Origin of the sequence: Onishia niordana, assembly GCF_004798965.1 — a bacterium.
GTDB lineage: Bacteria > Pseudomonadota > Gammaproteobacteria > Pseudomonadales > Halomonadaceae > Onishia > Onishia niordana.
Genome location: NZ_SDSD01000004.1, coordinates 54,773 through 112,443 on the forward strand (window position 1 = coordinate 54,773; position 57,671 = coordinate 112,443).

54 protein-coding genes (1 of these 54 cut by a window edge) are annotated in these 57,671 nt (G+C 58.3%); 18 read left to right on the top strand and 36 right to left on the bottom strand.

What is annotated here, in order from left to right; translation table 11 throughout:
- Both uvrD and hexR read right to left on the bottom strand, forming a co-directional pair.
- Positions 1-160: the 5' portion of a DNA helicase II gene (gene uvrD / locus ETC27_RS09150; RefSeq protein WP_136254692.1), read on the bottom strand. It extends 2,036 nt beyond the left edge of the window; 160 of the gene's 2,196 nt are visible here — the first part of the coding sequence; its start codon is at positions 158-160; its stop codon lies off the left edge, out of view.
- Positions 161-329: 169 nt separating this feature from the next.
- Positions 330-1,217 (bottom strand): transcriptional regulator HexR, encoded by an 888-nt coding sequence (gene hexR / locus ETC27_RS09155; protein ID WP_136254693.1) that lies wholly within the window; start codon positions 1,215-1,217, stop codon positions 330-332.
- Between the two features lie 274 nt (positions 1,218-1,491).
- Between hexR and ETC27_RS09160 the strand changes: the two genes are divergently transcribed.
- Positions 1,492-1,698, top strand: a complete 207-nt coding sequence (locus ETC27_RS09160; protein WP_136254694.1) for a PA3496 family putative envelope integrity protein — start codon at positions 1,492-1,494, stop codon at positions 1,696-1,698.
- Between the two features lie 152 nt (positions 1,699-1,850).
- Here ETC27_RS09160 and ETC27_RS09165 read toward each other — a convergent pair whose 3' ends face one another.
- The 4 genes from ETC27_RS09165 to ETC27_RS09180 form a co-directional block, all read right to left on the bottom strand.
- Positions 1,851-2,744 (bottom strand): NAD-dependent epimerase/dehydratase family protein, encoded by an 894-nt coding sequence (locus ETC27_RS09165; protein ID WP_136254695.1) that lies wholly within the window; start codon positions 2,742-2,744, stop codon positions 1,851-1,853.
- Between the two features lie 153 nt (positions 2,745-2,897).
- A complete protein-coding gene (locus ETC27_RS09170) occupies positions 2,898-4,238 on the bottom strand; it encodes a sodium-dependent transporter (RefSeq protein ID WP_136254696.1) in 1,341 nt (446 codons plus the stop codon).
- 343 nt (positions 4,239-4,581) lie between these two features.
- The gene (locus tag ETC27_RS09175; RefSeq protein ID WP_500690364.1) at positions 4,582-5,466 is read right to left on the bottom strand and encodes a DUF72 domain-containing protein; all 885 of its coding nucleotides are present in this window, start codon (positions 5,464-5,466) and stop codon (positions 4,582-4,584) included.
- Between the two features lie 106 nt (positions 5,467-5,572).
- The gene (locus tag ETC27_RS09180) at positions 5,573-6,466 is read right to left on the bottom strand and encodes a LysR substrate-binding domain-containing protein (protein WP_136254697.1); all 894 of its coding nucleotides are present in this window, start codon (positions 6,464-6,466) and stop codon (positions 5,573-5,575) included.
- Between the two features lie 330 nt (positions 6,467-6,796).
- Here ETC27_RS09180 and hglS point away from each other — a divergent pair, with 330 nt between their 5' ends.
- Positions 6,797-8,176, top strand: coding sequence for a 2-oxoadipate dioxygenase/decarboxylase HglS (hglS, locus tag ETC27_RS09185; RefSeq protein WP_136254698.1), 1,380 nt, complete (start codon positions 6,797-6,799; stop codon positions 8,174-8,176).
- 393 nt (positions 8,177-8,569) lie between these two features.
- Positions 8,570-10,321: a PilZ domain-containing protein gene (locus ETC27_RS09190; protein WP_136254699.1), complete on the top strand. Its 1,752-nt coding sequence runs from the start codon at positions 8,570-8,572 to the stop codon at positions 10,319-10,321.
- Positions 10,322-10,412: 91 nt separating this feature from the next.
- Here the strand turns inward: ETC27_RS09190 and glmS are convergent, their stop codons facing one another.
- The 23 genes from glmS to argC all read right to left on the bottom strand — a co-directional run bounded on the left by glmS (position 10,413) and on the right by argC (position 33,769).
- A complete protein-coding gene (gene glmS, locus ETC27_RS09195; RefSeq protein WP_136254700.1) occupies positions 10,413-12,248 on the bottom strand; it encodes a glutamine--fructose-6-phosphate transaminase (isomerizing) in 1,836 nt (611 codons plus the stop codon).
- A 122-nt stretch (positions 12,249-12,370) separates the two neighbouring features.
- A complete protein-coding gene (gene glmU, locus ETC27_RS09200) occupies positions 12,371-13,741 on the bottom strand; it encodes a bifunctional UDP-N-acetylglucosamine diphosphorylase/glucosamine-1-phosphate N-acetyltransferase GlmU (RefSeq protein WP_136254701.1) in 1,371 nt (456 codons plus the stop codon).
- On the bottom strand, positions 13,738-14,859 hold the full coding sequence (locus ETC27_RS09205; RefSeq protein ID WP_136254702.1) for an FAD:protein FMN transferase: 1,122 nt from the start codon (positions 14,857-14,859) through the stop codon (positions 13,738-13,740). The genes glmU and ETC27_RS09205 overlap by 4 nt, the downstream gene beginning before the upstream one ends.
- Positions 14,860-14,869: 10 nt before the next feature.
- Complete coding sequence (locus tag ETC27_RS09210) at positions 14,870-15,667, bottom strand: undecaprenyl-diphosphate phosphatase (RefSeq protein ID WP_136254703.1); 798 nt, start codon at positions 15,665-15,667, stop codon at positions 14,870-14,872.
- Positions 15,668-15,789: 122 nt separating this feature from the next.
- Positions 15,790-17,163 (bottom strand): magnesium transporter, encoded by a 1,374-nt coding sequence (gene mgtE, locus ETC27_RS09215; RefSeq protein WP_136254704.1) that lies wholly within the window; start codon positions 17,161-17,163, stop codon positions 15,790-15,792.
- 144 nt (positions 17,164-17,307) lie between these two features.
- The gene (locus ETC27_RS09220; protein WP_136254705.1) at positions 17,308-17,736 is read right to left on the bottom strand and encodes a F0F1 ATP synthase subunit epsilon; all 429 of its coding nucleotides are present in this window, start codon (positions 17,734-17,736) and stop codon (positions 17,308-17,310) included.
- A gap of 39 nt (positions 17,737-17,775) precedes the next feature.
- Complete coding sequence (atpD, locus tag ETC27_RS09225; RefSeq protein WP_136254706.1) at positions 17,776-19,152, bottom strand: F0F1 ATP synthase subunit beta; 1,377 nt, start codon at positions 19,150-19,152, stop codon at positions 17,776-17,778.
- Positions 19,153-19,233: 81 nt separating this feature from the next.
- Entirely contained in the window at positions 19,234-20,118 is an 885-nt protein-coding gene (gene atpG / locus ETC27_RS09230; RefSeq protein WP_136254707.1) for a F0F1 ATP synthase subunit gamma, read from the bottom strand.
- A gap of 76 nt (positions 20,119-20,194) precedes the next feature.
- Positions 20,195-21,739: a F0F1 ATP synthase subunit alpha gene (atpA, locus tag ETC27_RS09235; protein WP_136254708.1), complete on the bottom strand. Its 1,545-nt coding sequence runs from the start codon at positions 21,737-21,739 to the stop codon at positions 20,195-20,197.
- 16 nt (positions 21,740-21,755) lie between these two features.
- Positions 21,756-22,295: a F0F1 ATP synthase subunit delta gene (locus ETC27_RS09240; RefSeq protein WP_136254709.1), complete on the bottom strand. Its 540-nt coding sequence runs from the start codon at positions 22,293-22,295 to the stop codon at positions 21,756-21,758.
- 11 nt (positions 22,296-22,306) lie between these two features.
- Positions 22,307-22,777 carry a F0F1 ATP synthase subunit B gene (locus ETC27_RS09245; protein ID WP_136254710.1) on the bottom strand — a complete coding sequence of 157 codons (471 nt, stop codon included), beginning with the start codon at positions 22,775-22,777 and terminating at the stop codon, positions 22,307-22,309.
- A gap of 75 nt (positions 22,778-22,852) precedes the next feature.
- A complete protein-coding gene (atpE, locus tag ETC27_RS09250; RefSeq protein WP_136254711.1) occupies positions 22,853-23,080 on the bottom strand; it encodes a F0F1 ATP synthase subunit C in 228 nt (75 codons plus the stop codon).
- A gap of 57 nt (positions 23,081-23,137) precedes the next feature.
- Complete coding sequence (gene atpB, locus ETC27_RS09255) at positions 23,138-23,962, bottom strand: F0F1 ATP synthase subunit A (protein WP_136254712.1); 825 nt, start codon at positions 23,960-23,962, stop codon at positions 23,138-23,140.
- A gap of 14 nt (positions 23,963-23,976) precedes the next feature.
- Positions 23,977-24,363 carry an ATP synthase subunit I gene (locus ETC27_RS09260; RefSeq protein ID WP_136254713.1) on the bottom strand — a complete coding sequence of 129 codons (387 nt, stop codon included), beginning with the start codon at positions 24,361-24,363 and terminating at the stop codon, positions 23,977-23,979.
- Positions 24,364-24,591: 228 nt separating this feature from the next.
- Positions 24,592-25,521 carry a ParB/RepB/Spo0J family partition protein gene (locus ETC27_RS09265; protein ID WP_136254714.1) on the bottom strand — a complete coding sequence of 310 codons (930 nt, stop codon included), beginning with the start codon at positions 25,519-25,521 and terminating at the stop codon, positions 24,592-24,594.
- 127 nt (positions 25,522-25,648) lie between these two features.
- Positions 25,649-26,419 carry a ParA family protein gene (locus ETC27_RS09270; protein ID WP_136254715.1) on the bottom strand — a complete coding sequence of 257 codons (771 nt, stop codon included), beginning with the start codon at positions 26,417-26,419 and terminating at the stop codon, positions 25,649-25,651.
- Positions 26,420-26,490: 71 nt separating this feature from the next.
- The gene (gene rsmG / locus ETC27_RS09275) at positions 26,491-27,147 is read right to left on the bottom strand and encodes a 16S rRNA (guanine(527)-N(7))-methyltransferase RsmG (RefSeq protein WP_136254716.1); all 657 of its coding nucleotides are present in this window, start codon (positions 27,145-27,147) and stop codon (positions 26,491-26,493) included.
- Complete coding sequence (gene mnmG / locus ETC27_RS09280) at positions 27,144-29,039, bottom strand: tRNA uridine-5-carboxymethylaminomethyl(34) synthesis enzyme MnmG (RefSeq protein WP_136254717.1); 1,896 nt, start codon at positions 29,037-29,039, stop codon at positions 27,144-27,146. Before mnmG ends, rsmG begins: the two co-directional genes overlap by 4 nt.
- Positions 29,040-29,656: 617 nt before the next feature.
- The gene (locus ETC27_RS09285; protein ID WP_136254718.1) at positions 29,657-30,430 is read right to left on the bottom strand and encodes an amino acid ABC transporter ATP-binding protein; all 774 of its coding nucleotides are present in this window, start codon (positions 30,428-30,430) and stop codon (positions 29,657-29,659) included.
- Between the two features lie 40 nt (positions 30,431-30,470).
- Complete coding sequence (locus ETC27_RS09290) at positions 30,471-31,142, bottom strand: amino acid ABC transporter permease (RefSeq protein ID WP_136254719.1); 672 nt, start codon at positions 31,140-31,142, stop codon at positions 30,471-30,473.
- Positions 31,143-31,287: 145 nt separating this feature from the next.
- Entirely contained in the window at positions 31,288-32,052 is a 765-nt protein-coding gene (locus tag ETC27_RS09295; RefSeq protein ID WP_136254720.1) for a transporter substrate-binding domain-containing protein, read from the bottom strand.
- Between the two features lie 104 nt (positions 32,053-32,156).
- Complete coding sequence (gene erpA, locus ETC27_RS09300) at positions 32,157-32,519, bottom strand: iron-sulfur cluster insertion protein ErpA (protein ID WP_136254721.1); 363 nt, start codon at positions 32,517-32,519, stop codon at positions 32,157-32,159.
- Between the two features lie 215 nt (positions 32,520-32,734).
- Positions 32,735-33,769 carry an N-acetyl-gamma-glutamyl-phosphate reductase gene (argC, locus tag ETC27_RS09305; protein ID WP_136254722.1) on the bottom strand — a complete coding sequence of 345 codons (1,035 nt, stop codon included), beginning with the start codon at positions 33,767-33,769 and terminating at the stop codon, positions 32,735-32,737.
- 136 nt (positions 33,770-33,905) lie between these two features.
- Here argC and ETC27_RS09310 point away from each other — a divergent pair, with 136 nt between their 5' ends.
- From ETC27_RS09310 to ETC27_RS09355, 10 genes are all read left to right on the top strand, one after another.
- Entirely contained in the window at positions 33,906-35,657 is a 1,752-nt protein-coding gene (locus tag ETC27_RS09310) for a chloride channel protein (RefSeq protein ID WP_136254723.1), read from the top strand.
- A 53-nt stretch (positions 35,658-35,710) separates the two neighbouring features.
- Entirely contained in the window at positions 35,711-36,142 is a 432-nt protein-coding gene (gene hemJ / locus ETC27_RS09315; protein ID WP_136254724.1) for a protoporphyrinogen oxidase HemJ, read from the top strand.
- A gap of 23 nt (positions 36,143-36,165) precedes the next feature.
- Positions 36,166-36,990 carry a bifunctional hydroxymethylpyrimidine kinase/phosphomethylpyrimidine kinase gene (thiD, locus tag ETC27_RS09320; RefSeq protein ID WP_136254725.1) on the top strand — a complete coding sequence of 275 codons (825 nt, stop codon included), beginning with the start codon at positions 36,166-36,168 and terminating at the stop codon, positions 36,988-36,990.
- Between the two features lie 2 nt (positions 36,991-36,992).
- Positions 36,993-37,655 carry a thiamine phosphate synthase gene (gene thiE, locus ETC27_RS09325; RefSeq protein WP_136254726.1) on the top strand — a complete coding sequence of 221 codons (663 nt, stop codon included), beginning with the start codon at positions 36,993-36,995 and terminating at the stop codon, positions 37,653-37,655.
- Between the two features lie 86 nt (positions 37,656-37,741).
- Complete coding sequence (gene hemL / locus ETC27_RS09330) at positions 37,742-39,031, top strand: glutamate-1-semialdehyde 2,1-aminomutase (protein ID WP_136254727.1); 1,290 nt, start codon at positions 37,742-37,744, stop codon at positions 39,029-39,031.
- A 16-nt stretch (positions 39,032-39,047) separates the two neighbouring features.
- Entirely contained in the window at positions 39,048-40,616 is a 1,569-nt protein-coding gene (locus tag ETC27_RS09335; RefSeq protein ID WP_136254728.1) for a bifunctional aminoglycoside phosphotransferase/ATP-binding protein, read from the top strand.
- 485 nt (positions 40,617-41,101) lie between these two features.
- Complete coding sequence (locus ETC27_RS09340; RefSeq protein WP_136254729.1) at positions 41,102-42,346, top strand: hypothetical protein; 1,245 nt, start codon at positions 41,102-41,104, stop codon at positions 42,344-42,346.
- A 126-nt stretch (positions 42,347-42,472) separates the two neighbouring features.
- Positions 42,473-42,871, top strand: coding sequence for a hypothetical protein (locus tag ETC27_RS09345; RefSeq protein ID WP_136254730.1), 399 nt, complete (start codon positions 42,473-42,475; stop codon positions 42,869-42,871).
- 45 nt (positions 42,872-42,916) lie between these two features.
- On the top strand, positions 42,917-43,615 hold the full coding sequence (locus ETC27_RS09350; RefSeq protein ID WP_205742718.1) for a C39 family peptidase: 699 nt from the start codon (positions 42,917-42,919) through the stop codon (positions 43,613-43,615).
- A 60-nt stretch (positions 43,616-43,675) separates the two neighbouring features.
- A complete protein-coding gene (locus ETC27_RS09355) occupies positions 43,676-44,329 on the top strand; it encodes a hypothetical protein (RefSeq protein WP_136254731.1) in 654 nt (217 codons plus the stop codon).
- Positions 44,330-44,447: 118 nt separating this feature from the next.
- On the opposite strand, the gene ETC27_RS09360 is transcribed toward ETC27_RS09355, so the two are convergent.
- The 3 genes from ETC27_RS09360 to ETC27_RS09370 all read right to left on the bottom strand — a co-directional run bounded on the left by ETC27_RS09360 (position 44,448) and on the right by ETC27_RS09370 (position 47,853).
- Positions 44,448-45,524, bottom strand: coding sequence for a transporter (locus ETC27_RS09360; RefSeq protein ID WP_136254732.1), 1,077 nt, complete (start codon positions 45,522-45,524; stop codon positions 44,448-44,450).
- Positions 45,525-45,691: 167 nt separating this feature from the next.
- On the bottom strand, positions 45,692-47,125 hold the full coding sequence (locus tag ETC27_RS09365; protein WP_240724865.1) for a sigma-54 interaction domain-containing protein: 1,434 nt from the start codon (positions 47,123-47,125) through the stop codon (positions 45,692-45,694).
- Between the two features lie 53 nt (positions 47,126-47,178).
- Positions 47,179-47,853, bottom strand: a complete 675-nt coding sequence (locus ETC27_RS09370) for a LuxR C-terminal-related transcriptional regulator (protein WP_136254733.1) — start codon at positions 47,851-47,853, stop codon at positions 47,179-47,181.
- A 399-nt stretch (positions 47,854-48,252) separates the two neighbouring features.
- Here ETC27_RS09370 and rdgB point away from each other — a divergent pair, with 399 nt between their 5' ends.
- From rdgB to ETC27_RS09390, 4 genes are all read left to right on the top strand, one after another.
- The gene (rdgB, locus tag ETC27_RS09375) at positions 48,253-48,852 is read left to right on the top strand and encodes an RdgB/HAM1 family non-canonical purine NTP pyrophosphatase (RefSeq protein WP_136254734.1); all 600 of its coding nucleotides are present in this window, start codon (positions 48,253-48,255) and stop codon (positions 48,850-48,852) included.
- Positions 48,849-50,015, top strand: a complete 1,167-nt coding sequence (hemW, locus tag ETC27_RS09380; RefSeq protein ID WP_136254735.1) for a radical SAM family heme chaperone HemW — start codon at positions 48,849-48,851, stop codon at positions 50,013-50,015. The genes rdgB and hemW overlap by 4 nt, the downstream gene beginning before the upstream one ends.
- A 41-nt stretch (positions 50,016-50,056) precedes the next feature.
- Positions 50,057-50,728 (top strand): YiaD family glycine zipper/OmpA-like lipoprotein, encoded by a 672-nt coding sequence (locus ETC27_RS09385; RefSeq protein ID WP_136254736.1) that lies wholly within the window; start codon positions 50,057-50,059, stop codon positions 50,726-50,728.
- Between the two features lie 86 nt (positions 50,729-50,814).
- Positions 50,815-51,681 carry a 23S rRNA (adenine(2030)-N(6))-methyltransferase RlmJ gene (locus ETC27_RS09390; protein WP_136254922.1) on the top strand — a complete coding sequence of 289 codons (867 nt, stop codon included), beginning with the start codon at positions 50,815-50,817 and terminating at the stop codon, positions 51,679-51,681.
- A gap of 135 nt (positions 51,682-51,816) precedes the next feature.
- On the opposite strand, the gene mnmE is transcribed toward ETC27_RS09390, so the two are convergent.
- From mnmE to rpmH, 4 genes are all read right to left on the bottom strand, one after another.
- Positions 51,817-53,190, bottom strand: coding sequence for a tRNA uridine-5-carboxymethylaminomethyl(34) synthesis GTPase MnmE (gene mnmE / locus ETC27_RS09395; protein ID WP_136254737.1), 1,374 nt, complete (start codon positions 53,188-53,190; stop codon positions 51,817-51,819).
- A 100-nt stretch (positions 53,191-53,290) separates the two neighbouring features.
- Positions 53,291-54,988 (bottom strand): membrane protein insertase YidC, encoded by a 1,698-nt coding sequence (yidC, locus tag ETC27_RS09400; RefSeq protein ID WP_136254738.1) that lies wholly within the window; start codon positions 54,986-54,988, stop codon positions 53,291-53,293.
- A 111-nt stretch (positions 54,989-55,099) separates the two neighbouring features.
- Positions 55,100-55,477, bottom strand: a complete 378-nt coding sequence (gene rnpA, locus ETC27_RS09405; protein WP_136254739.1) for a ribonuclease P protein component — start codon at positions 55,475-55,477, stop codon at positions 55,100-55,102.
- Between the two features lie 13 nt (positions 55,478-55,490).
- Positions 55,491-55,625, bottom strand: coding sequence for a 50S ribosomal protein L34 (gene rpmH / locus ETC27_RS09410; protein WP_136254740.1), 135 nt, complete (start codon positions 55,623-55,625; stop codon positions 55,491-55,493).
- 557 nt (positions 55,626-56,182) lie between these two features.
- Here rpmH and dnaA point away from each other — a divergent pair.
- Positions 56,183-57,652 carry a chromosomal replication initiator protein DnaA gene (gene dnaA, locus ETC27_RS09415; protein WP_136254741.1) on the top strand — a complete coding sequence of 490 codons (1,470 nt, stop codon included), beginning with the start codon at positions 56,183-56,185 and terminating at the stop codon, positions 57,650-57,652.
- The last annotated feature ends 19 nt before the right edge of the window (positions 57,653-57,671 follow it).

A 57,671-nucleotide genomic window follows, 5' to 3' on the forward strand; every position in this document is an offset into this window, starting at 1 on the left:
ACAGGCCCTCGGTACGCATCAGCCAGGCGATGCGATGCACCAGCACCCGGGTCTTGCCGGAGCCAGCGCCCGCCAGCACCAGCATGTTGCCCTGGGGCGCGCTGACGGCCTCGCGCTGGGCCGCGTTGAGGTGATCAAGAATCGCCGTGACGTCATCCATAGCGGGGCACTTCGGGTCGAAAAATGGACGGCTAGTCTAGCATAGACAGGGCCATCGACGGACTCGGTGCCGGCACCGCCAAGCCGTCACCAGGCGACATCCTCGGTCCGGCTCCTGGCACGACCTCAAGGGCCCTATTCACGAAACTGATCGAATGCGCCACCCAGCGCTAGGGCGTCAACCCATCGTCCGTGTCCTGGTCGGGGTGATCGTCGGGGAAACGCAACGGATTGAGGCTCTTCTTTACGGCCTTTAGCTTCTCGGCAAGCTTGGGTCCGCGGGTCTTGGCCACACCGACCGCCAAGACGTCGATCAGCACCAGATGGGCGATGCGCGAGCTCATCGGGGTATAGATCTCGGTATCTTCCTGGACATCGATATAAAGCGGCAGGCTGACCTCATCAGCCAGCGGTGAATGGCTGGGACACAGGCCGATCACGGTGGCGCCCGCCTCACGGGCGCGCCTGACGCTTGCGACCAGAGCCCGGGTGCGCCCGGTCTGAGAGATCGCCACCACCACATCGCCCTTGTTGAGGGTCGCCGCGGACATATTCTGCATATGCGGGTCGGTATAGGCCGCGGTGGAGATCTGCAGGCGGAAGAACTTGTGCTGGGCATCCGCGGCCACCGCGCCGGAGGCACCGAAGCCGTAGAACTCGACGCGGTTGGCCATGGCAAGGGCATTGATCGCCTGATTCAGCCCCTCGTTATCCAGCCGGTCGCGTACCGACAAGAGGGTGCCGACAGTGGAGTCGAAGATACTGTGGGAAAACTCGGCGACGGTATCGCTATCATTCATCGAGAACTGGGCGAACTGGCTGCCCGAGGCCAGCATCTGCGCCAGCTTGAGCTTGAAATCCTGGAAGCCGTTGCAGCCCAGTGCCCGGCAGAAGCGCACTACCGTCGGCTCGCTGACCTTGGCCTCGGTCGCCAGGTCGACGATGCGCATGTGGATGACTTCTTCTGGATTGCGCAGCACGAAGCGCGCCACCTTCTGCTCGGAGCGGCGAAAGTGCTCCATGCGATTTCTCAATTCATCGAACAGGGCACGGCTCACGGAAAGCTCCTTGGCAGAGGACATTCGGGGATGTGGATAAAGTAAGCGACATAACCCGCTGTGGATATATCAGTGATTTTCGGCGATTACGCCAGTAAAGCACCGATCATAGTATGCCCCAGCCTGGGGGGAGAATGTCACGCCTGCCTGCGCGTCGCTTTAGCGTTGAACGTCATCATTCTGTCAAGTGGGTTATAGTAAACAAGGAGGTGCCGGTCGTAAGGCAGCACTCAAGGGCGGCCGGCACAGTCATCGCCCGTCAGGAGAGTCGATCATGCGTAATGTCGAACAGGTGTCCTCCGTCAAAAGCGAACTCCTCGATATTTTCATGAGCATGGAAGTCGCCGAGCATCAGCAGCGTCAAAAATCCGCTGCCGTCCGCAACCTGCGTGCCCGTCGAGGTATCGAGTTGCACAACGAATTCAAGCAATTGGAGCAGGATCTTGCTGAGTTGGATACCGACGACGATCTGATCCAGTAGCGCTTCGGCACGCCCTCCCCCGACGCCACGAGCCCCGGCAATACCGGGGCTCGCAGGATGGCTAGAGGAGACGAAAGGACCGGCAGTCGATGCCGGTCCCGGCCGCCATGACCCTCACTCTTCGCCTGATAGCATCCAGGTGCCGCATCACCTCACCTATCTGACAGCTCATCACGCCAGGAATACGCTGGGGCAAAACCGACCAGGCGGCGGGCCTTTGCGATGCTGTAGAAGGTCTCGAATTCGCCCATCTCGCGCCTGACTGGCACGTCTTCATAGAAGCGTTCACGCACCTGAGCGTTGGTCAGCCCCACCGAGAGATCATCGTTGGCAACGTTGAACACCTCGTAGCCCAGGCCATCCGTTTTCAAACAGCAATTGACCATCTGCCCCAGATCACGCGCATCGATGTAGGCAAAGATGTTGCGCCGACGCAGTGCGGGGTTCTCCAGATAGGCAGGAAAATGCTGGCGGTACTCGTGCGGCTCTATGACGTTGTTGATACGCAGCCCATAGATGTCGATGCCCGAACGTTCATGGAAAGAACGCGCCGTGACCTCGTTAACCACCTTGCTCATGGCGTAGCTGTCCTGAGGCACGGTGGGGTGGTCTTCATCGATGGGCAGGTAGTCGGGCGTCTTTTCACCATCGGCAAAACAGATGCCATAGGTCGTTTCGCTGGACGCGAAGATGACCTTGGGAATGCCCAGCCGGGTGGCCGCATCCAGGATGTTGTAGGTGCTCAGGGTATTGATGCGGTAGGTCTCGTTATCCGGCCGATGCAGGATGGCCGGTATGGCCGCGAAATGGACAATCGCATCATAGCGCGGCACACCGATGCCTGGTTCCAGCTCATCGATACCGGCGTAGGCCTGGCAGGCATTAAATACCTGGCCAGCATCGGTAAGGTCGACCTTCAGGGTAGTGATACCGGGTACATCGGACGCGACCCCGTCCAGGTTGGTCACTCTATGGCCCTGATCACGCAGATAAGCCGTGGCATGACGGCCAGCCTTGCCACTACCGCCAGTGAAAAGAAGACGCATGAACACTCCTCGATTAACCTAACGAACAAGACGGCCGACAACGGTTTACGGCTTCCCCTGGGCGGTCATACCTGCTGTATCCGCTATCCCCTCTCGTCATCATCTCGACGAGGTCGCGAGCGTTACCCGCGAACATCGTCGAGATTCATCACCTTAAAGACTGCTGACGAAGACCACCAGCACACCGAGCGGCGCTACATAGCGCGTGACCACGTTCCACAGGCTGGCGCTGAAGCCCTCCAGCCCCAGTTCCCGGCGAACGCCTTCCTTGTCGAGCCTCCAGGCCACGAACAGGATGACACCGAGGCCGGTCAGCGGCAGCAGGAACTTGCTGGTCAGCTTGTCGAGCAAGTCGAAGACGTTCAGGCCAAAGAACAGCACCTCACCCCAGACGTTGAACGACAGCAGCGCGGCGATACCCAGCGCCCAGGTGGCGATGCCGGCCACTACCGTTGCACCTACCCGCGACAGCGGCGTGCGTTCCTCGACGAACTCCACTACCGGCTCCAGCAACGAGATTGCCGAGGTCAGGGCGGCGAAGGTCAGCAACAGGAAGAACGCCAGGCCCAGCAGCATACCGCCGGTCATATTGCCGAAAGCGAGCGGCAGGGTGACGAAGATCAGCCCCGGGCCCGAATTCAGATCCAGGCCATTGGCGAAGACGATCGGGAAGATCGCGAGGCCAGCGCCCAGGGCGATGACGGTGTCCATGATCACCACGGTGCGAGCCGTCTTGAGCAGATTGACCTCCTGGCCCAGGTAGGAGCCATAGGCCATCATGATGCCCATGCCCAGCGATAGGGTGAAGAAGGCATGGCCGAGTGCTGCCAACACGACTTCTCCGGTGAGCTTTGACCAGTCGGGGTTGAACAGGTAGCTGACCGCCTCACCGAAGTGGCCGGTGGTCATGCCGTAGCCCACCAGCACCACCAGCAGCACGCCGAGCGCCGGCATCAGGGTGCGTACCGCGCCCTCGAGCCCCTTGGTCACGCCGCGGGCGACGATGCCGATGACCAACAGCATGAAGACCGAGTGCCACAGCAGCAGTTGTCCCGGGCTGCCCAGCATGCCGTTGAAGAGGCCACCGATGGCGTCAGCGTCCTGACCGGTGAAGGCGCCGGTCACTGAACTCAAGGTGTAGGACAGCGACCAGCCGCCTATCACGCTATAGAAGGACAGGATCAGGAAAGCGCCTAACACGCCGCTGATCCCGACCATTACCCAGCCTTTGCTGCGCCCTGAGCTCCTGGCCAGTTCAGCCATCGAGTTGATCGGATTTTCCTGACCGCGACGGCCGACCAGCCACTCGGCGACCAGAATGGGCAGCCCGATCAGGGCAATACATAGCAGGTACACCAGCACGAAAGCAGCACCACCGCTTTCGCCCACCATGTAGGGGAATTTCCAGATATTACCAAGGCCGACCGCGGAGCCGGTGGCCGCGAGAATGAAGGTCAGCTTTGATGACCAATGTACGTGGGATAGTTTGGACATGTTTCACCTTGAGATTGCGTGTCGACATCGATCGGTCGGATGCGATGCCGGCTTGTGCTTGTTATTGCCACGTCCGCGGCATCATGGATCACACGATGCCAATCAAGGGCATGACAAGATCCGGGCAGGATCTCCGCCGCTAGCCGCCGCGCCTTCTTCCCTGATCGAGGACACAAGAGGCGGCCAACATGCCGTGATATTGCGAAGATACGTGCGGGTTTTACACGAAACCCCCACAATATCGAATGGTGAACGGCATGAGGGCCACAAAACTATCCGATCATGATCGTGATAGCCAGAACGGATTGCCTCTCGCGAATGACCGAGACGTAAAGGCAGATCGCTAGAAAAGACGCACTTGTCGCTCACCGGAAAACGCCGCCAAAGGTGGCAACAAAAGTCGCGCTGCCAGGCGTTCATGGAAGGCTCTCGCCAAGACCGGTGCCTGTCGGTTGTCAGGGGTGTGCACAAAGAGGAAAGGGGTTTTCCCCTGTTTTATCCACAGGCATAGCCTGTCTATCCAGGGCGAAAAACGCGCATGATTGATATCGTCATCGAAATGGCCAATGAAGCGAATCACCGGTTGCTCGGCCGTGGAGATCACGTGTAGCGGGCGTTTGGGCTTTTCACTCTGCGCCTGAGCCAGACGGACATCACCCCCAGCAGGCGTAGCAAAAAGAGCGCGTACGTCAAGCATCACCCGATCTGCCCCATAAGTTATTAACAATCGGTTGAGGGCCGCTTCGGCGTCCCCTTTGTGGAAAAACTCGGGGTGACGGACTTCGACGCTAGCCGGTATGGCCTTGGGCCAGTGCGCGAGCAATGCCTCGAGCTTTGGCAACTCATCAGGGCCGAAGTCTCGGGGTAACTGAATCATCACCGGCCCGAGACGACCGTGTAACGGCGACAGCGCATCGAGGAACTCATCGACCTGGGGCTCGACCTCAACCAGGCGCTGCTCATGGGTCCAGGCCCCAGGCAGCTTGAAGCAGAAACGGAAACCCGCCGGTGCCTGGCGTGCCCAGGCAGCCACAGTATCCGCACGCGGCGTGCCGCTATAGAAGGTGGTGTTACCCTCCACCGTGGAGAACACCCGCGCATAGTCCGGCAGGCGCTCGCCCTGGCTGCCGTGGGGCGGATAGAGCCCGCCGCGCCAGTCCTCGTTGGCCCACATGGCGAGCCCCAGGTGCAGACATCCATCAGGAGAGGGGAGAGAGGAGTCGGTCACCGGTTCAGGTCTCTCGTCGGCGCTAGGAGGCAATGATAGTGAGCGGAATTATCCCGGCCTTCTCCGCCCTTGGCCAGCCCCATGCGTTGCGCTGCAGCGCAGGTAGCTAGGCGTGTCGAACACAGTCCAGGATATGTGATACGAAGTAGCGAACCTTGGCGAGTTCGCCAAGTGGTTCAGGATAGACCAGATAATAGGCATCCGGCCCCTTTAGAACATGCGGCCAGGCACAGCACAGATGCCCCGCGGCGAGTTCGTCTTCGACGAGAAAACGCGGCACCAGCGCCAGCCCGCCCCCCGCCATCACGGTTCTTATCAGCATCTGAAAGGTCTCGAAGCGTGTGCCATGATAGCTGCGGTGTGTGGTGATGCCCTGCTCGGCAAACCAGCGGTGCCAGGCGTCGGGGCGAGTGGACAGATGCAGCAAGCGTGCCTCGATCAGATCCGCGGCCGAATCCAAACGCAATCGGTAAAGATAGCTCGGCGCCCCTATTGCCACTACCTGCTCGTCGAATAGCTTGTGGCACTCAAGGTTGGGCCAGTGGCCATGACCATGAAAGAAGGCGACATCGATGTCTTCCTGCTCAAGATCGAAGGCCTGAACCCGGTCGGTCACGTTCAGGCTGATACCCGGATGCGACTCGAAGAAAGCCGGCAGGTGCGCTGTCAGCCAGGACGTGCCGAAGGTCGGCAGGGTCGCTACCCTAAGCACCTCGCTATGACCGCTGTAGGTCATGATGGTATTCGCTGACATTTCGATGTGCGCCAGTATCTTGCGCACATCGGTGAGGTACAGCGAGCCCTCGGGCGTTAGCACCAGCGTACGCCGCACGCGACGAAACAGCTTGTGCTGCAGGTAGTCTTCAAGCTGTGCAACCTGTTTGCTGACCGCACTCTGGGTCAGGCTCAATTCCTCGGCCGCACGCGTAAAGCTCATATGGCGAGCCGCCGCCTCGAAGCATTGCAGAGTCGTCGTCGATGGCAGGTGACGAGCCGTCATGGCGATACAGCTCCTGAACGAAATGGCCATTCTAGCCTATCGTGGCGCCCAGACTAGTCATTCTGCCAAGGCATGAGCACCCTCTTATTCCCGTAAAGCAACTGCCAAAAAGCGCTCTATTACTGGAGGACGTATTCCTGATCCTATCTATCATGAACAATTGGAATGGATAGCGCGTTTTTTTTCGTTTGCCGTTTCGCGCGGCGGCTGGTTTGATCAAGGCATCTTTTTACCATTCATAGCAACCGCCGACGCCCGCTTGATCCGGCATCGGTGATATTGGCCAAGCCCGGCACTGCCGGCCGCCCACAACGTTCAGGAGCCACGGCCATGTCGAACACTTCCTTCGTTTCTTCCGACGAGATTCGCGACCGTTTCTCGAAGGCAATGTCGGCCATGTATCAGGCCGAGGTGCCCCAGTACGAGACACTGCTTGAGCTAGTCGAAGAGGTGAATCGCGAGACGCTCGAGCGTGACACCGAACTCGCCGAGCGGCTCTCAGCCCATGACGAGCTGAATCGTCTCGGGGTCGAACGCCACGGCGCCATTCGCGTCGGCACCTCAGAAGAGCTTGCCATGCTGCGCCGTCTGTTCGCAGTGATGGGCATGCACCCGGTCGGCTACTACGATCTCTCCGAGGCCGGGGTCCCGGTGCATTCCACCGCCTTCCGGCCCATCGACGATGCCGCCCTCGCCCGCAACCCCTTCCGGGTCTTCACCTCGCTGCTACGCCTGGAGCTGATCGAGAACCCCACACTTCGCGAGCGGGCCGCGTCGATCCTTGCCGAGCGCGACATCTTCACCGCCGGCGCCCGGGAATTGATCGCACTCGGCGAATCTCAGGGCGGGCTCAACGACGAACAGGCCGATCGCTTCGTCGCCGAGGCACTGGAGACCTTTCGCTGGCACCGGAATGCCACCGTGGATCTCGCCACCTACGAGGCGCTGAACGCCGAGCATCGGCTGATCGCCGATGTGGTCTGCTTCCGTGGCCCACACATCAACCACCTGACACCGCGCACCTTGAATATCGACGAGGCCCAGAAGCGCATGCCGGCCGCCGGCATGAACGCCAAGGAAGTCATCGAGGGGCCGCCCCGTCGTAACTGCCCGATCCTGCTGCGCCAGACCAGCTTCAAGGCTCTCGAGGAACCGACTCAGTTCAAGGGCGAGCGTCAGGGCACCCACACCGCCCGCTTCGGCGAGATCGAACAGCGCGGCGTGGCGCTGACCGCCAAGGGCCGGACGCTCTATGATCGCCTGCTTACCGCCTCCCGGGAAAAGACCCAAGGGCTCGCCAACGACGCCCACCAGCAGGCGCTGGCCGAGGTATTCGCCGAGTTCCCGGATGATGAGGCGACCCTGCGCCGCGAGGAACTGGCCTTCTTCGAATACCGCCTCACCGGCGCCGGGCAAACAGCCGATGCAGGCCATGAAACGGATCTGGAAGCGCTGATTGCGCAGGGGCTGGTCACGGCTAGGCCGATTACCTATGAGGACTTCCTGCCAGTCAGTGCGGCGGGCATTTTCCAGTCAAACCTCGGCGGCACGCAGAACGATGCCTATACCGGCCACGCCAACAAGGGAGCGTTTGAAGCCGCCTTGGGCGCCGCCGTCACCAATGAGCTCGCCCTCTACGCCGAGCGCGAAGCTGCCTCGAAGGCCAGGGTGCTCAGGGCACTGGGTCATACCATCGCGGTTAATGATTGAACCTGGGAGCAAAGAAGAACGCCACTTCACCGCCCTATGTAGCTCCAGGAAGGCTTCTAACGCTTCCTGGGGCTTACCATCACTGTGTGGTCGTCAAGCGTTCGCTATGCCTTCGCCTGACAGCTAGCCGCCGGATAGCCATCCATTCGCCAATAACAAGGCGATACTCCACCAGCTGCCGAGAAAAATGGCCGTCATTGCAGCACTGGAAAACGGCGCGATCGAGAACTAATATTTTAGTGCTAACAGGCGACTTAGCCCTTGAGCTGCAATCTAACCTTGAGGACTTAGATTTATACTAAGTCAACACCTGCTAAAACATACATGAAAATAAAAATGTATGACATATAGCTAGATAGACAACCACTATTCTTGCCTTAGCAGGTATTCCTCATGAGTCTTCTAGCCCCGAATCAAAACCCTTCTGCGACGATTATTCGCTCACTGCTGCAACACACGCATGAGCTCTCCCTGTATTCCTCGGACATGCCTTATGCCCTGACAGCAGACGTAGTAGAACTAGATCGAAATACTGGTCGTCTGGTGTTGGAAGTGGAATATGCAGGATCAGATTTGGAGCACTATCTCGCCGGAGGGTTGAGCTTCGACCTGGAGGGGCTAAAGGGACCGCTAGGCGCCGAACGCGACACCTACAGCCTGAATCAGGTCACCGCCAAACTGCTCAAGACTGACAGTGCGCTTTATCGCCTGGAGTGCCAGCTTCCAGAATCCATCTTCTCCAAGGAAAATCGGGGGAGAGTACGTATCCCCTTCATTCTCGGCATGCAGGCCCGGGTCAGTCTCGACGTGTATCTGCATGAGCTCAACGTACCCGGCAGGCTACGCAACCTCTCCGTTGGTGGCTGCATGGTCGATATCGACCTCGCGGACAGCATTGCGATTAACGTGGGCCAAGAAATCCCGGGGGTAACGCTTGAATTTCCCAATGGCGAAAGCTTCTTCGCCGAAGGCAATATTCGTCATATTCGTCCCTTCGGTAACCATGGCCATGCCGTCGCCGGTATTCAGTTCATCAACTTGTCGATGGCTCAGACGGAAGCACTATTCAGGTATGTGCAAGAAGCTGAGCGAGAGGCTGCCTACCGTTCAGGCTCTTCCAATGACAAGCAAAACGATCATTCGCCTCTGTTCATTCCGGGTGCCAAGGAAAAGACATTGCTGCAAAGAGAGGCCCAGAATCGCGAGAAACACGCCCGCCAAACCCCCATGGAGCGTGGAGTGATGCATATTGCTCATCAGCTTCAAGTGGGTCTGATGTACATGAAGTCGCGCAACCGCTTCCCCGACGAGATCTTCTACGACTGCGCCGACACGCTGCGCTATCTGCTGGAAAAAGATCGCAAGACCTTCCTATATGCGCTGACGCTTCTTCGAGAAGAGCCTGACTGGGTCCGACATGCCATCCAGGTGGCCGGTCAATTGGCCGATTTGCTGATGACGCGCAACCCTCACGACCCACAGGTTCGTGAAGCCGTGCTCGGCACACTGCTGCACACGATGGGTAAGCCGCTGCTGATCAGCGCACAGTTACCATCACTCAAGATGAGCATGAACCCGGCACAGAGAGCCATCCTCATTGGCCATGTGGCGGCTCTTCACGAGAAACTGAGTGAACTTGGCTGGCAGCCAAGCCCGACTTGCCGCGATGTCATCGACAACGCCAACGAGCATATGGACGGCTCTGGTTATCCGGCCAGTAAGCGAGGTGACGCGCTCTCTGAGCTCATTCGATTGGTTTCGGTGATCAAGGCCATCAACAAGATGATGCACGCACGCAACGGTCTGCCGCCTTACTCGCCGCTTGAGGCCTACCGCAGTATCCATGACGCAGACACGGCCTATGATAAGACGGTGCTAGTGGAATACATCCAGATACACGGTCTATATCCGATCGGCAGTCTGGCGAAGTTCTCGAGCGGCTTCCTTGCCTGGGTCATGGATATCGACGGCAAGGGGATGCCCAATCAGGTTCACGTTGTTAAGAACCTGCACTTTTCCGATACCAATATCAGCAGCATCCTCACCAAGGGCGACTTCTCGCAGATTGGCAAACTGGAAGGCATCGTCAACCCCGCAGATTATGGAGCCAGAGCCGGCGGTCTGCAGTGGGAAACCCAAGGGTAACGGCGGCACGAGAAAGCCAGCGCTCCTAGCCGATATGATCGACATAGTGAACGCTGGCTCAGGATGAAAGGCTATTTTCTTCAAGCCACCGCTATTCGACGGTCACCGACTTAGCGAGGTTGCGCGGCTGATCGACGTCGGTGCCCTTGAGCACCGCTACATGGTAGGACAGCAGCTGCAATGGCAGGGTATAGAGAATCGGGGCCAAGGCTTCGTCAACATGCGGCAGGCGAAGCACATGCAGGCCGTCAGCTTCCTCCAGGCCCACGCTCTCGTCGGCGAACACATAAAGCTCACCGCCTCGAGCACGAACCTCCTGCAGGTTCGATTTGAGCTTGTCGAGCAGGGCGTCATTGGGGGCCACCGAGATCACCGGCATCTCACTATCGACCAGCGCCAGCGGGCCGTGCTTGAGTTCCCCGGCCGGGTAGGCTTCGGCGTGAATATAGGAAATTTCCTTGAGCTTCAGCGCACCTTCCAGCGCGATCGGGAATTGGGCTCCACGACCCAGGAAAAGCGCATGGTGCTTGTCGGCAAAGGCGGTGGACAACGTCTCGATCTCGCCGTCCAACTCCAGCACATGTCCCATGAGTGAGGGCAGACCACGCAGGGCGTGGACGATCTCTTCCTGGCGAGCCTCGTCCATACCATGCACCTTGCCAAGTCCAAGCGTCAGCAGCATCAGGGCGGCCAACTGGGTGGTAAAGGCCTTGGTCGAAGCCACACCGATTTCGGGACCGGCCTGGGTCATCAACGTCAGATCCGACTCCCGCACCAGAGAACTGCCCGGCACGTTGCAGATCGCCAAACTTCCCATATAGCCGAGATGCTTGGCGAAACGCAGCGCTGCCAGCGTATCGGCGGTCTCGCCGGACTGAGAGAGGGTCACGAACAGCGTGTCCTTGGGCACCACCACGCGGCGATAGCGGAATTCCGAGGCCACCTCGACCTGAGTGGGGATGCCGGCATACTGCTCAAGCCAGTAGCGTGCCACCAGCCCTGCATGATAGCTGGTACCGCAGGCAACGATATGCACCTGCTTAGCCTTCGACAGTAACGCCTCGGCCTCGATGCCAAAGCTTTCGATCAGCGCACTGCGATCACCTAGACGGCCCTCAAGAGTCGCCGCCAGTACCTGCGGCTGCTCGTAGATCTCCTTGAGCATGAAATGACGATACTCGCCTTTGCTGGCCGCGCCGTCACCATGCTCGAAGACCTGGATAGGCCGCTCCACCACTTCCCCCGCGGCATCGAAGATTTCGATACTGCCGCCACGGCGCAGGCGCACCACATCGCCCTCCTGCAGGTAAATGAAGCGGTCGGTGACCTGCAGCAATGCCAGCGGGTCGGAGGCCAGGAAGGCCTCTTCGATACCCACGCCAACCACCAGCGGACTGCCCTTGCGGGCACCGATCAGGCTGTCGGTTTCTCCGCGGTGGATCACGCCCAGTGCATAGGCGCCGTCAAGGCCGGCCAGCACCCGCTGCACGGCCGCCAGCATATCCTGGCCAAGGCTAAACTCGCGCTCGACTAGATGGGCGATGACTTCGGTATCGGTCTCCGAGGTGAAGGCGTAGCCCTGTCCTTCGAGTTCGGCCTTTAGTGCCTCGAAGTTCTCGATGATGCCGTTATGCACCACCGCCAGGTTGTCACCGGACTGATGGGGGTGAGCATTGTGCTCACTGGGTTTGCCGTGAGTCGCCCAACGCGTGTGGGCGATACCCACGCGGCCGGCGAGCGGCGATGCCTCCAGGCAGGCCTCGAGGGCCGCCACCTTACCGGCAGCGCGCTGGCGTTCGAGCCGACCATCTGCCGTCAACACGGCCATCCCGGCAGAGTCATATCCCCGATACTCGAGGCGCTTCAAGCCTTCAAGCAAGATGCCCTGGACGTTGCGCTCGGCGACCGCTGCGACGATTCCACACATGCCGTTCTCCTTCTGTACGTGCCGACGGCCGGATCGTCATGTCGAGCCGTCGTAGCGATCCGGACGTGTTGAGCGATATCTTCTGCCCCGGACCGGATACATTCATGTTAGTTAATGAGTCGTCAGTCCCTGACGATCCGGGTCGGGCGTGGCCAGTCGGCCTTACTGATCTGACGCGCACGAGACACTGCCAACGCATTGTCGTTAACGTCCTTACTGATGGTCGAGCCGGCCCCAATGATGGCACCTGCACCGACACTGACTGGTGCCACCAGGGCAGTGTTGGAGCCGATGAAGGCCCCATCGCCGATCTCGGTGCGATGCTTGTTCACCCCGTCGTAGTTGCAGGTGATGGTGCCAGCCCCGACGTTCACACCCTGGCCCAGCCGTGCATCGCCGACATAGCTCAGGTGATTGATCTTGCTACCCTCACCGACCCGGGCGTTTTTGGTCTCGACGAAATTGCCGACCTTGGCCTTGATGGCAAGTTGGGTGCCGGGGCGCAGCCTGGCGAAAGGACCAATCTGGTTATAGCCCGCGGCCACCGCCTGCTCGATCACACTATGCGACTCGACCACCGTCTCGGCGCCGAGGTGACTGTCACGGATCACGCAATAGGGGCCAATACGCACCCCCTCGCCGAGTTCCACATCCCCCTCGAAGACACAGCCCACATCGATCTCGACATCACGGCCGCAGGTCAGAGTGCCGCGCACATCGATCCGTGCCGGGTCGGCAAGGGCCACACCGTCGGTCATCAGACGCTCGGCAACACGCTGCTGATAGGCACGCTCGAGGCGCGCCAGCTGCAGGCGGTTGTTGACCCCCTCGACCTCGACCGGTTCAGCAGGCTGAGCGGTGACGATGCCCACGCCCTCAGCAGCCGCCATGGCGATCACGTCGGTCAGGTAGTATTCACCTTGCTGGTTATCGTCCGACAACTGCGGCAACCAGCGTTTCAGCTGGGCAGCGGTCATCGCCATGATGCCGGTGTTGCATTCTTTGACCGCACGCTCAGCCTCACTGGCATCCTTCTGCTCGACGATGGCCGTCACCTGGCCGTCTGAGTTGCGCAGAATGCGACCATAGCCCTTGGGATCCTCAAGGGTCACGCTGAGAAGCCCCATGTGGTCTTCATCGACCTGCTCGAGCAATGCGCTCAGTGTCTCGCGACGAATCAACGGCACATCGCCATAGAGCACCAGGACCTTGTCGTGGCCAAGCTGATCGAGTGTCTGAGCGACGGCATGACCGGTACCCAGCTGTTCTTCCTGAACCGCGAAATGCACGCCGGTATCACCCAATGTCTGGCGCATGGCATCGCCACCGTGGCCGATCACTAGGTGCAGTTTGTCGGCACCAAGGCCCGAGGCGGTGTCGATCACATGACGCACCATCGGCTTGCCTGCCAGCGTATGCAGGACCTTGGGCTTGCGGGAACGCATCCGGGTTCCCTGACCAGCGGCGAGAATCACCACATCGAGTGTCATCATGTCTCCTTGTTGTCTGGAACCGCGTCTTGAACCGAGTCTTGTACCGGGCCCTGGCCCGGTCGCGGAATCCCTAGTTTATCGAGTGCGGCATCACCGACCCGCTCGGCGAAGGCCGGGCTCACCTGGCTCACCCAGCCCTCGCCGTCGCGCTCTAGCGTCAGCACCGCGAGGCCTTCACGGCGCGCGGTATTCAGTGCCGCTTGGGGACCAAGCACGCTAAGCGCTGTGGCCCAGGCATCGGCAGCGGCGGCGGAGTCGCTCAGTAACGTCACCGAGGCCAACGCATGCTCGACCGGTCGTCCGGTGCGCGGATCAATCGTATGCGAATAGCGCTGACCATTCTCTTCAAAATAGTTGCGATAATCGCCTGAGGTGGCAACAGCGAGATTGCTCAGCGCCAGCACGTACTGCGCTACCTGACGGTGTTCGTTCGGCACCTCAACGCCCACCCGCCACGGCATCGCATCGGCATCACGATGGCCACGCAGCACCAATTCTCCCCCGATATCGACCAGGAAATTCTCGATACCTTCCGCTTCGAGGTAGTCCGCGACCTGGTCGACGCCAAACCCCTTGGCCACCGCCGAGAGGTCCACATAGACATCGCTCAGGCGTCGAGCTCGACCGGCCTGCGTATCAAGCTCGACCTTGTCGGGGCCGATCTGGGCCAGGCGTTCCTCGAGCTGATTGTTGGGAGGTACCGATTCAGGGCGCGCCTCGGGGCCGAAACTCCATAGATTCACGAGCCCGCCCACGGTGATATCAAAGGCGCCGTTGCTCGCCCTCGATACCTGTTGGCTAAGCTCAAGCACCTGCATCAGTTCGGGCGAGAGAGGCTGCCACTCACCAATCGGGGAACGATTGAACGTCGAGAGTTCTGACGCTTCGCGATAGGTCGACATCGAGGCATCGACCGCCTCCAGTTCATCGAGTATCCCGGCTTCAATGTCTGCGACCTCGTCGCGCCTCATCGGCTCGGCCAGAATCACCTGGTAGTAGGTGCCAAATATTGGCCCCTTGAGGGTAATGGGGGCCTCTCGGAGCGGCTCGCGACAGCCACTCAAGAGTGTCGCGAAAAGCAGCACGCAAACCGCGAACAAGGGAAGGCGTCGAGACATGATCGCTGTCCTACCAGAAGAACCATAAGAGCCACAGTCCCAGGACCACGCGATAGATCACGAAGGGCTGCATGCCGATACGGTGGATGAAGATCAGGAAGTAATGGATGCACAGGTAGGCACTGATTCCGGAGAGCAGGGTGCCTCCAGCCAACGCCGCCCAGTCCACGGGCATCGGGGATTCGAGTAGGTCCAGCGTCTTGAGACCACCGGCCAGCACGATGACGGGAATAGATGTCAGGAAGGAAAAGCGCGCTGAGGCCTCGCGGCTCAGACCGAGCATCAATGCTGCGGTCATGGTAATGCCCGAGCGAGAGGTACCCGGAATCAGCGCCAGGGCCTGGGCGAGGCCAATCAGCAGCGCATCCTTCCAGGTAAGCTCAAATTCGCTGCGACTGCCCCGATGGCGAAAATCCGCCCAGCCCAGCAGCAGCCCGAAAGCGGCTAGGCTGGCACCGATCAGCACCGCCGAGCGTAGGTTTTCCTCGATCAGATCCTTGCAGGCGAGCCCCACCAAACCGACCGGAATGGTCGCAAGAATCACCCACCAGGCGAGCCGCGAGTTCTTGTCTTGGCCGCGTCCCACCAATGAGCCACTGAAGCTCGTCACCATCTTCACCAAGTCGTGACGGAAATAGGCCACCACCGCCGAGAGGCTACCGACATGCAGGGCCACGTCGAAGGCAAGCCCCTGATCGGGCCAGTCGGTGAGTACCGGCACCAACACCAGATGGGCCGAACTCGACACCGGCAAGAATTCGGAGATGCCCTGCACGAGGGCCAGAACGATGACCTGTAGCCAATCCATGCTGTTCACTGTCGCCAAGAAAGAAATCGAGGCAGGCGCCCCCTGCGCCTGACAAGTGGGACCTGAGGATACACGTCACGGTCGCGCTTGTCCTCGGCACTTACACTGAGACCCCCAGGTTCCTAGCCCAGCGCTAGCAGATGCCGGGCGATGCCGAAGTAGATCACCACGCCGCAAGCATCGATCACCGTGGTAACCAGCGGCGCCGAGGCGGTGGCCGGATCCCAGCCGAGGCGGTCAAGCAGGAAGGGCAGGCACATGCCAAGCAGGCTACCGAACAGTACGATGGTGATCATGCTCACTGCCACCACGATGGCCACCGTGTCGCCACCGCGCGCCAGTCCGATCGGCGCCACGGCCAGCGCCATGGTCAGCCCCAGGGCCCCTGCCACCAACAGCTCGCGCCCCATCAGCTTGCCCCAGTCGCGCACCCCGACATCGCCGGTGGCCATGCCGCGCACGGTCAGGGTCGCGGCCTGGGCACCCGCATTGCCGCCGCTGCCGATCAACAACGGCAGGAAGAATACCAGTGCCACCTGAGCGGCGATGGTGTCCTCGAAGTAAGCGATGCCGGCCCCCGAAAAAAGATTGCCGAACACCAGCAGCACCAGCCAGACGATGCGCTTGCGATACAGGCTCCACAGCGGCACCCGGCTGACACCAGTCTCGAGCTGGCCGATCGACATGCCCTTGTGGATATCTTCAGTGGCCTCGGCCTCGACCACGTCCAGGGCATCATCATGGGTAACGATACCCACCAGACGCTCGCCGTCATCGACCACCGGGACCGCCAAAAGATCATAGCGGGCCACCAGCTTAGCCACATCTTCCTGCTCGGCATCCACCCGGGTGTGGATAACATTCTGAATCATCAGATCGGCCACCGCCGCCCCGGGACGCGCTACGATCAACTGACGCAGCGACAGCGTACCTTTTAGCCGGCCGACACCATCAATGATATAGACCTGGTAGACGGTCTCTGCATCCGGGGCCGTCTGGCGGACCCGCATCATTGCCTGGGACACACTCAACCCAGCGGGGATGGCCACATAGTCGGCGGTCATCAATGCCCCGGCAGACCCTTTCTCGTAGCTCGCCAGCAGCAGCACTTCCTCGCGCTCGTGTCGGGCCATACGCCGCAGCAGGTCCTCGCGACGATCCTCGCCGATCAGGTTGAAGAAGTCGGCTCGCTCGTCCGAGCCCATCTCTTCAAGTAGCGTCACAAGAGGCTGGTCGGCCATGCCGGCGGCGAGCCGCTGCTGTGTCTCGTCTCGCAGGTAGCTAAAGACATTGCCGCCCCGCTCAGGCGACAGTGACTCCAGCAGGGCAATCGCTGCGGCCTCGTCATCGTCCTCATCGACGAACTCCTCGAGCAGCTCGGCGACATCGGCGGAACGCCGCTTGACAAGCAAACCCTCGAGAGTTTCCCGGTCATGCTGTGCAAGAGCGGTCTCGAGCAGCGACTTGTCGGACTGCGGGCTGTCTGTCATTGCCATGGCATTCTCCTGACTCCGATCCAATCTCTTCTGGCCCGCTGCTCGACGATACTGCGAAGAGTGTGACAAAACGGTCGGTATCGACACAAAAACGCCCCTTGAACCCAGGGTTCAAGGGGCGTCGCGGACGGCTAAGGGTAAGGCTTAACCCCTGCCGGCTTTCTTGCGCAATTGCTGAATGGTCCGCAACTGGGCAACGGCCTCGGCGAGCTCTGATGAAGCGCGCGTGTAATCAAGGTCAGCGTTGCTGTCGTTGAGTTCCCTCAGTGCATGCTGGCGGGCCTCTTCGGCAGCCGCCTCATCCAGATCGTCGGCGCGCACGGCGGTGTCAGCAAGAATGGTCACGATTTCGGGCTGGACTTCGAGGAAGCCGCCCGTGACGTAGTAATGCTCTTCCTGACCACCGTCGTGAATGACCCGCACCGGGCCCGGCGAGAGCTCGGTAAGCAGCTGAGTGTGCCCCGGGAGAATTCCCAGGTCACCCATCATGCCCGCCGCAATCACCTGCTCGACGACTCCGGAAAAGATCGAAGCCTCGGCGCTGACGATCTCGCACTTGAAGCTTTTCGCCATAGCTATGTCCCCTCTGGGGCTCCCGTAGGGTGGACGACCTTACTTCATGGAGTTGGCTTTCTCGACGGCTTCGTCGATGGTACCAACCATGTAGAAGGCCTGCTCCGGCAGCTCGTCGTAATCGCCATTGAGGATGCCCTGGAAGCCACGGATGGTTTCCTTGAGGGACACGTATTTACCCGGCGAACCGGTAAACACCTCGGCCACGAAGAACGGCTGCGACAGGAAGCGCTGGATCTTACGCGCCCGGTTCACGGCCAGCTTGTCTTCGTCAGACAGCTCATCCATGCCCAGGATCGCGATGATGTCCTTGAGTTCCTTGTAGCGCTGCAGAACACCCTGCACACGGCGAGCCGTGTCGTAGTGCTCATCACCAACCACCAGCGGATCGAGCTGACGCGAAGTGGAATCGAGCGGATCGATGGCCGGGTAGATACCCAGCTCGGCGATCGAGCGTGCCAATACCACGGTCGCATCGAGGTGCGAGAAGGTGGTAGCCGGCGAGGGGTCGGTCAAGTCATCCGCGGGCACGTAGACGGCCTGAACGGACGTGATCGAGCCATCCTTGGTGGAGGTGATGCGCTCCTGCAGGACACCCATCTCTTCGGCCAGGGTCGGCTGATAGCCTACCGCCGACGGCATACGGCCCAGCAGTGCAGATACCTCGGTACCGGCCAGGGTGTAACGATAGATGTTGTCGACGAACAACAGCACGTCACGACCTTCATCGCGGAACTTCTCGGCGATGGTGAGGCCGGTCAAGGCCACACGCAGGCGGTTTCCGGGCGGCTCGTTCATCTGACCGTAGACCAGCGATACCTTGTCGATAACGTTGGATTCAGTCATCTCATGATAGAAGTCGTTACCCTCACGGGTACGCTCGCCCACGCCGGCGAACACGGAGTAACCGCTGTGCTCGGTGGCGATGTTGCGAATCAGCTCCATCATGTTGACGGTCTTGCCGACGCCGGCGCCGCCGAACAGGCCGACCTTACCGCCCTTGGCGAACGGGCAGACCAGGTCGATGACCTTGATGCCGGTCTCGAGCAGTTCACTGGTCGCTGCCTGATCCGCGTAGCCCGGGGCCTTGCGGTGGATCGGCATGCGTTCCTGCTCGCCGATGTCACCGGCTTCGTCGATCGGCTGACCGAGCACGTTCATGATACGGCCCAGCGTTTCCTTACCGACCGGCACGGAGATGGCTGCACCGGTGTTCTCGACCTCGGTGCCCCGCTTGAGGCCTTCGGTGGAGCCCATGGCGATGGTGCGAACCACGCCGTCGCCCAGCTGCTGCTGGACCTCGAGTACGGTCTCGCTCTGCGAGACATTCAGCGCGTCGTAGACCTTGGGAACTGCGTCCCGCGGAAACTCTACGTCAATCACCGCGCCGATGATCTGTACGATACGTCCGCTCATCTTGGTTCCTCTTAGATACCTGCAAATGAAACCTGTGTGCCTGGGCGGCCAGTCACCATGCGACGGCCCGGCCCAGTGGCGCTATACGGCTGCCGCGCCGCCAACGATCTCGGAGATTTCCTGGGTAATCGCAGCCTGACGGGCCTTGTTGTACACCAGTTGAAGCTCGTCGATCAGGTCGCCGGCATTGTCAGTGGCACTCTTCATCGCGATCATCCGCGCAGCCTGTTCGCAGGCCGCGTTCTCGACCACGCCCTGATAGACCTGGGATTCGATGAAGCGCACCAGCAGCCGGTCCAGCAGCACCTTGGCATCCGGCTCATACAGGTAGTCCCAGTTTGCGGGACGGCTGTGTTCTTCGTCTTGCGAGTTGTCGGCACCCATATCGGGAGACAACGGCAGCAGCTGCCGAACGGCCGGCTTTTGCGTCATGGTGTTGACGAACTGATTGTTCACCACGTAAAGCCGGTCCAGCTCGCCCGCATCGTAGGCTTCGAGCATCACCTTGACGCTGCCGATCAAATCTTCGATCTCAGGGGCTTCGCCCATACCGCTCGATGCTGACACCAGGCGTCCACCGTACTTACGGAAGAAGCCGCTGGCCTTGGCGCCCAGCGCACAGAAGTCGAGCTCGACGCCCTTGTCCTGCCACGCCTTGGCATCCTTGAGCACGGCCTTGAACAGATTAGCGTTCAGGCCACCGCACAGGCCGCGGTCAGTCGAGACCACGATGTAACCAACCCGCTTGACCTCGCGCTCGACCATATAGTCATGGCGATACTCGGGGTTGGCATTGGCAATATGACCAACGACATTACGGATCTGGCGCGCATAAGGCTGACTAGCCAACATGCGCTCCTGAGCTTTACGCATTTTCGACGCAGCGACCATTTCCATGGCGCTGGTGATCTTCTGCGTATTTTTGATGCTCCCGATCTGGGTGCGTATCTCTTTTCCAGCTGCCATAGCGATCTACCTTTCGTTCGTGGCCCTCAGAAACATCCGTGGCCCGGCCGGGACACGCCCTGACCGGGCCGGGAAATCACCAGCTCTGAGTGGCCTTGAACTTCTCGAGACCAGCCTTGAGGCCTGACTTGATCTCGTCGTTGTAGTCGCCGCTGGCATTGATCTTGTCGAGCAGATCGCCGTGCTCATCCTTCATGTAGGCATGCAGAGCATGCTCGAAGTCGAGCACCTTGTTGACGTCGACATCGTCCAGGAAGCCTTCGTTGGCGGCATACAGAGTAAGCGCCATATCGGCTACTGACATCGGCGAGTACTGTTTCTGCTTCATCAGCTCGGTGACACGCTGACCGTGCTCGAGCTGCTTGCGCGTCGCTTCGTCAAGATCAGAAGCGAACTGAGAGAATGCCGCCAGCTCACGGTACTGAGCCAGCGCCAGACGCACGCTACCGCCGAGCTTCTTGACGATCTTGGTCTGAGCCGAGCCGCCGACACGCGATACCGACAAACCGGCGTTGATCGCCGGACGAATACCGGAGTTGAACAGGTTGGTCTCGAGGAAGATCTGACCGTCGGTGATGGAGATCACGTTGGTCGGAACGAACGCCGAGACGTCGCCGCCCTGGGTCTCGATGATCGGCAGCGCGGTCAGCGAGCCGGTCTTGCCCTTGACTTCACCGTTGGTGAACTTCTCAACGTAGTCGGCATTGACGCGCGCGGCGCGCTCGAGCAGACGGGAGTGGAGATAGAAGACGTCACCCGGGAAGGCTTCACGGCCCGGCGGACGACGCAACAACAGCGAGGTCTGGCGGTAGGCCACGGCCTGCTTGGACAGATCGTCATAGACGATCATCGCGTCTTCGCCACGGTCGCGGAAGTATTCGCCCATGGTGCAACCAGAGTAGGCGGCGAGGAACTGCATCGGGGCCGGATCGGCTGCGCCGGCCGCCACCACGATGGTATGTTCCATGGCACCGTGCTCTTCGAGCTTGCGTACCACGTTGGCAATGGTCGACTGCTTCTGACCGATCGCTACGTAGACGCAGGTGATGCCCTTGCCTTTCTGGTTGATGATCGCGTCGATGGCGATCGCCGACTTACCGATCTGGCGGTCGCCGATGATCAACTCGCGCTGACCACGACCGATCGGCACCATGGCGTCAATCGACTTCAGACCGGTCTGGATCGGCTGATCGACGGACTGACGGGTGATGACGCCCGGCGCGACCTTTTCTACCGCATCGGTCAACTCAGCGTTGATGTCGCCCTTGCCATCGATGGGGTTACCCAGCGCATCGACCACGCGGCCGATCAGCTCCCGGCCTACCGGGACCTCGAGAACGCGACCGGTACATTGAGCGGTCATGCCCTCTTCGAGGTGCTGATAGTCGCCAAGCACGACGGCGCCGACGCTATCGCGCTCAAGGTTCAGCGTCATGCCGTAGATGCCGCCGGGGAATTCGATCATCTCGCCGAACATTGCGTCGGCAAGACCGTGGATCTTCACGATACCGTCAGACACGCTGACGATGGTGCCCTCGTTACGGGCTTCAGATGCGACATCCAGCTTTTCGATACGCTGCTTGATGATGTCGCTGATCTCGGAAGGATTCAGTTGCTGCATGCCGTGTCCCTCAGACTCAAGCGGAAAGGGCCTCATGGAGGCGATTCAGTCGACCGCGCACCGACCCGTCGATGACGGTGTCGCCGGCGCGCAGGATGACGCCTCCAATGAGGGTGGAGTCCACCTGAGAGGTAATGGAGATTTCGCGGTTCAGACGCTTGGCCAGTGCACTCGCGAGCTTTTCCTGCTGGGCTTCGTCCAGCGCATAGGCAGAGACGATATTCACGTCCATGCGTTTTTCTTGCTGGGCCTTGAGCAGCTCGAACTTCTCGGCGATAGCTGGCAGAGCAGCTAAGCGCCCCTTGGAACCAACTTGGCGCAGAAAATTGCCGACCTCGTCGTTCACGGCGTCACCGCAGAGATCAATGAGCAGATCCGCTTTCTGGGCGCTGGTCATCTGCGGGTTGCTCAGTACGCGCTCACGTACGTCGCCGTCTTGGGCGACCTGCGCCAGCGTTGCCAGCATTCCGGACCAGTCTTCGAGCGCCGATTTGCCAAGCGCGTATTCGAAGGCCGCTTTAGCGTAAGGACGTGCGACGGTAGACGTTCCCGTCATGGATCACCTCCTTAAAGCTCGTTGGCCAGTTTGTCGACAAGTTCACGGTGCTTCTTCTCGTCGATCGAAGATTCCAGGATGCGCTCTGCACCGACAACGGCCAGGTGCGACACCTGAGAGCGCAGCTCTTCCCGTGCGCGGTTCACTTCCTGATCGATCTCGGACTTGGCAGTGGTGATCATGCGTTCGCCTTCTTGGCGAGCCTGCTCACGTGCTTCCTCGATCATCTGGCTGGACCGCTTATGGGACTGCTCCAGGATTTCTGCTGCCTGTTCCTTGCTCTCACGCAGCGTCTTGTTGGCCTCTTCTTGGGCCACCTCGAGATCGCGTGTAGCGCGACTGGCAGCGTCCAGGCCATCGGCGATCTTCTTCTGGCGCTCATGGAGCGCAGTGCTGATCGGCGGCCACACATACTTTGTGCAGAACCAGACAAAGATCGCAAAAGCAATCATTTGCCCGATAAGCGTCATGTTGATATTCACAGGGGCGTACCTCTGACAGATTCGTGGCAACCGGAAACAAGCCAACCGAGCGCCATGCGCTCGGTATGCCAATTGTTAGCCGGCGACGACGAAAATCAGGTACATCGCGATACCCACGCCAATCATCGGAACGGCGTCCAGCAGACCTGCCATCAGGAAGGTCTTGGTCTGCAGGTGATCACCCATCTCTGGTTGACGAGCAGTAGTTTCGAGCAGCTTGCCACCCAGCAGGGCGAAGCCGATAGCGGTGCCGAGGGCGCCAAGGCCAATCATGAGAGCGGCAGCAATGTAGACGAGTTCCATGGTGATACTCCTATCGAGTTGAGATAAAGGTTAAGGGTTTATCGGGTGATACGTGATTCAGTGATGCTCGTGGGCAGAGTTCAGATAGACCACCGTCAGCACGGTAAAGATGAACGCCTGCAACGTGATAACGAGAATGTGGAATATGGCCCAGGGTACGTTCAGCGTCCAAGAGACCCAGAACGGCAACAAGGCGATCAGGATGAAGATCACCTCGCCGGCGAACATGTTGCCGAAGAGACGAAGGCCCAGGCTGAGCGGCTTCACCAGCAGACCAATGATTTCCATCACCAGGTTAAAGGGAATCAGCGACCAGTGATTGAACGGAGTGAATGACAGCTCTTTGACGAAGCCGCCAGCCCCTTTGACCTTGATGCTGTAATAGATGATCAGACAGAAAACGCCAAGCGCCATGCCCAGGGTGGCGTTGGGGTCCGTGGTGGGGACGAGCTTCATGTACTCGACGCCGAACTTGGCAAAAAGCTCAGGGGCCAGATCCACCGGCACGAGCTTCAGCAAGTTCATCAGGAATATCCAGACAAACAGCGTCAAGGCCAACGGTGCGACCAGCGGGTTTTTACCGTGGAAAGCGCCTTGGACCGTGCCCTCGACGAATTCGAAAACCATCTCGATGGCACTTTGTAACTTGCCGGGAACACCAGTAGTGGCCGCTTTGCCGACCTTGCGGAACAGCCAGATGAACAGGATACCCATGGCGATCGACCAGCCCATGGTATCAACGTGAATTGCCCAGAACCCCATGTCGGCGGCTTCCTGAGCGGAATGCGCCATCGACCAACCATTTTCCGGGTGATGCCCGAAGGTCAGGTTTTGCAGGTGGTGCTGGATGTACTCCGTAGGAGTCGGGTTATTGCCTGCCATACTCTGCCTCGATTTCAGGTGTGCGACGGTTGACGCAAGAGCCAAGGGCCCAGCCAATGCACCAGCAGCGTCGCCACGTAAGCGCCAAAGAAGAAAGTGGGATTTGAGGGTGGCACTAGCACGAATACCAGCGTGAACAATGCCACCGTCAAACCGAACTTTCCGGCCGCGGCTCGATAAAACCCGTTGACCATTTGCCGGGAATGAGGCGCGCGGTAATAGCGGAAGGCACGCCAGACAAAATAAGCATTGGGTAGCAGGGCCACTCCACTGCCGGTCAATGCCGATAGACTGCCGCCAACCCCGGCGGCCAGCATGCCACCAATACTAACCACGGCCAGCATGAGGCTCTGTGCCACCAACAGGCGTACAACGGGTGGTCGCTTGAGCTTGGCTGCCACCGTTTACCCCCTGCGTTGCGCCGTCTCACGCTGACGATTACCTATTTTTTTCGCGTATATACACGACAAACTCCGGCGCGATTATAGGGAAGGGCCAAGGCAGCTTCAACCAAAGCCAACGCGATTTTGGACGATATTGCCGAATACTACGACTAATAGCCCGCTAAACGTCGGCAAATTACGTTAGCTTGCTAAAAGAAGATGAACCGAATATATGTCTAGCTGGGTCTAGTGAATATGACCCAAGATACCGTCCAGCTCATCAAGGCTTGTGTAGCGGATGGTCAAGCGTCCTTTGCCACTGCGCCCATGCTGAATTTTCACCGGCGCACCGAGCAATTCACCTAGCTGAGTCTCGAGGCGCACCACATCCGTCGACCGGGGATCGCTCTCGGGCTTGGCCGGCGCCCCTTCAAGGCGCTGTTTGACCAACGCCTCGGTGGCTCGCACGGTCAGGTCCTTGTCGACCACCTCATGGGCTGCCGAGCGCTGCGCCGCGCCGGAAAGCGCGAGCAGAGCGCGGGCATGCCCCATATCCAGGTCGCCACGCTCGAGCAGCGTTTGAACTTCCGGGTCCAGCGACAACAACCGCATCAGATTGGCAACCTGGGCACGCGACCTGCCCACTGCATCGGCAACCTGCTGTTGTGTCAGCTCGAACTCGTCTTGCAGGCGCTTGAGGGCCATGGCCTCCTCGACGGGATTGAGGTTTTCGCGCTGGATGTTCTCGATGACCGCCAGCGCCAGGGCCACCTGATCGCTGACCTCACGAATCACCGCAGGGATGACATCGAGCTCGGCCAGCTGTGCCGCCCGCCAGCGCCGTTCACCGGCGATGATCTCGTAGCGATCCTCATCGATTGGACGCACCACGATGGGCTGCATGACCCCCTGGGCACGGATCGAGTCGGCCAGTTCTTCCAGGGCCTCGGGCTGGATATCGCGACGAGGCTGATACTTGCCGCGTACCAGCTGCCCAAGCGGCAGGCGCTCGAGGCGTTCCTGATCCTTGGGCTCGAATTCGTCCGCTGCATCGATCGGCACCAGAGCCTCGCCGTCGACAGCCTCAAGAGTGTCCTCCGGCTGGAGGGAGCGATGGCGGGAGCCGGCACCGATCAGGGCATCCAGGCCTCGTCCCAGGGCTCGCTTACGCGTCATCTGGCAATCCTCGAAATCGATCCAACATTTCAATCCCCCTGCGACCACCATGGCCACTCGGGCGCGGTTTCACATCCATGCACTAGCGGCAACTCGCTGATTGCTCCGCGATCCAATCGGCAGCGGGCTAGATCAGCTGGCGGCGGATCAGCTCCTTGGCAAGTACTCGGTAGGCCTGGCTGCCCCGCGAGAAGCGGGCATACTTGGTCACCGGCAAACCATGGCTTGGGGCTTCGGCGACGCGTACGTTGCGGGGGATGGTGGTCTTGAGCAAGCCATCACCGAAGTAGTCCGTCAACTGCTTGCTGACGTCGCGAGTCAGGCTGTTACGCGCATCGTACATAGTCCGCACGATACCCAGCACCTCAAGGCTTGGGTTAACGCTTGCCTGAATCTGCTCGACGGTATCGAGCAACGCCGATAGCCCCTCAAGAGCATAGAACTCGCACTGTAGCGGAATCAGTACGCCGTGAGCGGCGGTCAGCGCGTTGACGGTCAGCATATTGAGCGAAGGCGGGCTGTCGATCAGCACCACGTCGTATTCGCTCGCGACGCTCTGGATGGCGCCCTGCAGGCAACGTTCACGGCCTTCATCACGGTCGAGTAGCGCGACCTCAGCGGCGGTCAGGTCGCCATTGCCAGGTAACAGGGCATAGCCCGCATCGGGGCAGTCCAGAATGACCTCGGCGGCGCGCTTGTCGCCCAGCAGTACATCGAGAACGCTGCCATCAAGCTCGTGCTTATCGACACCACTGCCCATGGTGGCATGGCCCTGCGGGTCAAGGTCGACCAACAACACGCGGCGGTCGAGCGAGGCCAGGCTAGCGGCGAGATTAACGGCCGTGGTGGTCTTGCCCACCCCACCCTTCTGGTTGGTCAAGGCGATGATTTTGGTCACGAGCGGCATCCTTCCTGGGTCCGGCTCCCTGAAAACCGGGGTAGCCTTGTTGGTCGCATTGCAGCACTGCTTCAGTCGGTACGACGAGCCAGCGTCAGCAGGTGTCGGGCGCCTTCCTCTCCGGGTACGGCAAGGGCCCGTCGCTCGATGAGTGCCACTTCATCAGGCAAGCCGGCGAGTTCCTCATCACCGGCCTTACCTTTCATGGCAAGCCACTGACCGTCCGTTGCAAGCAACGTCCCCGTCAGGCCGATGAAATCCTCAAGACTCGCAAAGGCCCGGGAAATCACCTGATCGAAGGGGGCAGCCTCGAAAGACTCGACCCGTGCCTGACTGGGCGTGACATTGGTCAACCCCAGCTCGAATACCGCCTGACGCTGAAAGCGGACCTTCTTGCCATTGCTGTCGAGCAGGGTGACATCAAGCTCAGGCTTGAGAATCGCCAGTACCAGTCCCGGTAGACCCGGTCCTGCGCCGACGTCGAGCAGGCGTGGGCCACGCACATGGTCAAGCACCGAAGCACTATCGAGCAGGTGTTTGGTCACCATGTCATCGAGCGAGCGTACCGCGGTGAGGTTATAGGCGCGATTCCACTTGTGCAACAGCGCCAGCAGACCCAGTAGGCGCGCGCGCTGATCGACATCAGGCGCGATATTGAGCGCGGCAAGTCCCTCATCAAGCCTTGCGGCCACGGTGTCAGGAATCGCGTTAGAGAGGCTTTGATTCATGCGCTCTGCGCCTGGCTGTCGTCGAGCAGGCGGCGCTTCTTCAGATAGATCAGCAGAATCGACACCGCCGCCGGCGTCACGCCAGAGATGCGCCCGGCATGCGCCAGGGTCTCGGGACGAGCGGCTTCAAGCTTCTGGCGAATTTCGTGGGAAAGCCCATCGACGCGCTGGTAATCCAGATCCGCCGGCAATGGCGTCGCCTCGTGACGCTTGAGCTTGTCGATCTCTTCCTGCTGCCGATCGATATAGCCCTGATACTTGACCTGAATCTGTACCTGTTCGGCGACCGCGGGATCCTCGACCGGCTCACCGGTGAGACTGGCTATATCGGCGTATTCGAATTCCGGCCGACGCAGCAGTTCGGTAAGGCTGTACTCACGAGTCAGCGGCTTCTCGGTCTTCGCCTCAAGCGTTGTCGCAGCGTTGCTGCCTGGCTGCACAAAGCTGACCCTGAGTCGCTCAAGCTCTTGCTCGATAGCGTCACGCTTGGCAGAGAAGGCAGCCCAGCGAGTGTTATCGACCAGTCCCAGCTCCCGGCCGATCTCGGTCAGCCGCAGGTCCGCGTTGTCTTCACGCAGCAGCAGGCGATATTCGGCCCGCGAGGTAAACATCCGATAGGGCTCTTGAGTGCCCAGGGTGATCAGGTCGTCGACCAGCACGCCGAGGTAGGCCTGATCGCGCCGCGGTGACCAACCCTCAAGTCCCTTGGCGCGCCGAGCGGCGTTAAGTCCCGCCAGCAACCCCTGGGCGCCGGCTTCTTCGTAACCGGTGGTACCGTTGATCTGGCCGGCGAAGTACAGGTTGTGGACAAACTTGGTTTCCAGGGTGTGCTTCAGATCTCGCGGATCGAAGAAATCGTACTCGATGGCATAGCCTGGACGCGTGATATGCGCGTTCTCCATCCCCTTGATCGAGCGCACTACCTCAAGCTGCACGTCGAAAGGCAACGAGGTAGAAATCCCGTTGGGGTAGAGCTCGTGGGTATCTAGCCCTTCGGGTTCGACAAAGATCTGGTGGCTCGCCTTGTCGGCGAAGCGATGCACCTTGTCTTCGATGGACGGGCAATAGCGCGGACCGACGCTATCGATGGAGCCTGAATACATCGGCGACCGATCAAGATTGGCGAAGATAATCTCGTGAGTGCGCTCATTGGTATGCGCGATATGGCAGCTGACTTGCTCAGGATGCATATCACGGCTGCCAAGATACGACATCACCGGCGTCGGGCTGTCACCGGGCTGCTCCTCGAGGCCACTGAAATCGACACTGCGAGCATCGATGCGTGGCGGTGTACCGGTCTTCAATCTTGCCACATTGAACGGCAGTGCCCGCAGACGTTTTGCCAGGGCGTTGGACGGTGCGTCACCGGCACGGCCACCCAGGCTCTGGTCGAGACCGATATGAATCACGCCGCCCAGGAAGGTACCGGTGCATAGCACCACGCTTTCGCCGAGGAAGCGGATACCGGTTTCGGTTACCGCACCACGTACGGTGTCGCCATCGACGATCAAGTCGCCTGCCGACTGCTGGAAAATCGTCAGGTTGGGCTGATTCTCCAGCATGCCGCGAATCGCCGCCTTGTAGCGGACTCGGTCTGCCTGAGCGCGAGTGGCGCGAACTGCCGGTCCCTTGCGGGCATTGAGCCGACGGAACTGGATGCCTCCCAGGTCGGTGGCCAGCGCCATGGCGCCGCCGAGCGCATCGATTTCCTTGACCAGATGACTCTTGCCGATTCCGCCGATGGCGGGATTGCAGGACATCTGGCCGAGCGTCTCGATGTTGTGGGTCAGCAGCAGGGTCTTGGCACCCATGCGAGCAGAGGCCAGGGCGGCTTCGGTTCCCGCATGGCCTCCGCCGATGACGATGACGTCAAAACGGTCGGGGTAATCCACGTTGCACCTCGAATGGCGCCGATGGCGCCGTGTCCATAGCCGTCGTCAAACGACGGGGTGAGAAATCAGCCGCAGAGTATAAACCTCCTGTGGGTAACCGTCAGGGGTTTTCCACACCCGGATTTGTATTCGACCCTCTGTGAACCGGACTTAATATAAAATACAAATTAAATAAAAGAGAAGTTCTGTTGTTGTTGCTACTACTGGTGTGGACACTTTCTGTGGAAAACCTCGCTATTTGTATATTTATCAATACGCTGTAATGTTGACCAATCGTGTGAAAAACGGCGGAGGAGATGCGTACAGCATGTCATGAGCCTGTGGATGAAAGAGGCCTTTGTCCACAGACTCAAATAGCCCAAGGTTATCCACCGAGCCCAGGCCGGGTTGTTACCGTGGCGATCAACATCCGAAAGCAACCGGCGTGAAGTCGCTGATGCTGCCGGTCATGGGACGATTCGGCGCCTTTCTGAAAAAAACTTGTCCACAGCCAAAAAAAGGGCCTGTCGAGAAGTCGACAGGCCCTTTGAGGTGCCATTATCCGCAGACGTGATGGCCTGGCGGAGCCATATAGAAACGATTTAGGTCACGATCACCGACCATTCACCGACGCTTCATCAGTGTTTGAGGACTCGTCCCAGGAAGCTCTTGGTGCGTTCATTCTGAGGGTTGTCGAACACGGCTTCCGGCTTGCCCTGTTCGACGATCTGCCCCTTATGAATGTAGATCACGCGATCCGCCACCTCTCGAGCAAAGCCCATCTCATGCGTGACTATCATCATCGTCATGCCTGCATCGGCCAGTTCACGCATGGCATCCAGCACTTCACCGATCATTTCCGGGTCAAGGGCCGATGTGGGCTCGTCGAAGAGCATTAGCCGGGGTTCCATGGCCAGCGCCCTGGCTAGCGCCACACGCTGCTGTTGGCCGCCTGAAAGCTGGCCCGGAAGCTTGTCGGCCTGGTCGGCGATATTGACCTGCTCCAGCAGTCGGTTGGCGCTGTCGCTCGCCTGCTTTTCACTGAGGCCACGGACCTTGATGGGGGCCAGGGTGACGTTGTCGCGAACGCTGAGATGGGGGAATAGGTTGAACTGCTGGAAGACCATGCCGACCTCGGTGCGAATGGTCTGCAGGGACTTGCTGCTCTTGCCATTTGGCAGCAGTTCATTGCCATCGACATCGATATGGCCGTGCTGGAATTCCTCTAGTCCATTGATACAGCGGATTAGTGTCGACTTGCCTGAGCCACTGGCCCCGATGACCACTACGACCTCGCCGTGGCTGACCGAAAGCTCAATGTCTTGCAGCACGTGAAGGCTGCCGAAGAACTTGTTGACCTTTTCCATACGCACGATGGGCTCGGCGCCGGCCTCTGTCTTGATATCTGTCATGATCGGTTCCCTCGTTGTACCGATGTTCGTTGTGCCGGCGTTATTGACCTACCAGCCCCTTGCGCTCAAGCAGGCGCAGGGCCAGCGAGAGACTGAGGGTGATGGCGAGATACAGCATGGCGACCATCAGATAGACCTCCAGGGCGCTGAAAGTGGTGGCGATGTAGATCTGACCCTGACGGACCAGCTCGCCCACACCGATCACCGAGAACAGCGAGGTATCCTTGATGCTGATGATGCCTTGATTGCCAAGCGAGGGAATCATGCGGCGAAACGCTTGGGGCCAGATCACGTAGCGGAACGATTGCGTGCGCGACAGGCCCAGCGAAAGACTGGCTTCACGTTGACCGCGTTCGATGGACTGCACTCCGCCGCGCACGATTTCGGAGATATAGGCGCCGGAATTGACGGCGATGGCGGCGATGCCGGCCACCAGCGCATTGACCGGACCCCCGATGATCTGTGGCAGGCCATAGAAGATGAAGAGCACCTGCACCAGCACTGGGGTGCCGCGAAATATTTCAATGTAAGTGATGGCCGGGATGCGTAGCCAGACAGTCGGGCTAATGCGCAAGAGACCAAACAGGATGCCGATCAGAAAGCCGATGGCGAGACCACCGAAGGAGATCAGCAAGGTATAGGGAATCCCCGTCAGCAGGTAGGGAATCGAGGATATGGCGGCCTGCCAGTCGAATTGAAAGGTGACGTCCACGAGGGATCTCCCGTCCAGAAGCTTCGTCAGATAGAGGGATGCAAAGGGCACCACGCAAAGGGGTCGAGCCTAGCGACCCGACCCCGTGCGACCAGCGGTGTCTAGGCGTGCGATAAGCCATCAGACACCGTCATGGCTTGTCGCGTTATTCAGCGCTGCCAAACCATTTTTCGTGGATCTCGTCGTAGGTGCCATCTTCACGCATCGACGCGAGGGCCTCGTTGACGGGTTCGACCCAGTCGCTGCCTTTGACCAGCGCGATGCCGTACTGCTGACCTTCGTAGAGGGGCCCCACGACCTTGGCACGGCCTTCACCGCGGGTCTTGGAGAAATAGCCGACGTTGGGGGCGTCATAGAAGACCGCATCGACGCTGCCGCCGAGCAGGGCCATGTACATGTCGGAGCTGCCCGGGTAGGGCGTGATGGTAGCGTCGTCACCGAGGTTCTCGGTCAGGTAGTCGTAGCTGGTTGAGCCGATCTTGGTGCCGACGGTCATTCCCGTCAGGTCATCGATGGTTTCGACGCTATCGTTGTTGGCGGCGACCATGATGCGCAGACCGCTATCGTAGTAGGGGTCGGAGAAATCGACGATCTCGCTGCGCTCTTCGGTAATGGTGATGCCGGCGATGGCAATATCAACGTTTCCGGTCTGGATGGCCGGGATGATGCCGTTGAAGTCCATGGTATTCAGATTGACATCGAAGCCGGCGCGATCGGCGACCTCGTTGATGATGTCCATGTCGAAGCCGACCATCTCACCGGACTCGGTATCCATCATCTCGAAGGGCACAAAGCTTGGGTCGGTGACCACGTCGAGAGTTGGCTGATCGGCGGCACTGGCAAGCGTGGACATGCCGAGGCCAAGCGCCAGGGAGGAAAGCAGTGACGCTTTTTTATATGCAGTTGTCATGAAGTTCCCCGTTTGGAAATTTTGTTTGTGGAACACGCCTTTAACAATGGCGAGTTCCCGGGGAAGCGTCAAGTTGAAGAAAAAAGTGCCAATTTGACGGCGATTTACACCATGAAGGAGGCACCACAGCCACAGGTGCTGGTAGCGTTGGGGTTCTGGATCACGAAACGCGCGCCGGCAAGGCCTTCCTCAAAGTCGACCGTTGAGCCGACCAGATACTGATACGACAGAGGGTCGACGATCATCGAAACGTCGTCGAAGGCAATCAGGGTATCGTCGTCGCTGGCATCGTCGGCGAAATCGAAGCCGTACTGGAAGCCCGAACAACCACCGCCGGTGACGTAGACACGCAGCTTGAGAGCCGCATTGCCCTCTTCCGTGATCAGCCCGCGCAGGCGCCGCTGGGCGCTAGGCGATAGCTGCATCGGCTTCAGGGCGTCAGGATCAAAAGATTCAGCACCGCTCATGGAGATTCTCCCGCGGTTGATGGAATGGGGTACATGGCATGATTATCCACAATCCCCAGCAAAAGGGTCAACTTTTGAGGGGTTGCGGGCGACGCCTACTGGACACTAGACGCCGCAAGGGCGCTGTTAATACCTCCCTGTACGCTACTTTTTCCTTCCCTGGAAAAAGACCCTTACGGCGCCTTGTCCCCGTGGCTCGCCAATGGGGAGGGAAATCAGGGCATCAGCGCCGGTGCCTGGAGGCCTGCCATCTCGTCGAAGCCGAACATCAGGTTGAGGTTCTGGATGGCTTGGCCGGAGGCGCCCTTGACCAGGTTGTCGATCACAGAAAGCACCACCACGGTGTCGCCGTCGCCGGGGCGATGTACGGCCAGCCGGCAGATATCGCTGCCCTTGACGCTGCGGGTCTCGGGGTGACTGCCTGCGGGCATGACGTCGACAGCCGGTTCGTCCTTGAAGCGCGCCTCGAATAGCGCCTGCAGATCGCCAGGCTCCTGTGTCAATCGTCCGTAGAGCGTTGCGTGGATACCGCGGATCATCGGCGTCAGGTGAGGAACGAAGGTCAGGCCTACCGGTGCCTGGACCGCGCGACCCAGGCCCTGGCGGATCTCGGGCAAATGGCGATGTCCGCTGGCGCCATAGGCCTTCATGGATTCGCTGGCTTCAGCGAGCAGTGAGCCGACCTTGGCGCCGCGACCGGCGCCGGTGACGCCTGACTTGCAGTCGGCGATCACATGCTCGATATCGATCAGGCTGCTTTCTAAAAGCGGCAGGAGGCCCAGTTGCACGGCGGTGGGGTAGCAGCCTGGAACCGCAATCAGGCGTGCCTCTCGTATGGCCTCGCGGTTGACCTCCGGCAGCCCATAGACGGCTTCTTCAAGCAGCTCGGGAGCGCCGTGGGGTTGCCCGTACCACTGTGCCCATTCCTCGGCATCTTCCAGACGGAAGTCGGCGGAAAGATCGATCACTCGGGTACCGCGCTCTAGCAGATCGCCGGCCAGCGCATGAGCGACACCATGCGGCGTGGCGAAGAAGACGGCATCACAGCGGCCGAGCACGTCTGCATCCGGGGCAGTGAAGTACAGTTCCGGGTAGTGGCCGCGCAGGTTGGGATAGAGTTCGTCGACAGCGAGGCCCGCTTCGGAACGCGAGGTAATGGCCGCGACTTCGACCTGGGAATGCTGGGCAAGCAGCCTCAGCAATTCGACGCCGGTATAGCCGGTGCCTCCGACAATGCCCACCTTGATCACGATGTCCCTCCTTAGGTAGCTGGCCGACCCTACGGGGTCGAGTCTGAAGAGATGGTCCCGGTATGATACACCTGTCAGTCAATGACAGGTGAAATCACCCTCCCATCATGAGTCCCATGGTCAAGGAAGCGCCACCGTGCCACGCCCTCATTTTCCCGACCTGAGCCTTGCGACCTTTCGTCGTAAACTGGCCAATGTCGAATCTCTTCCCCAGCTCTGCGTGCTGGGGACGATCGCCGGGATTGTCACCGGCAGCCTGATGGTGGGCTTCCAACTGCTGCTGGACCTGGGGGCGCTGGTTTTCATGCCCGGCGCGGATTCCGAGGCCTTCGAGGGATTGCCGGCCTGGTGCCGGGCGTTGTTGCCGTTGGCGGCGGTCGCCCTGATTGGGGTAGGGCTATGGCGCCAGCCACCGGCGGCACGCAAGCTCGGTGTCGGTCACGTGATTGAGCGACTGACCTATCATCAGGGGCGATTCCCGCTGCGTAACTGGCTCAACCAATGGTGGGTCGGGGTGGTGTCGGTGCTGGGTGGTCTTTCGGCGGGCCGGGAAGGCCCGGCGATACATCTCGGCGCGGCGGCGGTCTGCGGGATCGGTGAGCACCTTCGCCTGCCTCACAATAGCCTGCGTGTACTGGTGGCCTGCGGGACGGCAGCCGGCATATCGGCGTCCTTCAATACGCCGATCGCCGGGGTCATCTTTGCCATGGAAGTGGTAATGATGGAGTACACCATTGCGGGCTTCATGCCGGTGATCCTGGCGTCCAGCATGGGGGCGGTCGTCGCCCAGCTGGTTTATGCCACTCAGCCGGCCTTTCATACCTCAAGCGTCGCGCTGGATTCCTGGCTGAACCTGTCGTGGATTCTCCTCAGTGCACTGGGGATTGGCCTGCTGTCCGGCGGGTTCATTCGCCTGTCGAAGTTAAAGACCGGTTTTGCCGCCTGGCCGATCAAGGCTCGTCTGACCTTGGTGGCTCTCGCCGTGGGCGGGGTCGCCTGGTGGTATCCAGAGGTACAAGGCATCGGCTACGACAGTTTGGCCTCCACTCTGGATGGCGAGGTGGCCGTGAATGTGCTGGTGGCGCTGGCGCTCGCCAAGCTGGGGCTGACCGCGCTTACCGTGGCGAGCGGTCTTCCCATCGGCATCATCGGCCCTGTGCTGGTTTCAGGCGCCGCGGCCGGCGCGTTGTTTGGTCTACTGGGACAGTGGTTATGGCCCGAAGCGGCGGCAGACCCGTCACTGTTCGCCATGCTGGGCATGGCGGCGATGATGGGGGCAGTCTTGCAGGCGCCGCTGGCGGCACTGATGGCCCTTCTCGAACTGACGCACAATCCCAATATCATTCTGCCCGGCATGCTGGCGGTGGTTATCGCAGGCCTCACGGCAAGGCGGTTGTGTCGCTGCGAGGGCTTCTTCATCAACCTGACGCGTCATGGCCTTCATCCACTGCAGCAGCCGCTGGCACAGGCGCTATCCCGAGTATCGGTACCGGCGGTGATGGAGCGCAGCCTGGTGCGCAGCCAGCGCCGGGTTGGCCGCGAGGAAGCCGAGGCGATGCTGCATGCCAAGCCGGTCTGGGTAGTGATCGTGCGCTCCCGGGACGACAAGCCGACCCTGGCGCTCAAGGCGGCGGATCTGGCGCGTGTGTTGCTTGATGAAGACGCCTGGGCCAAGGAGGAGCAGATCGACCTGCTCGAAGTGCCCGGCCAGCGTCTGGACATGGCGCCTATCCACCTTGAGGCGACCCTCAGCGAGGCGCTGGACCGGCTCAACGAGGCACGAGTGGATGCGCTTTATGTCGAAACCTCGATGGGGCCGATCAAGCGGCGTATTTCCGGTATCATCACCCGTGAAAGCATTGAAAACTACTATCGCTACATGCCGTGAGCAAGCGTGGTCCGCCGGGCCGCTAACGCAGGGACGACTCTTGAGGAGTGATTATGTATTTATGGATTCAGGCCTTTCACCTGATCGCCGTGGTGACCTGGTTTGCCGCGCTTTTCTACCTGCCGCGGCTGTTCGTCTATCACGCCACGGCGCGTGATGCCGGTGATGATCAGGCCATCAGCTACTTCACGACCATGGAGCGCAAGTTGTATCGCGGCATCATGATGCCGTCGATGATTGCGGTGATCGTGCTGGGCGCGAGTATGCTGGCTCTGGTGCCGGGATTGATGAGTCAGGGCTGGATGCATGCCAAGCTTTCCCTGGTGGTGTTGCTGATCGGCTATCACCACGTCTGCCTGGCCTATATGAAGAAACTGGCTGCCGGCACCTGCCAAAAATCACATGTATTTTTCCGCTGGTTCAATGAGGCGCCGGTCGTTGTGCTGGTGCTGGTTGTCATCCTGGCGGTGGTCAAGCCGTTCTGATGCCAGATGCCGACGAGTATGGAATGCATGACCTTCGCCAACTGCCGGTAGTGCTGGTGCTGGCAGGCCACGATCCCAGCGGCGGCGCCGGGCTAACCGCTGATGTCGAGGCCATTGCCGCTTGTGGTGCCTGGCCGCTGACCATCCCCACCGCTTTGACCGTGCAGAATAGCCGTGATGTCAGCACTGTCATGCCCTGTCGCGGTGATGATATGCGCGCCATGGCCGCGGCGCTGGGGGAGTTCACGGTCTCGGCGATCAAGGTTGGGCTGGTGGCAGACCTTGAAAGCCTCGATGCGGTGGTCGATATCGTGCGCCGCTATCCCGGTGTTCCGGTGGTGGTCGATCCGGTGCTTCGCGCCGGAGGTGGACACGAGCTGAGCTCAGCCGAGTTGATCGATGCCTTCCATGAGCGGCTTCTGCCACGGGTAGATATCCTGACGCCAAACCGGGCGGAACTGGCAAGACTCACCGACCCGGGCTGGGACAATGATACCGATCGCGCCATCGCGCTGATGGCGGAGGGATGCCAGGCGGTACTGGTCACCGGCACTGATTCGCCGGTGACGGGAAGCGCTGCCGACAAGGTTGTCCACACCCTGCATACGCCGGACAATGGCCGCCAATGGCAGTGGCCGCGTCTGGCCGGCAGTTTTCATGGGTCGGGCTGTACGCTGGCGGCCTCACTGGCCGCCTATCTAGCGGCAGGCGAAAGTCTGATTCAGGCCTGTGAGATGGCCCAGGAATACACGTGGCAGACATTACGCCACGGCTGGCGTCCAGCCGATGGTCAGGCCTTGCCACGCCGTCTTTGGCGCCATACGAGCCCTGCGCATACTTCGGAGTGACGATGTACGAGCCTGCCTGGACACGCGGTGTCTACGCCATCACCGATGAGACCCTGTTGCCCGATGATGAGCGCCTGCTGAGCGCCTGCGAGGCAGCGTTGCGCGGTGGTCTGGCGTTGCTGCAGTACCGCGACAAGTCCGACGACGCTGACAAGCGTTGGCGTCAGGCAAACGAACTTGCCGCACGTTGTGCGGCGTATGAGGTGCCTTTGATCATCAACGATGACGTGGCGCTGGCCGCACGCCTCCGGCGGGCCGGCCACTGGAGAGTCGGGGTGCATCTTGGTCAGCAGGATGGTCTTGTGAGCGATGCTCGCTACCAGCTGGGGCCTACCGCCATCATCGGCGTTACCTGCCATGATCGGCTGGATCTTGCCGAAAAGGCGGCGGCCGAAGGGGCATCCTACTTGGCCTTCGGCCGTTTCTTTGCCTCGCGTACCAAACCCACCGCGCCGCCGGCGCCGCTGTCGCTGCTCGAGCAGGCCGGACGTTTTGGCTTGCCGCGGGGCGCGATCGGCGGCATCACGGTGGATAACATCACCACAGTGCGTGAGGCAGGCGCGGAGCTTGCCGCCGCCGTCGAGGCGGTATTTGCGGTGCAGGATCCCGAGTCGCGCGTCATTGAGCTTAACCGGCATTTGACCATGGCAACGCATCATCCATAGCTTATCCACAGGGTGCTCACCGAGAGTTATCCGCATTATTCAGAGATTTATCCACAACTTCGCACTATCAGACCCGAGAGGCTTTCATGACCACCTCAGTAGAGCTCTTCGCACAGGCCTGTCGCCATATCCCGGGCGGCGTCAATTCGCCGGTTCGTGCCTTCAAGGGCATGGATCGTCCGCCGGTGTTCATCGAGCGTGCACAGGGCGCCTATCTGCATGATGTCGAGGGCAAACGCTATGTCGACTACGTAGGGTCCTGGGGACCGATGATCACCGGACACGCCGATCCGGACGTGCTGGGTGCGGTGCGCGAGCGTCTCGATATGGGACTGTCCTTCGGTACCCCGACCGCGATCGAAACCCGCATGGCCGAGCTTATCTGCGAGATCATGCCGTCCATCGACATGGTGCGCATGACCAACTCGGGCACCGAGGCCACCATGTCGGCGATTCGTCTGGCGCGAGGCTATACGGGTCGTGACAAGATCGTGAAGTTCGAGGGCAACTACCACGGCCATTCCGATTCCCTGCTGGTCAAGGCCGGTTCCGGGGCCCTGACCCATGGTGAGCCGAGCTCGCCGGGCGTGCCGGCCTCGCTTGCTGAACATACGGTGACCCTGCCCTTCAATGACCTCGACGCAGTGGAAGCCTGCTTCGAGGAGATCGGCGATCAGGTGGCCTGCATTATCGTCGAGCCGGTGGCCGGCAACATGAACTGCATTCCGCCACGAGAAGGCTTCCTCGAGACGCTGCGTGAGGTCTGTGATCGCCATTCAAGTCTATTGATCTTCGATGAGGTGATGACGGGCTTTCGCGTTGCCAAGGGCGGTGCCCAGGCACACTTCGGGGTGACGCCGGACCTGACCTGCCTTGGCAAGATCGTCGGCGGTGGCATGCCGGTCGGGGCCTTTGGCGGCAAGCGCGAGGTGATGGAGCAGATATCGCCACTGGGGCCGGTCTATCAGGCCGGCACACTGGCCGGCAACCCGCTGGCCATGGCCGCCGGTATTGCCCTTTTGACCAAGATTCAGGAACCCGGCTTCCATGAGGCCCTGACTCAGCGCGTCGAGACGCTATGCAATGGTCTTAAGGCGCGTGCTGATGCCGCTGGTATCGATATGATCACTCAGCGGGCCGGTGGCATGTTTGGGCTCTTCTTCACTGCCCAATCGCAGGTCGACAACTTCGCTCAGGCCACGGCCTGTGATGCCGATGCGTTTCGCCGCTTCTTCTCGCTGATGCTCGACGAGGGGGTTTATCTGGCGCCTTCGGCCTATGAGGCCGGTTTCATGTCCAATGCCCATACCCCGGAAGATATCCAGGCGACCCTGGACGGCGCCGAGCGGGCTTTTACTGCCATGAGCCAGGCCTAACCAAGGAGGCATCACCGTGAGCGATGTCCTGATTCAGGCGCTTAGCCATCCGGCCTGCTTTGATCATCCGGTAGATAAGATCGAGGTCCATGAAACCCACATTTCATGGATCCTGTTGACCGGCGACTACGCCTACAAGATCAAGAAGCCGGTCGATCTCGGCAGCTTCCTGGATTTTTCGAGCCTCGAGAAACGCCACGCTCTCTGCGAGCAGGAAGTGCGTCTCAACCAGCGCCTGGCACCGAGCCTGTACCTGGATGTGGTGCCCATCTCAGGCTCACCGGAGGCGCCGAAGCTCAACGGTGAAGGCGCGCCTTTCGAGTATGCGGTGAAGATGCGCCAGTTCAGCAATCGCCATCTGTTCAGTATCTTGCAGAAAGATGGCGAGTTGTCGGTGGAACTGCTCGATGACCTGATCGACCAACTGGTGGATTTTCACGAGCAGGCGCAGCGAATCGAGACGTCGAGCGAACATGGCAGTGCCGAGGCGACGCAAGAGATCGTGGCCCGAGAGTTCTCATTGATCGGCGATCGTCTGCCCAGCCCGCAAGATCACCAACGGCTGGATACCCTCAGGGAACGGGTCAATGAGATGGAGGCCCGGCTGATGCCGGTGTTTGCCGAGCGCCATCGCCAGGGTTTCGTTCGCGAGACCCATGGCGATATCCACTTGGGTAACGCCGTGCGTCATCAGGGCCGAGCGCTGTTGTTCGATGGCATCGAGTTCAATGATGCCCTGCGCTGGAACGATGTCGGCTGTGATCTGGCCTTCCTGCTGATGGATCTCGAGGCTCGCGGTGAGCTGATGCTAGCGCGTCATGCGCTGAACCGTTACTTGGAACTCTCGGGTGACTACGCCCTGGTAGGGGTGCTCGACTACTACAAGATCTATCGTGCTCTGGTACGTGCCAAGGTGGCGATGCTGCGTTACGCCGAGCCCACGCTACCGGCTGACGAACGCACGTCTATCTGGTCCGAGTATCAACGCTATCTGGCATTGGCGGAAGGCTACAGTGAGTTCCGCTTTCCCTATCTGCTGATCGGTGTTGGCGTATCGGGCAGTGGCAAGAGCCGTTTCACCGGCGAAATGGTCAGACGCCTTGGCGGCGTGCGGTTGCGTTCCGATGTGGAACGCAAGCGTCTATATGGATTCGCTCCACAGGCGGATAGTCACCAGCAGGGTGTGGATATCTATACCACGGAGGCGACTGAGCGTACCTACCAGCATCTGGCACAACTAAGTGGCCTCCTTTTCGAGGCAGGTGTCTCGGTGTGTATCGATGCAACCTGTCTGAAGAGGTCACAGCGTGACTTGCTGGCTGAACAGGCCGAGGCCCGAGGCCTGGCAGTGATGACCATCAGCTTCGAGGCCGATGAAGCCACTCTGCGAGAGCGTATCGTGAAGCGGGCGCGTCGTGGGGGCGACCCCTCCGAGGCGAGCCTTTCCGTACTCGAACGACAACTTGAACACTTCGAGGCCTTCAGCAATGAAGAACGTCGGCACTTGGTTCATCTGGATACAACGGCAAGCGATGCCACAGAAACGCTGGTTGAACTGATCCAGCAGCATATGAATCAAGCCTGACCCACTGCCTCGTCAGTCACCGTATGTTTGTACATCGGGCTTACGGTGTTATGCAGTACGTTGTAATGGTTGGATTTTTTTACTTTTTCTCGGCCACCTAGCGTTCTTTTAATGCAGGGTGGCCGTTTTTTGTATCGCTGATGCATCATCGATATTTAATGACTAATAGGCTGAATTAAAAGAAGAAAATATTGGTCAGGACTATTGTGTTATTCGTGTTGTTACAAAAATGTAACGCTTTTATCGCTATGACTGCCTACCTCTTCACCCCCAGGCTAGCCTTCGCCCCTCCCCTCGCCGCCCCGTTTTTTATTTCCTGATACTTACAGTGGTTTACAAAAAGTTTCATAAAAGCTGGCACGCATTGTGCGTAGTAAATCTCGACTGCGAATGGATGACGCCAGCTTTCGACCGCAACCGGTTTACTGACGGATTACGTTTCGCAGGGAATGACAAGGGATCATATCCAGACTGGAGAAACGGTCATGAAAAATTACGTTATTGCAGGTACCTCAATGCTGGCCCTGGTAATGGCAATTTCCGTTGCACATGCCAACCCAAGCGTCGGTGTCGCCAAGGGAGAAACCAATCAGGCGGTAATCTCAGGCGCTACCGCTACCGGAGGCAGCAGCGGGAATGCTAATGGTGGCAGCGGCCTAGGTCTGGGAGCAGGCGGCGATGGCTGGGGCGGTGATGCCAACGGCGGCGATGTCGAGGCTGGAAGTGGCAAGGGTTATCAAAGCAAGGGCCGCGGCTGGGGCGGCGGTGACGACGATGGTAGCTATGGTGGTACTGGTGGTACCGGTGGCAACGGTAATGGCGCCGCTGGAACTGGCAATGGCGTTGGCGCTGCGGGCGGCTCAACCGGCCGTGGTGGTGATGCCTGGGCCTATAGCGAGTCCTTCAACACCTCTACCAGCGTGATCTCCATGCAGGAGATGAGCTCCAGTGTCACAGGTTCCACCATCAATATCACGGGCGGAGCTGGCTCGCACGGTGGCAATGGCGGCAACAGCGGGCATGCCATGGCGATGGGCATGGCCAAGGCTGGTGATGGCGGTTACGGGGACGGTGGTAAGTCCGGTGAAACCAAGGCTATCGGTGGTGATGGTGCCAAAGGTGGTGCTGGCCTTGGCGTAGGCCTTGGTCTGGGCTACGGCGAAGGTGGCGAGAGTGATGCCGATGCCGATTCCGGCGCGCTTGGTGCCGCCGGCTCGCTGGCTGGCAATAATAGTGAAGCCGCTGATGGCAATGGCGAAACACAACGGTCCTTTGGCTTTGATCCTCGTCGCCGTGGCGGATCGGGCAGTGAGGTAGACCAGTTCGCCGAAGCCAACTCTGAAGCGAACGCCACGTCCGACGCAACTGCCGGAACAGCCACAGGTGGCGCTGGCACCGGAGCAGGTACCGGTGAAGGGAATGGTACCGGTGCTGCAGGCGGGAATGGTGCCACTGCGACAGCCGATAGCGGTAACGGCGGTGCCGGCAATGGCGGCGGCGGCGGCGGTGCCACCAGTGGTGCTGTGGCAGCCTCTAGCGGCAACGGTGGGGCTGGTGGTGCTGGCGGAGCCGGCGGAGCTGCAATGTTGAGCACCGGTAATGCCAACGTCAGTGTGGCTGCCGGCAACTTTGGCGGTATTGCCAACATGAACGTCTCGACCGGGATTTATAACTCCCAAGTGGCTGGCACCAATGTGTCTGCTCACAGCAACGTCAACATCGGCAACTAACGGATACGATCAAACGACGTAATGTCGCAAAGATCTTATCCTGAGATGTGACTGTTAGGGCTGGCGGGATTGTCCCGCCAGCTTGTTGTTCATCACGAGCGTTCTCAATGGAAGGAGTGCCAGGCCATGTGTGCGATGAATATTTGCTTGCCTCGGTACAGGACCCTGTTCGTCGGTGTAGGCATGGTGATTGCCGCTGGATTAAGTCAGCCCGGTCATGCCGATTCACTGGTGGAAACACAGGGGTTTGATAACAACAAGCCTCTTGAGGTCGAGGAACTGCAAGAAGCGCGCGGTAGGGAAGGTATTAATCTAACTAACGTTCAGAGTATTCAAAACGTCGATACATCAGTCGAAACCACGCAGTTTAATGTCGGTGGGGATGTTGTGAGTGGCAACGTGAATATTGAAGCAAATTCGATGAACAGTTTTAGTGGTGTTGGAGTTTTCAATATCACCACAGGTAATGCCAATGCTGTGAGCGGTGCTGTTGGCATAAGCGTCTACATAGCCAATCCCCAGTAAAGCTGATAGTACTATTAGCGATGGTGAAATAAGGGAGCGAGTATCATGTCGATGTTATTCCGGTCAGCGATAATAACAGCCACTTTGATACTGGGGGCTCAGGCTGCCGTGGCAGGACCTGTGACAATTGCTAACCCATTCGGGTCTTTCCAAGTGAAGGCTGAGAGTCTCAATGAGCTTCGCTGGGAAAATGTGGTACGCCAACAGTATGATTTCAGCTGCGGCTCCGCTGCCGTCGCGACACTGCTAACCTACCATTATGAGCAACCCACTTCAGAAGTCGCCGTTTTCGAATCGATGATTCAGCGTGGTGATGCGGAAAAAATCCGTACCTATGGATTTTCCATGCTCGACATGAAGCAGTACTTGGATTCAAAGGGTCTTAACTCGGATGGGTTTCGTGTGAAGCTTGACGACTTCATCGGAATTGGACTGCCTGCAATAACCCTTATAAATACAGGTGGTTATAAGCACTTCGTGGTAATCAAGGGAATGGATGATGGCAACGTTCTGGTTGGGGATCCTGCGGTAGGCACGGTGGTAGTACCCAAAGAGCATTTTGAAACACTGTGGACAGGAAGCGTGCTAGGAGCACGTGAGGATATGTTGTTAGCTAAGCAGTATTTCAATAACGATCGTGATTGGCGAGTTAGACCAGAATCCCCCCTCCGACAAGGCATGCAACGCTCGACTATTGGTTCGGCTATATTATCATTGCCTGGCCGAAATGAGTTGGGCCGATAAGTGAATTAGCTGTATCAGCTTCTATTTTTCCGCGGTTTATCACTACAGGAGTGGCAAACCATGAAAGCTTTAAGGAGTACCCTAAGGAATGGCTATAGTAAGGTTCACGTAGCCAGTCTGTCCGCATTGATTCTGGCAAGCCTAGTATCCGTGCCTACTACAATAAAAGCTGAGAGCTTGATTCTTAGTGAAGCGGCCATGTCACCGCTTGATGAAGATATCTATACTCACTCTCATGCCTCCATCATCCCGCTAGATGCAATGGATGAGTTACGAGGTGGCTTCTCTATTGGCGGTGTCGATGTGGACTTTGGCGCGACACTACAAACAAAGATTGATGGCATGGTAAGAATGCAGACACAGCTGGCTTTTAATAAGGCTGGTATTAATGTTGTTTCTGAAGACGTTTATGACGCGTCACCTAATGTTACCAGTGTCAGCCCCAAAGGCACCTCTGTCACTAAAGTTGCTCCAAAGGCCTTCAACCTGGCTGGACTTTCCGACTTTACGGGTGTAGCTATTTCGGATGCGGGAAGCTTTACAGCGGCACTTCATAACATTACCCGTAAAGCCATCATTAGTGCGGTCGTAAGCAACGGTTCTGGGCAAAATATTTCTCAGAGTATTGATGTCAGTGTATCACTTAAAAATGTCGAGGCATTGCAGTCTGCAAAGGCACAGGCGGCGATCATGAGGTCTATTGGCAATTTTTAGACATTAAGCCCCGTATTCGGATTTTGTCTATCGATGGTGGTTTTAATAACTGTCGGTATTAATAAAGAGGCCCTCATTAACTGAAGGCCTCTTTTGTTATGCACTTATTTAAAAAGTCTTAAAAGACATTAAAACCGAAAGGCGTGCGAAGTGTCAGTGTTGTATCAGGCGCATCTTCGGTAATACCAAATTCCAGGTTTAAGTTTAGCGCGACATCGGGGTCTAGCTGATAAGACCAACCGAGTAGCATAGAGCCGATGTTCAGAGACTCACCTGTACGTGTAATTTTTACCCCAGTGTCAGGGTTGGTAAACTCGGTTTCAGTTTGACCGATGAAGTCATTTTTGTACCCTAGAGTAAATGATGATTTAGGGTTTATCGAGTAGGCCATACCGAAACTGACGCGAACGGCATCACCTGGGTCCACTTCGCCAATGACAGAATCACCAATTCTCTCATTGACATCATCTTTCAAGTTGAAGAGATAACCAATGTTAGCAAAGTAAATGGCAGGATCTGAGGGGAAAAGGACAGTCAAGCTAGGTTCGATGGAATGAAAACCTGAGCCTGTTGCCAGTTCTTGTTCTATGCCATCATCGGTACGGTCGATCTCGAAGGGACTCTTCCCCGTCGTTGACTTGTAACGCAGGTTACCCACGTAGAAAGGGCCACCATCGAGGTTTCTGTTGAGCTGATAATGAGCGGCGACTTCGATATCACCCAAGCCGTCACCTGAGCGAGAGTTTGTTTGATTAAAAGAGGGTTGAGCTTCTGCGATGGTGTTTGTGACCGTATCCTCGCGATACACATAGGGCACTTTGAGCTCTAGCTCCAGGCGGTTGGTAACGCCCAATCGTCCGGTCAACGAGGTCGTCCAAGTATCCCTGTCAACGTCTTCTGCGTTCAGAGCGCCTACTAGAAGCGTACTGAGTATTTCTACGCCGCGAAACGTTAGTCGATTGACACTTGAGTGAGAGTATTGAAACTCTGGCTCTAATACCAGTCGACCTTTAGGGGTCAGAACCCCACCAATATCGGGTATTGCTTGAATTTCTGGTTGCATATCCTGCGCGGGAGGTGGCTGGCCTACAGCCTCCATGCTTTCATCGTTGGATGTCTGCGCATAGGTGCTTCCCGTCGCCATCATTGTTAGCAGACCCGGTAGAACGATTGCGCTTTTGGCTATTTTTCTCATTGTCTTCCCCCTTACCCTTTGTTTTCCTTGAATACGACAACATGCTGAACACGTTCGCTATGCCGTGTCAGCTAACAAATACGGCCTATTCTCATATTTTCAGTTTGAATATTAGTAGATCCATAGCTCGCCTCAAGGGTTTTGTCGCTATAAAATATTTTTTGTAGTTAGCCAGTGGATACTTTTACCACACTGCCCTGATCAGGCAACGCATTTCTGGGAATATTTTCTTCGCTGCAATGACGAGAGATGTGATGTTTCTCCATCATCCGGTAGAGAGTGACCCGAGAAATGCCCAATTCTTTGGCCGCCTTTTGCACCTTGTGCTTATTCCTTACCAAAGCCGCATTAATGACTTCATGCTCGGCAATGTCCCTGGCCTTTTCCAGGGTAAGGGGTTCTCGCCAATCATGACTGCGTCGTTCCAGGCCCAGGTCTTCCGGTGAGATTAGACGATGCTCGCACATCACGGTAGCTCTTCTGACGCGATTGATGAGTTCTCTTACATTACCGGGCCATTGATATTGCTGCATTACTACTCTGCTATCTTGGCTGAAGCCTCGAGCCCTAGCAGCCCCTTCACTGGAAAACTGTTCGAAAAAATAATTTGCGATAAGCTCAATATCCTGGCTCCTTTCTCTTAAAGATGGCACTGAGATATGGAGTACATTTAGGCGATGGTAGAGGTCCTCTCTAAAACGCCCTTCTTCGATAGCTTTCTTTAAATCGACATGTGTGGCTGCTAGCACTCTAACATTGACGGATATTTCCGATGTATCACCTATACGCTGTATTTTATGATCTTCAAGAAATCTCAATAAGTTAACCTGCATTTCTAGCGGAAGATCGCCTATTTCATCCAAGAAAAGCGTTCCACTTTGCGTTGCTTCGATACGTCCGATTTTGCGTTTAACAGCACCTGTGAATGCGCCCTTTTCATGTCCAAAGAGTTCTGACTGAATGAGATGTGTTGGCAGTGCTCCGCAATTGACTGCATTGAATGGTCCATCGCATCGTGAAGATAGTTCGTGGATACTACGTGCTGTAAGTTCTTTTCCAGTTCCTGATTCACCATTAATAAAAACAGGCGCATCCACAGTAGCGACTTTTTGTATGGTGCTAAATAAAGACTTCATGGAACTCGCATTGCCTAGCATTTGCTTCATGCTATCGTTTTTACCTATATTTTTTCTCTCTTGCACTTTGTTCTTATTTTTCAGCGCTGACATTGCGTTACAGGAAGTTAAGGAAACAATGATGTCATCAATGGAATCACCTTCTTGATGAAAGCAATGAAGGTTACGTAATATGAAATCATCTATTTCACTGCTTTTTTCTACTGAGTATTTATCCATTACCCAACCAACCCACTCTGTTTCAGGGTAGTTGGTGATTAACATCTCGATGGAAGAAAGAACTTCTCTATCTGAGCTATAAATAGCTACTAGCCCTACTTTTGCTGCAGAAGCGTTATCCTTTTCCTTTAGGGGTAGTTTGTCGCAGGAAACCCCTATCCACCCTTTTTTTTCAAGGGTTTCAAGCATCCGCTTGATATGCGGATAGCAGTCATGGGGAAAAATGAAGAACTCAGGTGAGTTCATTCGCTACACCTTTATAGAAAGAGCAAGGAAGAGTTAGTTTTGCTACTCATTCTTCAAGACCCCGTGAGAATTTTTTTTAATGGCACCGGGGTCGTCGCAATATTCTGTCGTGCCCAGTTCATCGCTTGGATACGGTTGTGAACCTTGATTTTTTTGAAAATATTATAGAGATGCGATTTTACCGTATGCTCGCTGACAAAGAGCTTGTCGGCGATGTCGGTATTGGATGCGCCAGAGCTCAGAAGGCTGATGATCTCCATTTCACGATGTGTTAACCCGCAAACAGGCCGATATGCATTGCGCTGCTGCTGTCGATAGAAGTTGATCAGGCGGGCCATCAGTGTTCGCGACATCCATAGGTCCCCTTCTATCAGCCGACTAATCCCCTTACATGTGAGCAATAGGCTGTCGTTACGATAGAACACGCCCTGTAGATGATAGGCAGCAAGCAGATCCGCTGCATTGTCCTCATCTTTAAGGTTCAAGGCTGCCAATGTAATGGTTTCATCTTCCAGTGATAGGTTGTGCCAGAGCTGAATGGCTTCTTCGGTTACGTGGTTCGTGTCCAGCAATACGATGTTTTTAGTATTGCCCTCGGGAATGGCCTGTGCATCGGGGGCCAGAGAGGTAACCGTTTCTTCCAACTGCTCATGAATATAGTTGATGAAGAGCTGTGACTGCGGGCTGCAGTCGGTTACGAGCAGTATTGAGGTGCCTGGGTGACTCATGACCTTATCTCCGATGAAGTTTTCGTCATGCGGCGCTATCAAGCCGTATCGGACGTATTCTTGGTAATCTCAGCTAAGCGTTGACCTTTCTGCTCACTTTGTAAAGTTCCGTTACATTCTTGAGTTTTAGGTTTCAGTGAAGGTGATCTGCAGAAGCCTTTTTTTCTAAATTAATTTCTTTAATATCAATTACTTATAAGAACCCCTGCTTTTTGTCTGATAGCTCTAGATATCATTATTGAGTGAATTTTCAGCTCTCGCCACTTTTTGACGTCTAATTAGTTAATTCTTTTTAATGATTTTGCTCATGCTTTCTTTCAGCCGTGGCCGCTTCCCCGTGTGTCTCTGCCTCACGTTGAGGGGTAACATGGACTAGATTTTCTAGATGGAGTCGGATCAATGAGGACTACGCAACGTCTGGTGCTGGCCAGTGGGAATCGTGGCAAGCTGCAGGAGTTCCACCGCCTTCTGTCTCCCCTGGGGTATGCCGTTCATCCACAGAGTGAGTACGAGGTGCCTGAGGTAGAGGAAACCGGGCTCACTTTCGTTGAGAATGCACTGCTAAAGGCGCGTGAAGCATGTCGGATCAGTGGGCTGCCCGCCCTCGCCGATGATTCTGGCCTGGCGGTTGATGCATTGAATGGTGCGCCCGGCATCTATTCCGCCCGATATGCGGGTGAACCAAAGAGTGATGAGGCCAATAATCACAAGCTGATCGATGCCTTGACAGAAGTGCCTGTAGACCAGCGCACAGCACGCTATTGGTGCGTGCTGGTCTATCTGCGTCATGTTGAAGATCCCGTTCCCTTGATCGTTCAACGTAGTTGGGAAGGCGAGATTCTGACATCGGTTCGTGGAGAAGGAGGGTTTGGTTATGATCCTCTCTTCTGGTTGCCAGAATTGGGATGCTCAGCTGCTGAGCTCGATGGCGATGAGAAAAATCGGTGTAGCCACCGCGGTCTCGCCATGCAGTCACTGCTGGAGCAGCTGGCAACATGAATGTGCTCCCTCCCCTCGCGCTGTATGTCCACGTGCCCTGGTGTGTTCGCAAATGCCCGTATTGCGACTTCAATTCGCATGGCGTGGGCTATGGAGCCGAGCTTCCAGAAGCCGACTACCTGGCGGCGTTGTTGGCGGATCTTGACGCTGACTTGCCTCTGGCCGCGGGCCGAGAACTGGTCAGCATTTTCATAGGGGGTGGGACGCCAAGCCTGATGTCGGCTGATTTCTATCGGCGTTTCATTGACGAGCTCCGTCTCAGGTTGCCGTTTGCAGAAGACATCGAGATCACCCTCGAGGCGAATCCCGGGACCGTCGAGCATGACCGCTTTGAGGGGTATCGAAACGCGGGTATCAATCGGCTGTCACTGGGCATACAGAGCTTCCAGTCATCCCAGCTGGCCGCATTAGGCCGCATCCATAGCGGCGGCGATGCCCAGCATGCCTTTGAACAGGCCCGCGCCGCGGGATTTGATAATATCAACCTCGATCTCATGCATGGCCTGCCAGGGCAAGATCCTCTGTTAGCTCAGGATGATCTGCATCAGGCGCTATCCTTGGGTCCCGAGCATTTATCCTGGTATCAGCTGACGCTTGAGCCTAATACCGAATTTCATTCCCATCCTCCTACGCTTCCCGAGGAAGAAACGCTCTGGAACATCCAGGATGAGGGGCATGCAAAGCTTGAGGCAGCCGGTTATGTTCGCTATGAAATTTCGGCCTATAGCCGCCCAGGATGCGAAGCCCGCCATAATCTCAACTACTGGACCTTCGGCGATTACTTGGGCATTGGTGCCGGCGCTCACGGCAAGCTCAGTCGTCCCGGAGCACAGGGACTTGAAATCGAGCGCCGCTGGAAGAGCCGACAGCCCGAGGCTTACCTGCGTCGATTGAATGATCCACGTGGCTTCGTGGCCGGCCACCAGCGTATCCCCGAAGAGGATCTAGTGCTCGAGTTCGCGATGAATGCCCTTCGTCTGATTGATGGGGTGCCGATCGACACCTGGACACGCCATACTGGCCGTCCACTGCCCATGCTTCAGCAGCAACTGGCCGAAGCGCGAAAAAAAGGATTACTTGTGGAAGATCCCGCGCATTTGAGAGCCTCTCCACAGGGCTTGTTGTTTCTTAATGATCTCTTGGCTATGGTCGGAGACGATTAATTCTGAATGATGAGGTCGCGACCCAAAGGAGTATGAACCGCATGAGAAAATCTTTTCGCTTCGCTGTACCGCTAGCGGCTGCGCTGTTGGTGACGGGCTGTACCACCACTAATCCCAATACCGGTGAAACTCAGAGCAATCGGACAGGCACGGGCGCCGCCATTGGCGCCGCCGTGGGCGCCTTGGCCGGCATGGCAAGTGGCGATGGTGGCTCCAGCAGCCGTGACCGGGCACTGATTGGTGCGGCGGCCGGCGCTGCCGCTGGTGGCGGTATCGGGGCCTACATGGATCGTCAGGAGGCCGAGCTGCGCGAGAGCATGCAGGGGACCGGGATCGGTGTCGATCGCCAGGGCGATAACATCATCCTCAACATGCCGAGCAGCGTGACCTTCGCCTTTGACTCCAGTGACTTGACCACCGCTGCACAGACGGCACTGAATGATGTCTCCAATGTACTCCAGCAGTACCCGGAGACTCGCGTAAATATCGCCGGCCATACCGACAGCACAGGGGCGGCCGATTACAACCAGCAACTCTCCGAGCGCCGCGCTTCTGCAGTGGGTAACTATCTGGCACAAACCGGTGTTCCGGGCACTCGCCTGTCGATGACCGGCTATGGTGAAAACCAGCCTGTGGCCAGTAACGACACCGAGCAGGGCCGGGCCCAGAACCGTCGGGTCGAAATCACCCTGACCCCGATGCAACAGCAATAACGCCCATCTGACGCCTGCTCTGGTAGGCGTCACACTGACCCGCGCGCTTGCCATTAAGCTCGCGGGTCTTTTTCATGGATCCCACTATGCTTGCCTATCAGCATGCTTACCATGCCGGTAATTTTGCCGACGTTCATAAGCACCTGACGCTCTTTGCCGTAACACGCCACATGTTACGTAAAGAATCTCCCATTACGTATATGGATACGCATGCCGGTCGCGGGTGTTATCCCCTGAACGCCGAGGAAACCCGCAAGCTCGAAGAGTACCGTCGTGGAGTAGCGCCGCTCTGGGACGCGCGTGAGACACTGTGCAAGACTGATGCGGTGCTTGGGGAATGGCTCAATGCACTTGATCGGGCTCAGCACGAGGTAAGCCCCGGGAGTGAGCCGCGGCTCTCGGTCTATCCAGGTTCGCCCTGGTGGCTCACGCAGGCATTGCGCCCGCAGGATCGGCTTAGCCTCTTCGAGCTCCACCCAAAAGAGCATGATCATCTCAGTGGACAGGCGTTGCCTGACAATGCGCGACGGATCCACGGCGATGGTCTGGACGGGCTCAGAAAGCGGCTACCGGTGACCACGCCACGCCTTTGTGTGCTTATCGACCCAAGTTACGAGCGCAAGGAGGAATATGCCGAGGTAGCCGCCACGCTTGCCGAAGTGAGCCGCAAGGCCCGCCATGCAGTGGTGATGATCTGGTACCCATTGCTACCGGCGGGGCGCCATCAGGGCTTGCTCGATGAAGTGAAGCGGTCCGGAATACGCAAGTTATGGCGCAGCGAGTTCATTCTCCAGGATCCCGGTGCGACATCCCATGGCATGTATGGAAGCGGCATGCTGGTGATGAATCCCCCCTGGGGCCTCGATGACATATTGAATCAGACAATGCCACTGATTCGTCACCGTCTCGCTCCCGAAGGGCGTCATGAGAGCGACTGGTGGGTTGGTGAGTAAGTGGTCACTTACATTGTGGGAGCACGGAAAGGCCAGCGGTTCACTCGCATTGAAGGTGGGTGAACCCAGTCCCCGACATCATCGCAGAGAAGGTGCTGCCGGGGGGCCAGACTGGAAGCAGGTCATCCCGAGCCGTTATTTACCGATGCAGAAACTGCCAAAAATTTCGCCAAGCAAGTCGTCGGCAGTGAATTCGCCGGTAATCTCGCCCAACGACTGCTGAGCGTCACGAAGGTCTTCGGCCAATAGTTCTCCTGCCCCAAAGCCCGCCAGCTGAGCCTCGCCATTCTCAAGCGCCGAGGTCGCGCGATCCAGAGCATCCAGGTGGCGGCGACGGGCTGAAAAGCGGCCTTCAGTGGTGGCAGAAAACCCCATTATCGTCTTCAAGTGCTCTTTCAGGTTATCCACACCCCCTCCGGTCTTGGCCGAGAGGCGTACGACCGGCGTGGCTGTGGATAAGTCGATCCCGGGCGTTTCCTGGCTGGTATCAACCTTGTTGCGTACCAGGGTCAGTCGAGAGGGGTCGGCGAGACGGGCGACGAATTCCGGCCAGATGGCCATCGGGTCGGTAGCATCGCTCTCGCCGGCATCAACCATCAACAGTACGCGATCGGCCTTCTCGATCTCCGCCCAGGCACGGGCAACCCCAATCTGTTCGACGGCATCCGGCGTATCGCGAAGCCCCGCGGTATCGATCACGTGTAGCGGCATGCCGTCCAGATGAATATGCTCGCGCAGCACGTCTCGGGTCGTGCCCTCGATATCGGTGACGATTGCCGTATCCTGCTCGGTCAGGGCATTAAGCAGGCTCGACTTGCCGGCGTTGGGTCGACCGGCGATCACCACGCTCATGCCCTCGCGCATCAGCGCACCCTGGCCGGCACTGGCCCTTACCCTGGCAAGCTCTTCCTTGACCGAGGTAAGCATCGACGCGACCTTGCCATCGGCCAGGAAATCGATTTCCTCTTCAGGGAAATCGATAGCGGCCTCAACGTATATTCGCAACTCAATCAGCCGTTGAACGAGCGCGTCGACGCGGGTCGAGAATTCACCCTGCAGCGAGCGCAGGGCGTTCTCGGCGGCGCTTCGTGAGCTGGCATCGATCAGATCGGCGATGGCCTCGGCTTGCGCCAGGTCCAGTTTATCGTTTAGGAAGGCGCGCTCCGAGAATTCGCCGGGGCGGGCTAACCGAGCGCCTTGCTGAACGCAGCATTCGAGCAGCAGATCCATGATCACCGGGCCACCATGACCCTGCAGCTCCAGCACATCTTCGCCGGTGAAAGAGTGCGGGTCGTTGAAATACAGCGCCACACCCTCGTCTATTACCCCATTTTGGCCTTTGAACGGCCCGTAGTGCGCCTGGCGTGGATGGGGCAGGGTGTTGAGCATGTATCGAGCTATCGCGGCACACAGCGGACCAGAGACGCGAACAATGCCCACCCCTCCGCGACCCGGCGGGGTGGCGAGAGCAACGATGGTGTCCTGAGTATAGAGACGAGGGGTGGCCATGATGACTCCGGTGAAAGACTCAGTGAATTGTCCCGTGACGGGGGCAGAAACGCCAGACCCCCGCCGAGGCGGGGGTCTGGGAGCGTGGCGATGACCAGGATCAGCCTTTGGTCTTCATACCCTTACCAACGCTTGGGTCGTTCTCGATGTTCCGCGTGATGAACCACTGCTGCAGGATCGAGATGGTGTTGTTGACCACCCAGTAGATCACCAGGCCGGCCGGGAACCACAAGAAGAAGAACGTGAAGATCACCGGCAGCATCTTCATGATCTTGGCCTGTGTCGGATCCGGCGGTGTCGGGTTGAGCAGCTGCTGCACGAACATGGACGCGCCCATCAGGATCGGCAGGATGAAGTAGGGATCCTTAACCGACAGATCCTCTATCCAGAGCATGAAGGGCGCATGGCGAAGCTCGACAGACTCCATCAACATCCAGTAAAGCGCGATGAACACCGGCATCTGGATCAGGATCGGCAGACAGCCCCCCAGCGGATTGATCTTCTCCTTCTGGTAGAACTTCATCATCTCCTGGGACATCTTCTGGCGATCATCGCCAAACTGTTCCTTGAGACGCTGCATCTCTGGACCCAGCTTGCGCATGCGGGCCATCGACTTGTAGGCCTTGGCAGACAGCGGGAACAGCACCAGCTTGACCACGATGGTCAGTACCACGATCGACCAGCCCCAGTTGCCAAGCAGGTCATGGATATGGTCGAGCAACCAGAACAGCGGATTGGCCAGGAACCACAGCCAGCCGAAGTCCACCGTCAGCTCTAGGTGCGGGGCCACAGCCTCAAGCCGCTCCTGTACCTTGGGCCCCATGTAGACAGTCGCACCGAGTGCGGCTTCACCGCCCGGTGCCAGGGTCTGCAGCGGGCTCGCGAAGGCGGCGACATTGCGTTCACGAGAGTCGGTCGCAGCGTAGTAGAGGTTCTGCTGGTTCTGCTCGGGAGCCCAGGCCGTGGTGAAGTAATGCTGGATCATGGCAACCCAGCCGCCCTCGACATCACGGTTGTTGAAGCTGCCTTCCTGAATCTCCTCGAAGTCCACCTTCTGGTAGTGGTTCTCCGGTGAGGAGTAGGCCGCCCCCATAAAGGACTGCATACCGAGTCCGGAACCGGTGCTCGGGTCGGCGCTGTTGTCTCGAGCCAACTGACCAATGAAGCGAGCGCTGACGGGCTCATCACGCGCGTTGTTGAGGAAGTAGTTGACCTCGACAGCGTAAGTGTCGCGCTCGAAGGTCAGGCGTTTCGTAACGTTCACGCCATTGACCTCAGCATCCAGCTCGACAGCAAGGCTGTCTTCGCCTTCGTTCAATTGATACTCGGCCTGGCTTGGCGTGAAGGCAATCCTGCCTTCGTGTCCTTCGAGCTGCAGGCCCGACTTGGCGACGAAGCTGCGGTTTCCATTGTCGGATAGCAATACGAAGGGCTGATCAGAGTTGTTGGTCAGCTTATGGTCGAGCAGGGCCGCATAGACGATATCACCGCCTTGCGGATCGATGCGTACGTCAAGCACGTCGGTGGTGACAGCGACCAGCGCGCGGCTGTTGCTTTGCGCGCCCGGGGTGCTCATGTCACCGCCGAGATCCGATGCTGCATTCTGACCGGATGTGGTGGGTGCCGATAGGCCCGACGTTTCATCACGGGCAGCTTGCTCGGTGGGCTGGCCACTGTTGGCGACCGTAGGCGCCTGGGTTTCAGTGGTGATCTGGCCATAGTCTTGGTTCCACTGTACGACCAGCAGATAGGCCAGGACGGCGAGGGGGATCAGCAATAGGAGTCGTTTTACGTCCATGAGGGTCCTGCCCGATGGAAAATGAACATTCTGCAGTGCAGCGATTGTTGCCCCGTGAATACACACAAAAGCCTGCCAGGGGCAGGCTTTGAGGATCGCCGGTGCGCCCGATCAGGGCGACGAGGTCGACTGCTTGCGAACGTCTTTTTCCAGACGCCGCCACATGCCATGAAGCTGGCGATGCAGAGTGTCATTATCCAGCTCATGAACGCCACGCCGGGCCAGGACAATGATATCCACGGCAGGTAGGCGATGCTGCTGGTGACGAATGGATTCACGCACGAGGCGCTTAAGACGGTTGCGGTCGACGGCTCGACGCACGGTCTTCTTGCTGAACACCATGCCGACTCTTGGGTGACCCAGCGGGTTGGTGCAGGCCAGAGCCAGCATCCCCTTGCCGTGAACCTTGAGTGATGCATGGTCGAAGACGTGTCGATAATCCCCGGCGTTCAGCAGGCGCAGCGACCGGGGAAAATCCTGATGGGGCAAGTGCAATCTGAGATCACGCGCTCAGACGCTTGCGACCCTTGGCACGGCGGCGTGCGATAACGGCGCGACCATTCTTGGTGGCCATGCGTGCACGGAAGCCATGGTTACGCTTGCGCTTGAGAACGCTCGGCTGAAAAGTGCGTTTCATAACTATTGATTCCCACGTGGTTAATTGGACATGACGTCAAATTGGCGAAGCCCTGGCTCCGACGGGGAACCCGGGTAGATTCGGCTCAAGACCGGGAATTCTAGTGAATTCGCCGCCGCGGTGCAATTTTTCCGGCGATCTCGAGCGGTTTTTTCGCGTCGCCATCGAAGCTGAGGCCAAGCATGGTGCGCCAGTCCTGCCTTAGTCATCAACCGCGATCTTCTTTAATAACTATTATTAGGTTCTCTTACTGATGTTGTTATTAATGGTGGGGACAATATTTGTGGATAAGTCATTATAAACCATCTATTACAACTTATTATCGTGACGACAAGCTTGTGGGAAAGCGGTCAACCTCATGCGTGCATTCGGGGGATAAGCTGCTGACAGAATTACCACCTGTCCACAGCACGATGGTACTCCCCGTTTTGCACAGTGTTTCTTAAGGGAGCAACCGCAAGGTTGTCCACAGGGCGAAATCGATACGCCGTCATGTGGATAACCTAGTCCTCGGACGATACAATGCGTGTCTTTCGTCAACCGGTTGGTGAGGTCGCGTGTCTGTCGCTCTTTGGCAACAATGTCTGGATTACCTGCAGGACGAACTGAGCTCCCAGCAGTTCAACACCTGGATCCGTCCCTTGCAGGCGGAGGATGGAGAGTCCAACGAGCTTTGCCTGTTGGCACCCAATCGCTTCGTGCGTGACTGGGTCAGTGACAAATACGCCAAGCGTATTAATGAACTCATGCGTGAGTTGTCACCGGCGAAGCCACCTAAGGTGTCGCTGACGGTCGGTAGCCGACGTGCGGCGCCGGCCCCCCAGCCGCGCGACCTGGGTACGCCAGTTTCCGCTGGTTCGCGTCAGGAGCCTGCCTCGCCCGCGGTGCATACACCGCCGCGGGGTGATTTCGCCGACGAGCGTGAGATCGACCGCATGCGAGACGAGGGGCCAAAGCGGCCCGCCGGTAATTCGCGTCAGGTACAGGTCGAGGGTGGCCTCAAGCATCAGACTGGCTTGAATCCCAACTTCACCTTCGAGACCTTTGTCGAGGGTAAATCGAACCAGCTGGCCAGAGCCGCTTCTCGCCAGGTATCGGAAAACCCCGGTGGCGCCTATAACCCACTGTTCCTGTACGGCGGCGTAGGTCTGGGTAAGACGCACTTGATGCACGCGGTGGGTAACCAGCTGGCCGGGCGGAGCGAGAATGCCAAGGTGGTCTATCTGCACTCCGAGCGCTTCGTGGCCGACATGGTCAAGGCACTGCAGCTTAATGCCATCAATGATTTCAAGCGCTTCTATCGCAGCGTCGATGCGCTGCTGATCGATGATATTCAGTTCTTCGCGGGTAAGGAGCGCTCTCAGGAAGAGTTCTTCCATACCTTCAATGCGCTGCTCGAAGGCGGTCAGCAGATGATCCTGACGTCGGATCGTTATCCCAAGGAAATCAGTGGGGTAGAGGAGCGGCTGAAGTCACGTTTTGGCTGGGGACTGACGGTTGCCATCGAACCGCCGGAGCTTGAGACGCGGGTCGCGATCCTGATGAAGAAGGCCGACCAGGCCAAGGTCGACCTGCCTCATGATGCGGCCTTCTTCATTGCCCAGAAGATTCGCTCCAACGTTCGCGAGCTCGAAGGGGCGCTCAAGAAGGTCATCGCGGACTCCCACTTCATGGGCAAGACGATCACCCAGGATTTCATCCGTGAGTCCCTGAAGGATCTGTTGGCCCTGCAGGACAAGCAGGTGGGGGTGGATAACATTCAGCGCACCGTCGCCGAGTACTACAAGATCAAACTGTCTGATCTGCTCTCCAAGCGCCGCTCGCGGTCGGTGGCGCGTCCCCGTCAGGTGGCCATGGCACTGGCCAAGGAGCTCACCAATCACAGCCTACCGGAAATTGGTGATGCCTTTGGCGGGCGTGATCATACGACGGTGCTGCATGCTTGCCGCAAGGTGCAGGCGTTGCAGGAAGAGAACGCGGATATCCGCGAAGATTACAAGAACCTGTTGCGTCTGCTGACCAGCTGATGGCCGCCGACCGGTTAGC

Coding starts and splice junctions, on each gene's coding strand:
- ETC27_RS09160 (WP_136254694.1), top strand. CDS start 1,492: ATGCGTAATGTCGAACAGGTGTCCTCCGTCAAAAGCGAACTCCTCGAT.
- ETC27_RS09165 (WP_136254695.1), bottom strand. CDS start 2,744: ATGCGTCTTCTTTTCACTGGCGGTAGTGGCAAGGCTGGCCGTCATGCC.
- ETC27_RS09170 (WP_136254696.1), bottom strand. CDS start 4,238: ATGTCCAAACTATCCCACGTACATTGGTCATCAAAGCTGACCTTCATT.
- ETC27_RS09180 (WP_136254697.1), bottom strand. CDS start 6,466: ATGACGGCTCGTCACCTGCCATCGACGACGACTCTGCAATGCTTCGAG.
- hglS (WP_136254698.1), top strand. CDS start 6,797: ATGTCGAACACTTCCTTCGTTTCTTCCGACGAGATTCGCGACCGTTTC.
- ETC27_RS09190 (WP_136254699.1), top strand. CDS start 8,570: ATGAGTCTTCTAGCCCCGAATCAAAACCCTTCTGCGACGATTATTCGC.
- glmS (WP_136254700.1), bottom strand. CDS start 12,248: ATGTGTGGAATCGTCGCAGCGGTCGCCGAGCGCAACGTCCAGGGCATC.
- glmU (WP_136254701.1), bottom strand. CDS start 13,741: ATGATGACACTCGATGTGGTGATTCTCGCCGCTGGTCAGGGAACCCGG.
- ETC27_RS09205 (WP_136254702.1), bottom strand. CDS start 14,859: ATGTCTCGACGCCTTCCCTTGTTCGCGGTTTGCGTGCTGCTTTTCGCG.
- ETC27_RS09210 (WP_136254703.1), bottom strand. CDS start 15,667: ATGGATTGGCTACAGGTCATCGTTCTGGCCCTCGTGCAGGGCATCTCC.
- mgtE (WP_136254704.1), bottom strand. CDS start 17,163: ATGGCAATGACAGACAGCCCGCAGTCCGACAAGTCGCTGCTCGAGACC.
- ETC27_RS09220 (WP_136254705.1), bottom strand. CDS start 17,736: ATGGCGAAAAGCTTCAAGTGCGAGATCGTCAGCGCCGAGGCTTCGATC.
- atpD (WP_136254706.1), bottom strand. CDS start 19,152: ATGAGCGGACGTATCGTACAGATCATCGGCGCGGTGATTGACGTAGAG.
- atpG (WP_136254707.1), bottom strand. CDS start 20,118: ATGGCAGCTGGAAAAGAGATACGCACCCAGATCGGGAGCATCAAAAAT.
- atpA (WP_136254708.1), bottom strand. CDS start 21,739: ATGCAGCAACTGAATCCTTCCGAGATCAGCGACATCATCAAGCAGCGT.
- ETC27_RS09240 (WP_136254709.1), bottom strand. CDS start 22,295: ATGACGGGAACGTCTACCGTCGCACGTCCTTACGCTAAAGCGGCCTTC.
- atpE (WP_136254711.1), bottom strand. CDS start 23,080: ATGGAACTCGTCTACATTGCTGCCGCTCTCATGATTGGCCTTGGCGCC.
- atpB (WP_136254712.1), bottom strand. CDS start 23,962: ATGGCAGGCAATAACCCGACTCCTACGGAGTACATCCAGCACCACCTG.
- ETC27_RS09265 (WP_136254714.1), bottom strand. CDS start 25,521: ATGACGCGTAAGCGAGCCCTGGGACGAGGCCTGGATGCCCTGATCGGT.
- rsmG (WP_136254716.1), bottom strand. CDS start 27,147: ATGAATCAAAGCCTCTCTAACGCGATTCCTGACACCGTGGCCGCAAGG.
- ETC27_RS09285 (WP_136254718.1), bottom strand. CDS start 30,430: ATGACAGATATCAAGACAGAGGCCGGCGCCGAGCCCATCGTGCGTATG.
- ETC27_RS09295 (WP_136254720.1), bottom strand. CDS start 32,052: ATGACAACTGCATATAAAAAAGCGTCACTGCTTTCCTCCCTGGCGCTT.
- erpA (WP_136254721.1), bottom strand. CDS start 32,519: ATGAGCGGTGCTGAATCTTTTGATCCTGACGCCCTGAAGCCGATGCAG.
- hemJ (WP_136254724.1), top strand. CDS start 35,711: ATGTATTTATGGATTCAGGCCTTTCACCTGATCGCCGTGGTGACCTGG.
- thiD (WP_136254725.1), top strand. CDS start 36,166: ATGCATGACCTTCGCCAACTGCCGGTAGTGCTGGTGCTGGCAGGCCAC.
- thiE (WP_136254726.1), top strand. CDS start 36,993: ATGTACGAGCCTGCCTGGACACGCGGTGTCTACGCCATCACCGATGAG.
- hemL (WP_136254727.1), top strand. CDS start 37,742: ATGACCACCTCAGTAGAGCTCTTCGCACAGGCCTGTCGCCATATCCCG.
- ETC27_RS09340 (WP_136254729.1), top strand. CDS start 41,102: ATGAAAAATTACGTTATTGCAGGTACCTCAATGCTGGCCCTGGTAATG.
- ETC27_RS09345 (WP_136254730.1), top strand. CDS start 42,473: ATGTGTGCGATGAATATTTGCTTGCCTCGGTACAGGACCCTGTTCGTC.
- ETC27_RS09350 (WP_205742718.1), top strand. CDS start 42,917: ATGTCGATGTTATTCCGGTCAGCGATAATAACAGCCACTTTGATACTG.
- ETC27_RS09355 (WP_136254731.1), top strand. CDS start 43,676: ATGAAAGCTTTAAGGAGTACCCTAAGGAATGGCTATAGTAAGGTTCAC.
- ETC27_RS09360 (WP_136254732.1), bottom strand. CDS start 45,524: ATGAGAAAAATAGCCAAAAGCGCAATCGTTCTACCGGGTCTGCTAACA.
- ETC27_RS09365 (WP_240724865.1), bottom strand. CDS start 47,125: ATGAACTCACCTGAGTTCTTCATTTTTCCCCATGACTGCTATCCGCAT.
- ETC27_RS09370 (WP_136254733.1), bottom strand. CDS start 47,853: ATGAGTCACCCAGGCACCTCAATACTGCTCGTAACCGACTGCAGCCCG.
- rdgB (WP_136254734.1), top strand. CDS start 48,253: ATGAGGACTACGCAACGTCTGGTGCTGGCCAGTGGGAATCGTGGCAAG.
- hemW (WP_136254735.1), top strand. CDS start 48,849: ATGAATGTGCTCCCTCCCCTCGCGCTGTATGTCCACGTGCCCTGGTGT.
- ETC27_RS09385 (WP_136254736.1), top strand. CDS start 50,057: ATGAGAAAATCTTTTCGCTTCGCTGTACCGCTAGCGGCTGCGCTGTTG.
- ETC27_RS09390 (WP_136254922.1), top strand. CDS start 50,815: ATGCTTGCCTATCAGCATGCTTACCATGCCGGTAATTTTGCCGACGTT.
- mnmE (WP_136254737.1), bottom strand. CDS start 53,190: ATGGCCACCCCTCGTCTCTATACTCAGGACACCATCGTTGCTCTCGCC.
- yidC (WP_136254738.1), bottom strand. CDS start 54,988: ATGGACGTAAAACGACTCCTATTGCTGATCCCCCTCGCCGTCCTGGCC.
- rpmH (WP_136254740.1), bottom strand. CDS start 55,625: ATGAAACGCACTTTTCAGCCGAGCGTTCTCAAGCGCAAGCGTAACCAT.